This is a genomic window from Spirillospora albida (genome assembly GCF_000718255.1).
Taxonomy (GTDB): domain Bacteria; phylum Actinomycetota; class Actinomycetes; order Streptosporangiales; family Streptosporangiaceae; genus Spirillospora; species Spirillospora albida.
In genome coordinates, this window is record NZ_JOFJ01000004.1 from 57,033 (window position 1) to 114,703 (window position 57,671).

Genomic DNA, 57,671 nt, shown 5'->3' on the forward strand with positions numbered 1-57,671 from the left:
GATCCTCAGCGTCGTCCGGGCGTCGCCGCCGGCCCGGGCCGCGTCGAGCCGTTCGGTGAGGGCGTCGGCGGCCTCCGTCCAGCGTTCCCGGTCGAGGAGCGCGCGGGCCTGCGCGAGGTCGCCCGTCCCGGCGAGGTGGTGGTCGAGGGCGCGGCGCAGGGCGGCCTCCCGTTCGGCGGGCGGCTCGTCGCGCTCGGCCAGGCGCCGGGCGAGGTCGCGGACGGGGCCGGGCAGCCGGTACCGGCCGGCGTCCGACTCGCTCAGCAGCTCGCGCGCGGCGAGTTCCCGGAGCAGGTCGCGGGCGCGGGAGGGCGGCAGGTCCGCCAGGACGGCGGCGGCCCCGGGCCCGACGTCGTCGGGGGGCACCAGGCCCAGCAGCCTGAGCAGCCGGGCGGCGTCCGGGCTCAGCTCCCCGTAGCGGTCCTCGATGTTCGCGCGCACGGTGGGCTTTCTCCCCGGTCGGACGGGAGTCCACACCGGCCGCCCCCGCCGCGCTCCGGGAACGCGGCGCCCAGCAGGCCGAGGAGGGGGGCGGCCTTCACGGCGGTCTCCTCGAACTCGGCCGCCGGGTCGGACAGGCGGGTGATCGCGCCGCCCACCCCGTACCGGACGCGCCCGCCCCGGGCCGCGAGCGTCCGGATCGCGATGCTCAGGTCGGCCGCGCCGGTGAGGGAGAAGTAACCGATGGCGCCGCAGTAGACGCCGCGCGGCCCGGCCTCCAGCCCGTCGATGATCCGCATGGTGCGGAGCTTCGGGGCGCCGGTCACCGACCCGCCGGGGAACGCCGCCCGGACACAGTCGACGGCCGACACCTCCGGCCGCAGCCGGGCCCGGACCGTGCTGACCATCTGGTGGACGGTGGCGTAGCTCTCGATCGCGAACAGGCCGTCGACCTCGACCGTGCCGGGCACGGCACCGCGCGCGAGGTCGTTGCGGACCAGGTCGACGATCATCAGGTTCTCGGCCCGGTCCTTCTCGCTGCCGCGCAGGCCGGCGCGGTGCCGGGCGTCCTCGGCGGGGGTCGCGCCGCGCGGCCGGGTGCCCTTGATCGGCCTGGACTCGGCGTATCCGGCGGCGTCCACCCGCAGGAACCGCTCGGGCGAGGTGCTCAGCACCGAGAGGCCGCCGAACCGAAGGTAGGCGGCGAACGGCGCCGGGTTCGCGGCGCGCAGGGCCCGGTAGGCGGGCCACGGGTCGAGGTCGGCGTCCGCCTCCAGCATGTTCGTGAGGCACACCTCGTAGGTCTCGCCCGCGCTGATCGCCGACTGGCAGGCGCCGATCATGTCGAGGTAGCGGCGGCGGCCGTGCCGGAGCCGGGGCACCGCCGGGGCGGCCGCGGGCACGGGGCCGGGCGGCTCGGCGGCGTCGAGCCGCTCCCGGACGTGGTCGAACCAGTCCGTGTCCAGGGCGAGCAGGTACAGCTCGCCGTCCCGGTGGTCGTAGACGACGGCCCGGTCGGCGAACACCATCGCGGCGTCCGGGTCGGGCGAGGCGTGCGCGGCGTCGCCGCCGCATTCGGCCTTCAGCTCGTAGCCGAGGTAGCCGACCCAGCCGAGGGCGAACCCGAACGGCAGGTCGGGAGCCTCGACGGGATGCGCGCGGATGTCGGCGTCGAGCCAGTCCAAAAACGGCGACGTGTGGACGGCGCCGTCCACGGTGACCGTGCCCCTCCGGACGTCCGCGTAGGCGACGCGGGCGCGGGGGCCGGACGCGTCCCCCATGATCGAGAACCGCCCGGTGGCGTCGTCGGCCTTGCTGCTGTCGAGCCAGAAGGCCGTGTCGCCGTCGCCGTAGAGCGCCCCGAACACGGTCTCCGGGTCGTGGACGGCGGGCAGCCGCCGCACATGCACCCGGAGGGGTCGCGGAGCGTTCCGCCGCGGACGTGCCCGCGCCAGGTCGATGACGACCCGTCCGGGCGCCTCGTGGGGGCGCGCGAGCCGCAGGAAGTTGCCGATGAGCCGATGCCCGTGCTCGGTGCGGATCGACTCGGGGTGGAACTGCACGCCCCACTGCGGGAGGTACCGGTGCCGGAGGCCCATGAGCACGCCCTCCGGCGCCCACGCGGTCGCCTCCAGGACGTCCGGCAGCTCCTCCACCGTCAGGGAGTGGTACCGGACGGCGTCGAACGGCGACGGCAGCCCCGCGAACAGGCCCGTCCTCCCGTGCGTCACCGGCGACACCCGTCCGTGCCGGGGCTCGGCGGCCGGGCCGACCTTGCCGCCGTGGACGTGCGCCAGCCCCTGATGGCCGAGGCAGACGCCCAGGATCGGCAGCCCGGAATGCCGGACGATGTCGGCGCAGACGCCGAAGTCGGCGTCCCGCTCCGGCGTGCCCGGCCCCGGCGAGATGATCACGTTGCCGAACGCGCGGACATGGCGGAGCCGCCACCCCGGCTCGTCGTTGCGGACGACGACCGGCTCGGTGCCCGTCACCTCGGCCACGTAGTGGGCCAGGTTGTGGGTGAACGAGTCGTGGTTGTCGACGATCAGCGTGCGCGGGGCGGCGGCCAAGGGACCCGCGTCAGGGCAGGGCCGACCCGTCGCCGGGCTCGGTCCCGGCGGCGGGCTCGGTCGTGGACTCGGCCTTGGCCCGGCCCTTCCTCTCCTGGGCGCGTTCCCACTCCTGCTGCTTGAGGTCGGCCTCGCGGGGCGCCTGGATCCGCTTCATCTGCTTGTTCATCGAGCGGATGAGGAACACGAGGGCCAGGGCCAGGGCGAGGAACACGCCGAACCCCAGGAAGCCCGGGGTGACCGTGTCGTCGTTGAGGGGTATGGCGAGCGGAGACACTACAGAGACACCTTCTCCCGGATACCGGCGAACAGATCGTCCTCCGGCAGCTCGGTGTCGACCAGGGACCTGGCCAAATGGTAGTCCTCCGTCGGCCAGGCCTCGCGCTGGACGTCCATCGGGACGGCGAACCAGAACCCGGTGGGGTCGATCTGGGTGGCGTGGGCGAGCAGCGCCTTGTCCCGCGTCTCGAAGTGGTCGGCGCAGGGGACGCGGGTCGTGACGTCCCAGGGAGACGGCTTCTCGAACCGCTCGATCCAGTCGCCGTAGGGGGACTCGAGCCCGGCCTTCTCCATCGCCTCGTGCAGGGTGACGATCCGGTCCCTGTTGAAGGTCATGTGGTAGTAGAGCTTGAGCGGCTGCCAGGGGTCGCCGGCCTCGGGGTAGCGCTCCGGGTCGCCCGCCGCCTCGAACGCCTCCACCGAGACCTCGTGGCACTTCACGTGGTCGGGGTGCGGGTAGCCGCCGCGCTCGTCGTAGGTGAGCATCACGTGCGGGCGGAACTCCCGGACGGCCCGCACCAGCGGCTCCGTCGCGGTGCCGAGCGGCTCGAGGGCGAAGCAGCCCTCCGGCAGCGGGGGAGGCGGGTCGCCCTCGGGGAAACCCGAGTCGACGAAGCCGAGCCAGCGCTGCTCGACGCCGAGGATCTCCCGGGCGCGCGCCATCTCCCGCTCCCGCACCCGGCCGATGTCGGCCTTGATCTCGGGCCGGTCCATCGCCGGGTTGAGGATGTCGCCGCGCTCCCCGCCGGTGCAGGTCACGACGAGGACCTCGACGCCCTCCGCGACGTACCGGGCCATGGTCGCGGCCCCCTTGCTGGACTCGTCGTCCGGGTGCGCGTGGACGGCCATGAGGCGCAGCGGAGCGGACCCGCCGTCCCCGCCGGGTCTCGCGTACGTCGTACCGTCGATGACATCCGGCGACGCCGGCCCGGGGGGCGTGGGGGGTGGTCCCCCCTCGGGAAGTACGGACACGTGGGGCTCTCCCTCTCAGCGCTGTACGGACGTCTCGGGCACCCCCGGTGCGGGGCACCCGGCACGACAGACGAGAATTGTCCCTGACAACGTCCGCACACCGCACGGAGATTCCCCGCCATGACGACGAGCGAGCCGGAAACCGCGAAGCCGCAGCGCGGCCGCCTTGGACTGATCGTCATCGGGGTGGTCTGCGCGGCGGCGGCGGGCGGGTTCGGCATCGTCTCGGCCAACGTCGGGCAGACGCCCGGCATCGCCGCGCAGACGGTCACGTTCGACGTCGTCAGCGACACCTCCGTCGAGCTCAACTACCGCGTCGCGAAGCGCAAGGGCGCCGAGGTGCACTGCACCATCGACGCCTTCGACGACCGCCTCAACATCCTCGCCGCGCGGCGGATCATCGTGCCCGCCGGCACGTCCCGGATCACCGGCAACGCGACCTTGCCGACGCCGCGCCGCGCCACCGGTGCGCGCATCCGCGACTGCCGCGACGCCTGACGGCCGCAGCCGCCCCGGCACCGTCGAAACGCCAGGTGAAGCCGAAACACGATTGCCGGATTGCGGGCGCTCGGTTCAGGGAACCTTTACCCGCACACACCGGATAGGCTAGAGGTTTCACCCGGCCGCACTTCATGTCGATGTGGCGTCCATCCCCCATGGGACGGGCGAGATCGCAACATGTGGATGAGGAGTACCCGTGACCGAGACCCGCGCTGACAACGTCACCTGGCTCACCCAGGAGGCGTATGACCGGCTCAAGGCTGAGCTGGACCACCTGTCGGGCCCGGGCCGCATCGAGATCGCGCAGAAGATCGAGGCGGCGCGGGAGGAGGGTGACCTCCGCGAGAACGGCGGCTACCACGCGGCCAAGGAGGAGCAGGGCAAGATCGAGGGCCGGATCCTCCAGCTCCAGGGCATCCTGGAGAACGCGCGGGTCGGCGAGGCGCCCCGCACCGAGGGTGTCGTCGGGCCGGGCATGACCGTCACGGTCTCCTTCGAGGGCGACGACGAGGAGGTCACGTTCCTGCTGGCCTCCCGCGAGGAGAGCGGCGCCCCCATCGACGTCTACTCCCCCAAGTCCCCGCTCGGCGCGGCCATCAACGGCAAGAAGGTCGGCGAGAAGGCCACCTACAGCCTTCCCAACGGCCGCAGCATGACGGTCGAGGTCCTGGACGCGACCCCGTACGTCGGCGGGTAGGCGACAACGCGGCATCGCACGGCGGCCCGGGTGCTCCCGGGCCGCCGTGTCGTTTTCATGCCGTCTCGCTTACACGCACAGGGTCGTGTTTCATGCCTCCACCGCCGCTCTCACCAGCGGGAGCGTCCGGTAGGGGACCTGCGTGGCCAGGGAGATCACCGAGGACGCCCGTTCCACGCCCGCGACGTCCACCACCGCGTCGATGACGCGCTGGAGGTCGGTGTTGCTGCGGGCGACGATGCGGCAGAACATGTCGCCGGGGCCCGTGATGGTGTGGGCCTCGATGACCTCCGGGATCCGGGCCAGGCCCTCCCCGACGGGATCATGGCCGCCCTGCCCCTGGCCCCGGCTCTGCCTGATCTGCAGCGTGACGAACGCGGTCACGCCGTAACCGAGCGCGGCGGGGTCGATGTCGGGGCCGAAGCCGCCGATCACGCCGTCGCGCGCCAGGCGGTCCAGGCGGGCCTGGACGGTGCCGCGCGCCACGCCCAGGCGGCGGGACGCCTCCAGGACGCCGACGCGGGGCTCCGCGGCGAACAGTTCGATGACGCGGCCGTCCAGCTCGTCGATCGGCACGGCTCCTCCTGGTCATGGGCATCCTGTGCAGGGCGTCCGGTGGCGATGGTATTCCACTGTACAAGTTGCTCAGTGACCTGGGCCACACTTGCGCAGCCTGCGGCTGACTCCCGACATTGGGTGCCATGGATGAGTTTCCGGTCAAGGGCATGGACGCGGTCGTCTTCGCGGTGGGCAACGCCAAGCAGGCGGCGCACTACTACTCGACCGCCTTCGGGATGCGCAGGGTCGCCTACCGGGGGCCGGAGAACGGCAGCCCGGAGGAGGCGGCGCACGTGCTGGAGTCCGGCGGCGCCCGGTTCGTCTTCCGCGGGCCGGTACGCGCGGGCACCGAGCTCGGACGGCACGTCGCGGCGCACGGCGACGGGGTCGTGGACCTGGCGATCGAGGTCCCGGACGTGGAGCACGCCTACCGGCACGCGCTGGCCAAGGGCGCGAAGGGCCTCCAGGAACCGCAGGTCCTGGAGGACGAGTACGGCAAGGTGGTCGTCGCGGCGATCGCGACGTACGGGCAGACGCGGCACACGCTGGTGGACCGCTCGAACTACACCGGCCCGTACCTGCCGGGCTTCGAGGCCGCCGACCCGATCGTGGCGCCGCCGGAGGGGAAGGCGAGGTACTTCCAGGCGATCGACCACTGCGTCGGGAACGTCGAGCGCATGAACGAGTGGGCCGACTTCTACCACCGCGTCATGGGCTTCACCGACATGGCGGAGTTCATCGGCGACGACATCGCCACCGAGTACTCGGCACTGATGTCGAAGGTCGTCGCGGACGGCACGCGCAAGGTGAAGTTCCCGCTGAACGAGCCGGCGGAGAGCAGGCGCAAGTCGCAGATCGACGAGTATCTGGAGTTCTACGGCGGGCCGGGCGTCCAGCACATCGCGCTCGCGACGAACGACATCCTCGCCTCGGTGGACCGGATGCGGGCCGCGGGCGTCGAGTTCCTCGACACACCGGACTCGTACTACGAGGACCCGGAGCTGCGGGCCCGGATCGGCGCGGTCCGCGCGCCGATCGAAGAGCTGCAGAAGCGCCGCATCCTCGTCGACCGCGACGAGGACGGCTACCTCCTGCAGATCTTCACCAAGCCCGTCCAGGACCGGCCGACGGTGTTCTTCGAGCTGATCGAGCGGCACGGCTCGCTCGGGTTCGGCAAGGGCAACTTCAAGGCGCTGTTCGAGGCGATCGAGCGGGAGCAGGCGCGCCGCGGCAACCTGTGACGTCCGCACCTCCCCTCGCCGGGCCGCCCATCGCCTGGTAGGGGGCACACTTGGGGCATGAGCGAAACCCCTGACAACGCCGGACGGCCCGCGGACGCGCCGCCCGGCGGCACCCCCGGCGACACCCCCGGCGACCGCCCGCCCCCCTTCGAGGGCACCTACGGCGCCCAGACCGGGCCCGACCTGCCGCGGTACCCGCAGGCCGGGCCCGGCGAACCCGGCTACGGCCCGCCCGCCTACGCCGCCGCCCGCCCGGAGGACCTCCTCGCCGGGCGCTGGGCCCGGCTGGGAGGCGGCATCCTCGACGGCCTGGTCGTCGGCTTCGTCTCCGTGCCGCTGGTCCTGCCGGCGGTCCGGTGGGGCCGGCTGCAGGACGCGGCGGAGACCGGCGAGACCCTCGGCGTGACGGAGATGTACAACATCCCGCTGCTGATGATCGGGTACGCGGTCTCGTTCCTGCTCGGCTTCGCCTACTACACCGTCTGCCACGTCAAGTGGGGCCAGACGCTCGGGAAGAAGGCGGTCGGGATCCGGGTCGTCCGGGCGGAGGACCACGGCGCCGTCGGCTGGGGCCGGAGCTGCGCGCGGCAGGGGTTCGTGTACCTGTTCGGCGTCGCCACGGCACTGCTGAACCTCGCCGGGCCGGTCGGCGGCCTCGCCGGGCTGGCGGGGCTGCTCGACAACGCGTGGATCCTGTGGGATCCGAAGCGGCAGGCCGTCCACGACAAGGTCGGGCGGACGGTCGTGATCAAGGCGGCGCCCTGGTTCCCGAATCCGTACAAGAAGGCGTAACGGCGGGTTCGGCGGGGACGGGCGGAAACGGGCGGGGCCGCGGAGTTGCCCCGCCCCGCCTCGTCCGGGCAGGCTTGACGGCGTGCATATGGCCGGAGACACTTCGCAGCCCAGCCCCCGCCGCGCGTCCCGCACGGCCGCCGGGCTGGCCGCCCTCGCCGTCGCGGGGTCGCTGACCGCCTGCCAGATCCGGACGGGCGGCGACGACCCGGCGCCGGACGGGCCGCCCGTCGTGGACGGCCCCGCGGGCCGCACCACGGCGGGCGACGGGTACGTGCCCGGCGACGGGAACGGCGGCTACGACGTCCAGCACTACGCGCTCAAGCTGGCGATCACGCCGCGGGAGGCGAAGCAGCTGGCCGGCACCGCGACCATCACGGCGGTCGCGACGGAGCGGCTCGCCCGCTTCAACCTCGACCTGACCGGCCTGACCGTCGAGTCCGTGACGGTGGACGGCCGTGCCGCGCGGGAGCAGCGGTCCCGCAGCGAGCTGGAGATCACGCCCGCGAAACCGCTGGCCAAGGGCGCGAAGTTCACGGTCGCGGTCCGCTACTCCGGGACGCCGAAGCCGGTGAACGACCCGACCCTCGGCCGGTACGGGTGGATCCAGACGGCCGACGGGGTGTTCGTGGCGTGCCAGCCGAGCGGCGCGCACACCTGGTTCCCGAGCAACGACCACCCGAGCGACAAGGCCACGTTCGACTTCGAGCTCACGGTGCCGCGCGGCCTGACGGCGATCGCGAACGGCGAGCCGGACGCGCCGCCGGAGGACACCCGCAGCACGCCGCCGGAGACGCCGGGCGGCGGCTCGACGGGCGGCCCGGGGGTCGTCCCGGCGGGCCTGGGGCGCGACGCGGTGACCAGCCGGTGGCGGGTGAAGGAGCCGATGGCGACCTACCTCGCGACCGTGGACGTCGGCCGGTTCGCGGTCCGGTCGGGCCGCACCGCGGGCGGCGTCCTGAACATCACGGCGGTCGACCCGACGCTGACCGTGCGGGTGGACGACTTCCACCGGCTGAACGGCGAGATCACCGACGAGTGGGCGAAGCGGTTCGGGCCGTACCCGTTCACGTCCACCGGCGGGCTGATCGACGACGCGGCGGTCGGGTTCGCGCTGGAGACGCAGACCCGCCCGGTGTACGGGTCGTTCGGCCTCGACCCGAACATCGTCGCGCACGAGATCGCGCACCAGTGGTTCGGCGACAGCGTCAGCGTGACGAAGTGGAAGGACATCTGGCTGAACGAGGGGTTCGCGACCTACGCCGAGTGGATGTGGGAGGAGCGGTCCGGCGGCCGGCGGGTGCAGGAGCAGTTCGACGACCGGTACCGGATGGCGGACAACCCCGAGCTGTGGGACGTCCCGCCGGGCGACCCGGGCCGGGCCGAGATGTTCGGCCGGTCGGTGTACGACCGGGGCGGGATGACGCTGCACGCGCTCCGCACGAAGGTCGGCGACGGGCCGTTCTTCAAGATCCTTCAGACGTGGACGCGGGAGAAGCGGCACGCGTCCGCCACGACGCCGGAGTTCGTCGCGGTGGCCGAGCGGGTGTCCGGGCAGCAGCTCGACGCGCTCTTCGACGCCTGGCTCTACAAGAAGGGGCGCCCGGCGCGGTGACCGCGTCGGGGCGCGGTGAACGGGCGGCAAGGGCCGGGTAAAGCACCGCCGGGTTCGCGGGTGGCGGAGTGGCCACCGGGTCACACTCGGGCCGTGATCCTACGAAGCGGACGATCGACGATTGCGGTGGCGGCGGCGGGCGCGGCGCTCCTGGCGCTGACGGGGAACGCGCCGGCCGCACCCCGCCCGGCGGGGGCGCCGGCGGAGGCCGGGCCGGGCACGCCGGGCAGCGCGGGCCTCGGCGACGAGTACTTCCCGGCGACGGGCAACGGCGGCTACGACGTCCGCCACTACGACGTCCGGCTCCAGTACGCGGGCAGGGACACGGGCCGGATCACCGCCAGGGCGACCGTCATCGCGACGGCGACGCAGGACCTGTCGGCGTTCAACCTCGACTACCGCGGCCCCGCGATCGGCAGTGTGCGGGTCGACGGCCGGGTCGCCCGGTTCGAGCGGGAGGGCGGGGAGCTCACCGTCACGCCGCCGGCGCCGATCCGGAGCGGAGAGTCGTTCACGACCACCGTCCGGTACAAGGGCAAGCCGGGATCGAGCGACAATCCGGCGCTCGGGACCAGCGGGTGGGTCGCGACCCGCGACGGCGCCGTCGCGCTGTCCCAGCCCGACGGCACCCCCACCTGGCTGCCGGTGAACGACCACCCGCGCGACAAGGCCACCTACGCGTTCCGCGTGACGGTGCCGCGCGGCCTGCGGGTGCTGGCGAACGGGCGCCCGGGCCCGATCCGGCACGGCTCCCGCACGACCACGTTCACCTGGACGGAGCAGGCGCCGATGGCGTCCTACCTCGCCATGGTCGCGATCGGGCGGTTCCGGGTGCGGACCGCCACCACCGGCAGCACGCTCGTGGTCACGGCCGTGGACCCCCGGTTCAAGGACGCGGCGGCCCGTCTCCAGCGCGACACGATCCGGGTGCTGCGGTGGGAGGAGCGGGTGTTCGGCCGGTACCCCTTCCCCACGTCCGGCGGCATCGTGGACGACCCGAACCTCGGCTACGCCCTCGAGACGCAGGAGCGCCCCGTCTACGCCGGGTTCGCGCCGAGCATCGACTTCGTCGTCCACGAGCTGGCCCACCAGTGGTTCGGCAACAGCGTCAGCCTGCACGACTGGAAGGACATCTGGCTGAACGAGGGGTTCGCGACCTACGCCGAATGGCTGTGGAGCGAGCAGCACGGCGGCCAGACCGCGCGGGCGACGTACCGGCGGTACCTGCGGCAGCCCGCCGACTCGCCGGTGTTCACGCCGCCGCCCGGCGATCCGGGCGCGAAGCGGCTGTTCGCGGCCTCGGTCTACATCCGGGGCGCGATGTGCCTGCACGCGATCCGGGAGCGGATCGGCGACCGCGCGTTCTTCCGGACCCTGCGCGCCTGGACGGACCGGAGGCGCGGGGGGACCGGCACCACGGCCGACTTCATCGCGCTCACCGAGCGGATCTCCGGCGAGCGCCTCGGCAGCCTGTTCGACGCCTGGCTCTACGCGTCGGGCCGGCCGGAGGAAAAGCGCGCGCTGCGGGATCTCCACTCTTGATCGGAGGCGGGCGACCCGAAAGTCTGGTCACGTCCGTGCAGTAACGTGCTCTTCAATCCCGAGGATGAGGTCGATGAGCAGATCCCCCCGAGTCCTGGCCGCCGTCTCCGCCGGCGCCGCCGCGGCCCTCGTGGCCACGGCGGCGCCGGCCGCCGCGTCCCCCGGAGCGCAGGTCCGCTTCGGGCCGGGCGCGCCCGGCGCCGGCGACCCGTACTTCCCCGACATGGGCAACGGCGGCTTCGACGTCGCCCACTACGACATCGGCCTGTCGTACGACCCCGGCACGAAGGGCCTGCGGGGCGTCGCGAAGATCACCGCGCGGGCCACGCAGAACCTGTCCCGGTTCAACCTGGACTTCCTCGGCCCGCTGACGATCTCAGCGCTCACCGTGGACGGCAGGAAGGCCGCCCACACCCGCACCGGCGCCCAGGAGCTCGTGATCACGCCGCGCAAGGGGCTGCGGAAGGGCACGCGGTTCACGGTCACCGTCGCGTACGCGGGCGTCCCGCGGACGATCGACGACCCGGCGCTCGGCAGGTCCGGCTGGATCCCGACCGCAGACGGCGGCCTGATGCTGAACCAGCCGTTCGGCGCCGCGACCGTGTACCCGGTGAACGACCATCCCACCGACAAGGCCACCTACACGTGGACGCTGGCCGCCCCGAAGGCGCTGACCACGCTCGCGAACGGCGACCTCACCGGCACCTGGTCGCGGGGCGGCTGGACCGCCACCCGCTGGCAGATGCGGCGGCCGATGGCCAGCGAGCTGTCGATGATCGCGATCGGGAGGTACGACGTGCTCAAGGGGCGCACGCCCGGCGGCGTCCCGAACATCACCGCCACCGACCAGGCCATGAAGATCACGGCGGAGAACGCCCGGAGGTTCCACGACCAGACCGCGGAGGTCACCGACTTCCAGTCGACGCTCTTCGGCCGGTACCCGTTCGGCTCGACCGGCGGCGTCGTCGTCAAGGCGGGCGTCGGGTACGCGCTGGAGACGCAGGGCCGCCCGGTGTACGACCTCGGCCGCCGCCCGGGGGCGATCCCGAGCGGGGCGCTGCTCGCCCACGAGCTCGGCCACCAGTGGTTCGGCGACTCGGTGACCCCGAAGCGATGGGCCGACATCTGGCTGAACGAGGGCTTCGCGACCTACGCCGAATGGCTGCACGCGGAGAGGTTCTCCGGGACGCCCGTCCAGAAGAGCTTCGACGACGTGTACGCCACCCCGGCGGACGACGACCTGTGGAAGGGCGAGGTCGCCGACCCGGGCCGCGACGGGATCTTCAACGGGCTGGTCTACGACCGGGGCGCCATGGCGGTGCACGTCCTGCGGACCACGATCGGCGACAAGGCGTTCCACCGGCTGCTGAGGGAGTGGCCGGCGGCGTACCGGTACCGGAACGCGTCCACCGCCGACTTCGTCCGGTTCGCCGAGCGGCTCTCGGGCAAGGACCTGGACGGCTGGGCGCGGTCCTGGCTCCACTCGGAGGGCAAGCCCGCCCTCTGAGCCGGGCACGGAGCGGCGGGACCGGGGACGGACCGCTCGCGGGGCGGCTCGTGAAAAGATCGTGGCATGGCGGTCGTGAGCTTCGATGACATCCTCGCCGCGCGCGAGCTGCTCCGCGAGGTGGTCGTCCCCACGCCCCTGATCCGGTCCCGGGTGCTGTCCGAGATCGTCGGCGGGCCGGTGCTGCTCAAGTGCGAGAACCTGCAGCGCACCGGCTCGTTCAAGATCCGCGGGGCGTACGTTCGGATCGCCCGGCTCAGCGAGGCCGAGCGGGCCCGGGGCGTCGTCGCGGCCAGCGCGGGCAACCACGCGCAGGGCGTCGCGCTGGCCGCGTCCATGCTCGGCAGCAAGGCGACGGTGTTCATGCCGGCCGGGGCCCCGCTGCCGAAGGTGGCGGCCACCCGCGGCTATGGCGCCGACGTCGTGTTCCCGGGGCCGACCGTGGACGACTGCCTCGTCGCCGCGCAGGAGTACGCGGACGAGCGCGGCGCCGTCCTGATCCACCCGTTCGACCACGCCGACGTCGTCGCCGGGCAGGGCACGCTCGGCCTGGAGATCCTCGACCAGTGCCCGGAGGTCCGCACGATCGTCGCGCCGGTCGGCGGCGGCGGGCTCGTCTCCGGGATCGCGGCGGCCGTCGCCGCCGACCCCCGCACCCGGGGCGCGGAGGCGACCGGCGCGGGGCGCGTGCCGGTCGTCGGGGCGCAGGCGAAGCGGGCGGCGGCGTTCCCCGCGTCGCTCGCCGCGGGCCGCCCCGTCCGGATCCAGCTGGAGCCGACGATGGCGGACGGCATCGCCGTCGGCCGCCCCGGCGACCTCACGTTCGCGCTGGTCAGGGATCTCGTGCGCAGCGTCGTGACGGTCAGCGAGGAGTCGGTGTCGCAGGCGCTGCTGCTGTGCCTCGAACGCGCGAAGCAGGTCGTCGAGCCCGCCGGCGCGGCGGGCGTCGCGGCGCTGCTGGAGCACTCCTACGCCTTCGAGCCGCCCGTGGTGGCGGTGCTGTCGGGCGGCAACATCGACCCGCTGCTGCTCGCGAAGGTGCTGCGGCACGGGCTCGCCGGCGCGGGCCGCTACCTGGTCGTCCGGTGCCGGCTGAAGGACCGTCCGGGCGCCCTCGTCACGCTGCTCGGCGAGCTCGCCGAACTCGGCGTCAACGTGCTGGACGTGATGCACGAGCGCGTGGCCGCGCGCCTGCACGTCGAGGAGGCCGAGGTGCTGATGCACCTGGAGACGCGCGGCTCCGCCCACTCGGAGGACGTCATCGGCCGCCTCCGCGACAAGGGCTACACGCTGACGTTCGGCTAGTCGGCGCTCCAGTAGCGGTCCCCGCCGTAGATGAGGGCGGCGGCGCCGATGAGGCCGGCGGTCTGGCCGAGCTCCGCCGGGACGACCTGGACCTGGCGCGCGAACTCCATCCGGGCGTGCGTCCGGAACGCCTCCTCGAGGGGGTCGAACAGCAGCGCGCCCGCCTGCGACAGGCCGCCGCCGATCGCGGCGACCTCCAGGTCGCACAGGTGCGTCGCGGACGCGATCGCGATGCCGAGGGCGCGGCCCGCCCGGCGCATCGCGGCGACCGCGAGGGGGTGGCCGCGGCGGGCGTCGGCGGCGAGTTCGACGCCGGTGACGTCCCGGCCCTCCGGCCGCCAGCCCTGCTCCCGCGCCCACGCGACCAGGCCGGGGCCGCGCGCGATCGCCTCCAGGCAGCCGCGGCCGCCGCACTTGCAGGGCGGGCCGTCGGGGTCGACGACGACGTGCCCGATGTGCCCGGCGTTGCCGCTGGCGCCGTCGACGAGCCGCCCGTCCAGGACGAGGCCGCCGCCGACGCCGGTCGACACCACCATGCCGAGGACGTTGCCGCGGCCCCGCCCGGCGCCCCGCCAGTGCTCCCCCACCGCGACGCACACGGCGTCGTTGTGGATGCGGACGGGCGGCCCCGGGTGGCGGGCGCGGAGCCGGTCGCGCAGCGGGAATCCGCGCCACGCCGGGATGTTCAGCGGCGACACCTCCGCGGCGGGCCACGTCATCGGCCCGCCGCAGCCGACGCCGACGCCGACGAGCGGCGGCGACCCCGCGTCCGCGAGGACCTTGTCGAGCAGCGCCTCCAGCGTCCGCCACAGCCCTTCGGCGTCCAGCCCGGCGTCGTGCGGGGTGGGGACGCGGGAGTAGCCGGCGATCCGGCCGCCGGGATCGACGACGGCGGCGGCGAGTTTCGTCCCGCCGATGTCGACGGCGAGGACGCTCACCCGGCGTCCCCCGTCCGGCCGAAGGCGAGGATGGACGCGGTGAAGCCGTGCACGTGGTTGCGCCCGGCCACCGGGCCGATCTCGCCAGCGGCGAAGAAACCGCCCACCCCGGCGGGACCGAACGCCCGGCCGAGGACCTTCGCGTCGTGGTCGGAGTCGGGGAACATGGCCTGGCCCCTGCCGTTGCAGGAGAACAGCAGCGCGCCCTCCACCGGGGACAGGTCGAACCGCTCGAGCAGCGCAGAGAGCTCCGCCTCGGCGGCGCCCGCGTCCCGGACCTGGAACCGGACGGTCCGCCCCACGTCGACGACGTCGCCGATCGCGATCGCGCCGCTGTCGGTGTCGGCGCCGACGACCCCGCGCACCAGGAAGTCGCCGCGCTCGTGCTCGTCGGCGTACTCGTCCAGCGCGACGCCGATCAGCAGCCCCTGCCCGGCGAGCTCCTGCTCCTCGGCGGGCAGCCCGACGACGATCTGCTCCAGCTTCTCCAGCGCGGGCGTGCCCGCCAGCTCGTACAGGACGTTCTCGTCGGCGCGGGTCACCACCATGTCGGGGCCGATCGGGCGGGCGCCCTGGCTGACCACGGTCGCGGCGGTCACGCTCCCGCCGATCACGACGCCCACCGCGCCGTCGTCGTGGACCTCGCCGCCGACGAACAGCCTCGCCTCGCCCGGACCGTCGCCCGCCGCGAGGCCGCCGACCAGCGGCAGCCCCGGAAGCGCGTCCTCGGACCGCTCGACGAACGCGTCGACGGGGAAGCTGAACGGGTCGGCGAGCAGCACCCCGACCACGTCGTCGGCCTGCGCCTCCGGCATCCCGACGACGATCAGCTTGTCCTCGGCGCGGAGCGTCTCCAGCCGGAACGGCTCCAGCCGCGCGCCGGGCAGCACGGCCGCCCACGCGCTGACCGCGCCGGCGTCCTCCACCCCGTGACCGGCGCCGATCACGCCGGACGCGCGGCAGCCGAGCAGCACCGCGGGCCCGGCGGCCTCCGCCGCGCGGCGGGCCGCCGCGGCCGCCTCGTCCGGGTCGTCGCCGGAGATGAACACGCAGACCAGGTCGGGCGGTGCCGTGAGCGGCGCCAGCGCCTGCCGCACCGCCGCCTCGGCCGCCGTCACCAGGTCGGGTCCGAGGGCCAGGCCATCACCGAAACGCGCCATCGGCGCCGCCTCCCTCACCGCGTTCTGAGCGTCGCATCACACCTCCAGTCTCCCCCTCCGGGCGTCCCCCACCCAAACGGGCGCGGCCCCGGGGAATCCCGGCGGGAGGGTGCGATTCCCCGTTCCGGCGACGTAATGTCGGTCGCGTGCCTCCATCCACACCACGTGAGACCCCACCGCACCAGAGAGCACCGCGTCAGAGCACCCTGGGCGAACTGCGCGCCACCGGGCACGTCCAGCGGACGGTGAAGGCGGAGATCCGGCACAATCTGCTGAACCGGCTGAGATCCGGCGAACCGCGGTTCCCGGGGATCGTCGGCTTCGACGAAACCGTTTTGCCCCACCTGGAGCGGGCCCTGCTCGCCGGGCACGACCTGGTGCTGCTGGGCGAGCGGGGGCAGGGCAAGACGCGGCTGATCCGCACCCTCGGCGGCCTGCTGGACGAGTGGACCCCGGTCGTGGCCGGCTGTGAGATCAACGATCACCCGTACGCGCCGGTGTGCGTCCGCTGCCGCCGGCTCGCCGCCGAGAAGGGCGAGGACCTCCCGGTCGCCTGGCGGCACCGGGACGAGCGGTACGGGGAGAAGCTCGCCACCCCCGACACGAGCGTCGGCGACCTGATCGGCGACGTCGATCCGATCAAGGTGGCGGAGGGCCGGACGCTCGGCGACCCGGAGACCGTCCACTACGGGCTGGTGCTGCGCACCAACCGGGGGATTTTCTCCATCAACGAGCTGCCCGACCTCGCCGAGCGGATCCAGGTCGCGCTGCTGAACGTGCTGGAGGAGCGGGACGTCCAGATCCGCGGGTACGCGCTGCGGCTGCCGCTGGACGTGCTGCTCGTCGCGTCCGCCAACCCGGAGGACTACACCAACCGCGGCCGGATCATCACGCCGCTGAAGGACCGCTTCGGCGCCGAGATCCGCACCCACTACCCCCTCGGCCTGGACGCCGAGCTTGAGCTCATCCGGCAGGAGGCCGACTTCGCCGACCTCGCGGGCCTGCCCGCCGAGGTGCCCGATCACCTCGTCGAGGTGATCGGGCGGTTCACCCGGCTCGTCCGGGAGTCGGCGGCGGTGGACGCCCGGTCCGGCGTGTCGGCCCGGTTCGCATTGGCGGGCGCCGAAACCGTCGCGGCGGGCGCGGTGCGGCGCGCGGCGCTCACCGGCGAGGAGCGCGCGGTCGCGCGGGTGTGCGACCTGCCCGCGGTCGTCCCGTCGCTGCTGGGCAAGGTCGAGTTCGAGGTCAGCGAGGAGGGCCGCGAGCAGGAGGTGCTGGAGCACCTGCTGCGCCGCGCGGTCGCCGAGACCTACCGGCGGACGCTCGGCGCCGCCGATCTGACGGGCCTGCTGGACCGGTTCGACGCGGGCGAGAGCGTGGAGTCCGGGGAGCTGGTCTCGGCGGCGGAGCTGCTGCGCAGGATCGGGCCCGTGCCGGGCCTCGCGAAGATCATGGAGCGGCTCGGCATGTCCGGGGACTCGCCGGGGCAGGCGGCCGCCGCGCTGGAGTTCGCCCTGGAGGGCCTCTTCCTCACCCGGCGGCTGTCGAAGGACGTCGCCGAGGGCCGGGCCGACGGGACGGCCACCTACCGAACCTGAGGGGGCTCGAATGAGCCGGTACCGGTACGGCGCCTACGAGGACGGGCCCGATCCGCTGGCCCCGCCCTACGACGTACGCGACGCCCTGGACGCGATGGGAGACGCGGTGCTGGACGGCGCCCGCCCCGACGACGCGCTGCGCGAGCTGCTGCGGCGGGGGCTGCCGGGCGCGCAGGGCGATCCGCGGCGGGGGCGGGGCCTGGACGACCTGCTCCGCGACGTGCGGCGGCGGCGCCGGGAACTGCGCGAACGGGGCCGGCTGGACGGCACCCTGGAGGAGGCACGGGCACTGCTCGACACCGCGATCGGGCAGGAGCGCGCGGAGCTGTTCCCCGATCCGCGCGACGACGCGCGGCTCCGGGAGGCCGAACTCGACACGCTGCCCGCCGACACGTCGCAGGCGATCCGGCGCCTGTCGGACTACGACTGGCGGTCCTCCGCCGCCCGGGAGACGTTCGAGCGGCTGAAGGACCTGCTCCGGCGCGAGGTGCTGGACGCCCAGTTCCAGGGCATGAAGCAGGCCCTGGAGAGCCGGGACCCGGCCGCGATGCAGCGCGTCAAGGACATGATGGCCGCCCTCAACGGCATGCTGGGCAGGGACGCGCGCGGCGAGCACACCCAGGAGGACTTCGACCGGTTCATGCAGGAGTACGGGGACATGTTCCCCGACCGTCCGCGGAATCTGGACGAGCTCGTCGACACCCTCGCGCGCCGGGCCGCCGCGATGGACCGGCTCCTCTCCTCGCTCAGCCCCGAGCAGCGCGAGGAGCTCGCCGGGCTCATGGACCAGGCCATGCGGGACGCGGGCCTCGCCATGGAGATGACCCGGCTCGGCGACGCGCTGCGCACCCGCCGCCCCGACCTCGGCTGGGGCTCCGGCGAGCAGATGACCGGCGACGACCCGCTCGGCATGGGCGACGCGACCACCGCGCTCGCCGAGCTGGCCGACCTCGCGGAGCTGGAGGCGTCGCTCGGGCAGGACTACCCCGGCGCGCGGCTCGACGACGTCGACGAGGACGCCGTCCGGCGGGCCCTCGGCCGGCGCGCCGTCGACGATCTCGCCGCGCTGCGCCGCCTGGAGAGGGAACTGGAGCGGCAGGGCTACCTCCAGCGCCGCAAGGGCCGGCTGGAGCTGACCCCCAAAGCCGTGCGGCGGCTCGGCGAGACCGCCCTGCGGCGGGTGTTCTCGCAGCTCACCGACGGCCGGGCGGGCGACCACGACCAGCGGGACGCCGGGCAGGCGGGCGAGCTCACCGGGTCGAGCCGGCCGTGGCGGTTCGGTGACGAGCAGCCCCTCGACGTCGTCCGGACGGTCGGAAACGCCATCCGCCGCACCGCCATGGAGGGCGCCGGCGGGCCCGGCGTGACGCTCGCCGTGGACGACTTCGAGGTGCACGAGACCGAGCGCCGCACCGGCGCGGCCGTGTGCCTGCTCGTCGACCTGTCGTACTCGATGGTGCTGCGCGGCACGTGGGCGGCCGCGAAGCAGACGACGCTCGCCCTGCACACCCTCGTCACCAGCAAGTTCCCGCAGGACGCCATCCAGATCATCGGGTTCTCCAACTACGCGCGGGAGTTGCACCCGACGGAGATGGCGGGCCTCGACTGGGACATGGTGCAGGGCACGAACCTGCACCACGCCCTGATGATCGCCGGACGGCATCTGGACCGGCATCCCGACTTCGAGCCGATCGTCCTCGTCGTCACCGACGGCGAGCCCACGGCGCACCTGCGCCCGGACGGCCGGTCGCTGTTCGACTATCCGCCGTCCGCCGACACGCTCGTCCTCACGCTCGCGGAGGTCGACAAGATGACGCGGCGGGGCGCCCGCATGAACTTCTTCATGCTCGCCGAGGACCGGCGGCTCGTGTCGTTCGTGGAGGAGGTCGCGCGCCGCAACGGCGGGCGGGTGTTCGCCCCGGACGCCGACCGGCTGGGCGAATACGTCGTCAGCGACTACCTGCGCGTGCGGCGGGGCCGCTGACGAGGGGGCGCACTAAGGTCGGATCATGGCCGACCACATCCTGCTCACCCTCCACATCGGTTTCGCGATCTTCACGCTGGGACCGCTGACCGCGGCGACCATGTCCACGCCCCGGTACATCCGGCGCCGCAACCCGACCGTCCTGCGCTACCTGCACCGCACCACCCAGGTCTACGGCTTCACCGCCCTGGGGATCTTCCTGTTCGGGCTGCTGCTCGCCGAGGGGCGCCTCGCGCAGGTGTGGCTGTCGGCGTCGATGACGCTGTTCATCGTCGCGCTCGTCCTGCTGCTGCTCGTGGACCGCGACCAGCGCAAGGCGATCCACCTGCTGGAGGGCGCCGCCCCCGCCTCCCCCGTCGCCGAGGGCGAGGAGGAGCAGCCGGCGGCGCCCGCGCAGGGCGAGGACGTCGCGCAGGTCGAGCGCGGCCGGATCGCCGCGCTGTCCGGCGTCATCGCCCTGATCTGGCTGGTGATCCTCGTCCTGATGGTGTGGAACGGTTGATCCGCGCCCGGGTCACCGGACCCGGGCGTTGATCCAGTTCAGGATCTCGGGGTAGGCCGTCTCGTCGTCCAGCAGCGATCCGCCGTGCCGCGTGCCGGGCAGGACCCGGACCGTCGCGGGCACCCCGGCCGCCCGCAGCGCGGACGCCAGGCCGGTGCTCTGCGTCGCCGGGACCATGTCGCCCTCCGCGTGCATCAGCAGCATCGGCGCGTCGTCCGGCGTGACGTGGCTGGTGGAGTTCGCGTCGTCCACCTTCGTCCAGCACTCCGCGTCGGCCTCGCTCGGCTCGCAGCCGACGAGGGAGACGACGGCGCGGCGCAGCTTGCGCTGCCCGGCGGTCGCGTCGGCCTTCGCGCCGTCCTGGTAGGCCAGGTACGGCGTGTTGACCGGGGAGAGCGCGACGACGCCGCGGACGCCCCCGCCGGCGGTCCCGGCGGTGCCGAGCTGGGTGGCGAGCATCCCGCCCGCCGACGACCCCACGATCACGATCCGGTTGGGGTCGACGTTCCAGTGCTTGGCGTGCTTCTTGATGAAGGCCAGCGCGGACGTGACGTCGTCGCGCTGGGCGGGCCACCTGGCGGCGGGCGCGAGCCGGTAGTTCGCGGAGAAGACGGCGAAGCCCTGCGTGCTGAGGCGGCGCGCGAAGTACTTCCAGCCGCTCTTGTCGCCCTCCAGCCAGTACCCGCCGTGCAGGACGAGGACGGCGGGACGCAGGGGGGCCGTCCGGGCGGCGGCCCCGGCCGCGGGGCGGCGGAGCGGCTCCCAGTAGGCGTCGATCCGCTGGTGCCCGCTCCTGCCGTAGGCGTAGGTGCGGGTCTTCGGCGGCTTCGGGGTGACCATCACGGCCCGCGTGCTGACGACCGCGTCGGTCCGGCCGCCGGCGGCCGGGGCTTCGGTGCCCGGTGCGGGCGCCGTGCCGGGGACGGACGGCTCGGCCGAGTCGTCCGGCGTGCCGGGGGCGCTCGGCGGGGTCGTGCCGGGAGTCCCGGAGGGGACGGGGGACGGGACCGCCGGCGTCGCGGCCGGGGGGGACGGCGTCGGCGTGGGATCGGCCTGGGCCCCCGCGGGGACGGCCACGGCCGCGATGCAGGTCGCGGCGAACGCCGCACCGCTCACCAGTACTTTGCGCACTCCGCACCCTTTCTTGATGCTCCTGCGGCCACATCATAGATGTTTGATCAAGTCGGGTGCGGGAATCGGGTCCGGTCGCGTCCGGACGGCGGGCGGCGGACCGCCCGCCATCCTCGGCTTCCTCAACTCAGCGCGTTCTCCAGATCACGCAGGAGATCGTCGGCGTGTTCGATGCCGACCGACAGCCGGACGAGGTCGGCCGGCACCTCCAGCGGCGATCCGGCCGCCGACGCGTGCGTCATCCGGCCCGGGTGCTCGATCAGCGACTCGACGCCGCCGAGCGACTCGCCGAGCGTGAACAGCTCCGTCCGCTCGCAGACCCGGACGGCCGCCTCCTCCGACTGCATCCGGAACGAGACCATGCCGCCGAACGCCGACATCTGCTTGGCGGCGGCGTCGTGGCCGGGGTGGTCGGGCAGCCCGGGGTACAGGACGGCCCGCACGGCGGGGTGCCGGACGAGCAGCTCGACGACCTTCTCGGCGTTGGCGCAGTGCCTGTCCATCCGGACGCCGAGCGTCTTGATGCCGCGCAGCGTCAGCCAGGAGTCGAACGGACCGGCGACGGCGCCCATCGCGTTCTGGTGGAACGCGAGCCGCTCCCCCGTCTCGGGGTCCGCGGCGACGAGGGCGCCGCCGACGACGTCGGAGTGGCCGCCCAAGTACTTCGTGGTGGAGTGGACGACGACGTCCGCGCCGAGGGTCAGGGGCCGCTGCAGGTAAGGCGAGGCGAAGGTGTTGTCGACGGCGAGCAGCGCGCCCGCGTCGTGCGCGACGGCGGCGAGCGCCGCGATGTCGGCGATGCCGAGCAGCGGGTTCGTGGGCGTCTCCACCCAGATCAGCTTCGTCTCGGGGCGGACGGCGGCGCGCACCGCCTCGACGTCGCCGAGCGGGACCGGGTCGAACGCGACGCCCCAGGGCCGCGCGACCTTGGCGAACAGCCGGTAGGTGCCGCCGTACGCGTCGTTCGGGATGATCACGTGGTCGCCGGGCCTGCAGACCGTCCGGATGAGGGCGTCCTCGGCGGCCAGGCCGGACGCGAACGCGAGCCCGCGGGCGCCCGCCTCGATCTCGGCCAGGCACGTCTCCAGCGCCGTACGCGTCGGATTGGCCGACCGGGAGTACTCGTAGCCGCCGCGGAGCCCGCCGATGCCGTCCTGCTTGTAGGTCGACACCTGGTAGATGGGCGGGACCACCGCCCCGGTCACCGGGTCCGGCTCCTGCCCGGCGTGGATGGCCAGCGTCTCGAAGCCCAGTTGAACGTCATTGTCCATGCGAACGAGGCTATCGACCGTTCCACCCTCCTGGAGGAGGAGGTCATCCCCCGCAGGTATCACCTTGCATTTCCGCATGCGGGGTGATCACAGGGGACCGTCCGGTGCCTACCGTAAGTGTGGCATCTACAAGACTGACCCACATCTAAGGAATCCCGCATGTTCGCACGGCTCGCGCGCTTCGTCGTGGGGCACCCGTGGTGGACGATCGTCTCATGGCTCGCCGTGGCCGCGGTCGTCATCGCGTTCTCACCCAAGCTCACCACCGAGTCCGACCAAGGCGACTTCCTGCCGTCGAAGTACGAGTCCGTGCAGGCGATGAAGATCGCTGAAGAGGCCTTCCCGCAGCAGGAGGACACCTCCTCGCTGATCGTGGTGAAGCGCACGGACGGGCGGCCCCTGGCCGCCGCCGACGTCACGAAGGTCACCGAGGTCGCCAAGACCCTGAACGCCGACAAGCCGGCGACCGTCCAGGGCTTCATGGCGAGTCCCGAGACGGTCGCGCCCAACAAGGCCGTCCAGGTGATCATGATCCCCATGAAGGGGACCTCGCAGGAGGAGAACAAGAAGCAGACGGAGGCGATCCGCGACATCCGCGGCGACCTGCCGAACCTGCTCAAGGGCACCGGCCTGGAGGCCAAGGTCGGCGGCGAGGTCGCCAGCTTCGCCGACAACGAGGACTCCTTCACCAAGTCCTTCGAGATCGTCGGCATCGCGACCTTCATCCTGATCATCGGACTGATCCTGCTGATCTTCCGGGCGCCGATCGCGGCCGTCCTGCCGATCATCGTGATCACGGTGACCATGCAGGTCTCGATGGGCCTGATCGGCACCGCCGCGAAGATCTTCGGGTTCTCCGGCGACGACAGCCTCGCCACGATCATCCTGATCGTCCTGTTCGGCGTCGGCGCCGACTACTACCTGTTCCTGATGTTCCGGTTCCGGGAGCGGCTGCGCGCCGGCGACGACAAGAAGACCGCGATGATCACCGCGGTGGAGCGGGTCGGCGAGGTCATCTCGTCCGCCGCCGCCGCGATCGCCGTCACCTTCCTCGTCCTGCTGCTCGCCAGCTTCGGCGTCTTCAGCGCCTGGGGCCCCGCCCTCGCGATCTCCGTCGTGGTCATGGGCATCACCTCGCTGACGCTGTTCCCCGCGATCGTGTCGCTGCTCGGCACCGCCGTGTTCTGGCCGTCCAAGGCATGGAAGAAGCAGCCGAAGGGCTCCATCTCCGCGAAGATCGGCGAGGGCGTCGCCAAGCGGCCCGCGGTGGCCGCGCTCGCGTCCGGCCTGGTGCTGGTCGTGCTGGCGCTCGGCTCGCTCGGCTTCAAGGCCGACTACGACTTCGCCGCGGGCTTCCCGCAGGACACCGAGTCGGCGAAGGCCATGAAGGAGATGGAGAAGGGCTTCCCGCCCGGCCTGACCACGCCGGTCCAGGTGATCCTGAAGAGCGAGAACGGGCAGCCGCTCGCCAAGGCCCAGATCGACAAGTTCAGGGCGGACGCCGAGTCCGCTCCGGGCATCGGCCGCGTGCAGGAAGCGGTCCCGGGCAAGGACAAGTCCATCGCCCGCGTCGACCTCGTGCTGTCGAAGAACCCGGTGTCCAACGAGTCGATCAGCCTCGTGAAGGACAAGCTGGCGCCCGCCGTGCACGACATGGCGCCGGACGGCGTCCGGGCCTACGTCGGCGGCACGACCGCGATCTACGCGGACATCAACGCCGTGAACAACCGCGACCTGTCGGTCATCCTGCCGGTCGCCGCGGTGCTGATCGCGATCATCCTGGCGCTGCTGCTGCGCTCGGTCGTCGCACCGATCTACCTGGTGATCGCGGTGCTGCTCGGCTTCGCCGCGACGCTCGGCTCCGCCGTGTACGCCTTCCAGGGCATCGCCGGCGAGGCGGGTGTGACGTTCCAGCTGCCGATCATCCTCTACCTGTTCGTGCTCGCCATCGGGACCGACTACAACATCCTGATGACGGCGCGGCTGCGCGAGGAGGCCAAGGAGGGCAACGAACCGCGCAGGGCGGCCGCCCTCGCCATCCACCACGGCGGCCCCACGGTCGCCGCGGCGGGCCTCATCCTCGCCGGGACGTTCGCGGTCATGCTGCTCGCCCCGGTGTCGATGCTGCAGCAGATGGGCTTCTCCGTCGCGGTCGGCATCGCGCTCTCGGCGTTCGTGATGTCGATGTTCCTCGTCCCCGGCATCACCGCGCTGCTCGGCCACAAGGCCTGGTGGCCCGGCCACGGCGACGAGCCGTCGAAGCCGCAGGGCGGTCCGGCGCTGGAGAAGGAGTACGCCCCCTCCAGCACCTCCTAGCCGTCGGGTCGGGGGCCCGGCGGGTAAACGCCGCCCACCGGCCGAGCCCTCGACCCGGCTCCTGAAAAGGCGAAGCGCCGGAGACCCCACCGTCTCCGGCGCTTCGCCGTTCCGTCAGCCCTCGGCGTCGGCCAGGAAGGCCAGGAGGTCCTGGCGGGTGACGATCCCGGCGGGCTTGCCGTCCACGAGGACCACCGCCGCGTCCCTCCCCTCAAGCACGGACATCAGCTGCGAGACCGACTCGCCCGACCCGACGACGGGCAGCGGCCGGCTCATGTGCTTCTCCAGCGGGTCGTCCGCGCCGGCCTGATCGGTGTAGAGGGCGTGCAGCAGGACCCGCTCCTCCACCGCGCCGATCACCTCGCCGGCCATCACGTCGGGGTGTCCGGCGCCCGGCGCCACCACCGGCATCTGCGAGACGCCGAACTCGCGCAGCACCTTGACCGCCTCTCCCACGGTCTCGGCGGGGTGCATGTGCACGAAGTTCGGGATGCCGTCCGACTGGGCGTCCGCCTTGTGGGCCAGGACGTCCCGCACGGCCGCCTCGGTCGTCGCCTGGTCGCTGAACCCGTACTGGCCGAGCCACTCGTCGTTGAAGATCTTGCTCAGGTAGCCGCGGCCGCCGTCGGGGAGCAGGACGACGATCACCGCGTCCGGGCCGGCCTCGGCCGCCACCCGCAGCGCCGCGACGACGGCCATGCCGCAGGAACCGCCCACCAGGAGGGCCTCCTCGCGGGCGAGGCGGCGGGTCATCCCGAAGGAGTCCTTGTCGGAGACCGCGATGACCCGGTCGCAGATGGTGCGGTCGTAGGTCTCGGGCCAGATGTCCTCGCCCACGCCCTCGACCAGGTAGGGGCGGCCCGAGCCGCCGGAGTACACCGAGCCCTCCGGATCGGCGCCGATGATCTGGACGCGGCCTCCCGACACCTCCTTGAGGTACCTCCCGGTGCCGCTGATCGTCCCGCCGGTGCCGATTCCCGCGACGAAGTGGGTGACGCGGCCGTCGGTCTGCTCCCAGATCTCCGGGCCGGTCGTCTCGTAGTGCGAGCGGGGGTTCTCCTGGTTGGTGTACTGGTTCGGCTTCCAGGCGCCCGGGATCTCGGCGGCGAGCCGGTCGGACACCGAGTAGTAGGAGTCGGGGTGGTCGGGCGACACCGCCGTCGGGCACACCACCACCTCCGCGCCGTACGCGCGCAGGACGTCGATCTTGTCCTTGGCGACCTTGTCGGGGCAGACGAAGACGCAGCGGTAGCCGCGCTCCTGCGCCACGATGGCGAGCCCGACCCCGGTGTTCCCGGAGGTCGGCTCGACGATGGTGCCGCCCGGCGCGAGCGCGCCGGACCGCTCGGCCGCGTCGATCATGCGGACCGCGATGCGATCCTTCACCGAGCCGCCGGGGTTGAAGTACTCCACCTTGGCGAGGACCTGCGGCCCTCCGGCCTCGGTCACCTTGCGCAGCCGAACGAGCGGGGTGTTGCCCATCAGTTCGACGAGCGAGTCGTGTACGCGCACCGTACGTCCTTGTCGGTTCCGTGAGTCGGTCGTGGACCGCCTTACTTCCCTGCTCAGCCGGTTTCAGCGGCGGGATGGCGGCGGGGTTCGATTCCCGTTTCCGAAGGTAGCCGAGATGGCGCCGTGCGGGCATCAACCAGGGAGGCGGGGGTACTCCACCTTCATCGCAGAGAGTGAGCGGGCATGCTGAGAGCGTTGACGGCGCGCCGCATCGCGACGGCCGCGGCGTACGGGGGCGGCGGGATCACCGCCCTCGGCGGCCTCACGTTCGGGCTGGTGGTGCTGGAGGCGCGGCTGGCGCGCCGGCTCATCGGCGCGACCCCGAACGGCGGCCCGCCGGCCGCCGACGGGCTCTACGGCCCGGTGGCCGCCGGGCGCCCCCTCTCCCTGGTGGTCCTCGGCGACTCCACGGCGGCGGGGCTCGGCGTGGCCGCACCGGAGGAGACCCCCGGCGCGATGCTGGCCGAGGGGCTCGCCGCGACCGCTGGACGGCCCGTCCGGCTGACGATCGTGGCCCGCTCCGGGGCGCGGTCGCACGCGCTCTCCGGGCAGGTGGACGCGGCGCTGCGGGTGCGGCCCGACCTCGCCGTCATCATGATCGGCGCGAACGACGTGACGTCGCGGACGCCGGCCGCCGAGTCCGTCCGGCATCTCGCGGACGCGGTCGAGCGGCTGCGCGGCGCGGGCTGCCGGGTCGTCGCCGGCACGTGCCCCGACCTCGGGACGGTGGAGCCGCTGATGCAGCCGCTGCGGTGGATCGCGCGGCGGGCCAGCCGGCAGCTCGCCGCGGCGCAGATGATCGCGGTGGTGGAGCACGGCGGCCGGGCGGTGTCGGTCGGCGACCTGCTCGGCCCGGAGTTCGCGGCCGATCCGCCCGCGATGTTCAGCGCGGACCGCTATCATCCGTCGGCCCGCGGGTACGCGACGGCGGCCGCCGCCCTGCTGCCGTCGATGGCGCACGCTCTCGGGCTGGTGCCGGACCCGGTCGTCGCCCGGCTGGGCGAGGACGTCCTGCCGGTCTACCTGGCGGCGGCCGCGGCGGCGGAGGTGTCCGGCACCGAGCTGTACGGGGTGTCGGTCGCGGGCCGCGAGCGGGGCCGGTGGGCCGCGCTCCTGCGCCGCCGTCCGGCGCCGGCCGGCGCCCGGCCGATCGGGTCGGCGTCGCCCCGCGTCGCCTGAGCCGCAGGCCCCGGCGCGGGCCCGGCGCGGACCGCCGGACGTAAGCATTCACTTATGAACGTGCACGTCAGCCCCGGGATGGGTGGGCGTGCGCACAGCGGCTAGATTGCTCGTGACCGGCGGGTAACCACGCCGGGGACGACCGGACGCTGAGACAGGAGTCATCATGCCCGAGGCAGTCATCGTCGCCACCGCGCGCTCGCCCATCGGACGCGCCTTCAAGGGATCGCTGAAGGACATGCGTCCCGACGACCTCACCGCACAGATGATCACCGCCGCGATGGCGAAGGTGCCGCAGCTCGACCCGGCGCAGGTCGACGACCTCCTGCTCGGCTGCGGCCTGCCCGGCGGCGAGCAGGGCTACAACATGGCCCGCGTGGTGTCGGTGCTGCTCGGCTGGGACACCGTGCCCGGCGCGACGATCACCCGCTACTGTTCGTCGTCGCTCCAGACCACCCGGATGGCGCTGCACGCGATCAAGGCCGGCGAGGCCGACGTCATCGTGTCCGCCGGCGTGGAGACCGTCAGCCGCTTCGCCAAGGGCAGCAGCGACGGCCTGCCCGACACCCAGAACCCGCTGTTCGCGGACGCCGAGGCCCGCACCGCCAAGGCCGCCGAGGGCGGCGCGCCGGTGTGGCACGACCCGCGCGAGGACGGCGCCCTCCCCGACATCTACATCGCGATGGGCCAGACCGCCGAGAACGTCGCCGCGCTGCGCGGCGTGTCCCGGCAGGCGCAGGACGAGTTCGGCGTCCGGTCCCAGAACCTCGCCGAGAAGTCCATGGGCAACGGCTTCTGGGAGACGGACATCACCCCCGTCACGCTGCCCGACGGCTCCGTCGTCAGCAAGGACGACGGCCCCCGGGCCGGCACGTCCTACGAGAAGGTGTCGCAGCTCCAGCCCGTGTTCCGCCCCGACGGGACGGTCACGGCCGGCAACTGCTGCCCGCTGAACGACGGTGCCGCCGCGGTCGTCATCATGAGCGACACGAAGGCCGCCGAGCTCGGCATCACGCCGCTCGCCCGCGTCGTGTCGACCGGCGTCACCGGCCTGTCCCCCGAGATCATGGGCCTCGGCCCGGTCGAGGCGTCCCGCAAGGCGCTCGCCAACGCCGGCATGACGATCGCCGACATCGACCTGGTCGAGATCAACGAGGCGTTCGCCGCGCAGGTCCTGCCGTCCGCCGAGGACCTCGGCATCGACATGGACAAGCTGAACGTCAACGGCGGCGCGATCGCGATCGGCCACCCGTTCGGCATGACCGGCGCGCGGATCACCTCCACGCTCATCAACGGGCTGCGCTTCCACGACAAGCAGTTCGGCCTGGAGACCATGTGCGTCGGCGGCGGCCAGGGCATGGCGATGGTGCTCGAGCGCCTCTCCTGACCCGGTTCGCACGGCCCGCGGCGGCGTCTCCGGACGGCGCCGCGGGCCGGCGACGTTCCGGGTTCGGAATGATCTACGTAACGTAATAGATAGGTCCCCGTTAGGGGGTTGTCACATCCACGCGGTTGTTGCAGAGTCGGCAGCAAGAAGGCCCCGCGACCTGGAGGTGCCAATTGTCACTGAACCACTCGCCGGAGACGCACAGCAAGCTGATCGCCCGCATTCCGCAAGTCACAGGACGTGACATCCCCGAGTGGTTCACCACCATCGAGAACGGCCCGTCGTTCACGCGCTGCGAGGAACGCTGCTCGTGGCTGGCCGACGAGCACAACCTGTCGCACGGCTACGCGGCCGCGCTGGTGCGCGAGCACGAGCGCACCCGCCGGGCGCGGCACTACTGACGCCCCACCGCTGAGCCGGCCCCGCTCGCCGCATCGAGCGGGCGCCCGCCGCCCCAGAACTCCAGACCGCTTCGCGGGATCCCGCCAACGGATCACCCCGCCGTCGCGCCCGCTGCGCGGGCCCGACCCCGGCGCCGAGATCCCGCAAACGATCAGCCCCCCGCCGGGACCGGCGGGGGGCTGATCGTCATGCCCGGGGACGCGGGGTCAGTCGCGGCCGGAGAAGTACGACAGGAAGCGGAGCAGCTCCAGGTAGATCCACACAAGGCTCAGCACGAGGCCGAACGCGCAGTACCACGCGAACTTCTCGGGCGCGCCCGTCTGGACGCCGCGCTCGATCTCGTCGAAGTCGAGCAGCAGGAAGAAGCAGCCGACGAGGATCGCGACGACGCTGAACACGTAGGCGAGCGGGTTGCCCGCGTCCCGGATGCCGATGCCGTCCTCGGCGCCGAACAGCTGGACGACCAGGTTGACGAGCATCAGGCCGATGAGACCGAAGCCGGCCGCGATCACGAACCGGGTGAACTTCGGTGTGACCCGGACGATCCGCAGCGCGTACACGGCGAGCGTCGCGCCGAACGCCAGCGCGGTGCCGATCAGGGCCTGGAACACGACACCGTGGTACAGGTCGTTGTAGGCGTGGCTGATGATCCCGACGGCGACGCCGTAGACGGCGGCGAACGTCAGCACCATCGGGGCGTTGGCCTTGCGGCCGAACGTGATGAACGCCCAGATGCCGATCTCAGCGAGCAGCGCGACCACGAGGACCGGCACGGCGAGCCGCGGCGGGACCAGCGCCCAGGCGAGCCCGGCGGTGACGATCAGGGTGGCCAGCGTCAGGAAGCCGCGGACGACGACGTCGTCCAGCGTCATCGGCCGGGTCGCGGCCGGCGGCGCGTACTGGGCCGGCGCACCGTACTGCGGCCCGTACTCGGCCGCGCCGTACCCCGGGCCGGGGGCGCCGTACGCCTGACCCCCGTGGCTCTGCCTGTTGAAGGCGTCCCCCCGGAATGCCGGGTTTCTGCTCTCCATATCATCCTCCGCAACACGATGACGCGCCTGCCTGAACGCCCAGTCTAAGCGTTGGAAGGCGATTCGGGCGCTTCCTGTTCCGCCGGGCGGCGGCCCGGCCTGCGGCGACGGCCGCGGTCACACGTCCCGGGCCCGCCCCGCGGCGAGCTCGAACTCCTGGCGCGGCCACTCCAGCTCGCCGAGCGAGACGATCTCGCGCCGGAAGAACAGCGCGAGCGTCCAGTCCACGGTGATCCGGAACTTGCGGTTCACGGTGGGCATCCGGGACAGGTGATAGGTCCGGTGCATGAACCAGGCGGGCAGCCCGCGCAGTTTGATCCCGTACACGTTCGCGACGCCCTTGTGCAGGCCGAGCCCCGCGACCGACCCCACGTAGGCGTGCGCGTACGGCTTGCGGGGCTTGCCCCGCAGGTCCGCGACGATGTTGTCGGCGAGCCGCTTCGCCTGCCGGACGGCGTGCTGGGCGTTCGGCGCGGTGAACTCGCCGTCGGCGGTGAGGTCCGGCACCCGCGCGTTGTCACCGGCCGCGTAGACGTGCTCCAGGCCCTCGACGGTCAGGTCGGCGGTCGCCCTGATACGGCCCTTGTCGTCCAGCGGAAGGTCGCTGTCGCGGACGACCGGATGCGGCTTAACCCCGGCGGTCCACACAAGCGTGCCCGCGTCGAACTCGTCGCCGTCGCTCAGCACGATGTGCCGGCCCTCCGCCGACTTCAGCAGCGTGCCGAGCTTCACCTCGATGCCGCGGCGGCGCAGCGCCTCCACCGTCCAGCGGCCCATCTCCGGCCCGACCTCGGGCAGCACCCGGTCGGTGGCCTCGACCATCATCCAGCGCATGTCGGCGGCGTCGATGTTCGGGTACCAGCGGCACGCGTCCCGCGCCATGTCCTCCAGCTCGGCGAGCGCCTCGATCCCGGCGAATCCGGCGCCGACGAACACGAACGTCAGCGCGCGCCGCCGCACCTCCTCGTCATCGGGGTTGGACGCGGCGACGTCGAGCTGGTGCAGGACGTGGTTGCGCAGGAAGATGGCCTCCTCGATCGTCTTGAACCCGATCCCGCAGGTGTCGAGGCCGGGGATCGGCAGCGTCCGCGACACCGACCCGAGCGCGACCACGAGCATGTCGTAGCCGATCTCCCGGCGCGGGACGTCCGCCGACCGCGCCCCGGCCGGACGGACGGTGACGCGCCGGGAGGCGTGGTCGATCCGCGTCACGTGCGCGTTCAGCACGCGGCAGCGCTTCAGCACCTTCCGCAGCGGCGCCACGACGTGCCGGGGCTCCAGGTTCCCGGCCGCCGCCTCCGGGAGGAACGGCTGGTAGGTCATGTAGGACTGGGGGTCGATGACGGTCACGACGACCTCGCCGCGCCGCAGCTCGGACCGCAGCCGGCGCTGCAGCCTGAGGGCGGTGTACATGCCGACGTACCCGCCGCCGATGATCACGATGTGCCGGGCACCGTCCGGAGCGCGAGCGGAATCCCGGGTGGGTGCGGTGTCCGGAACGCGTTCGGTGTCCGGAGTGCGCGGGGCGTCCGTTGTGGGGTCCGTTGGGGGCATGGAGGAACCGGTACCCCGATTTCCGGTGCGAACCCGTCCGCCACTGTGAACTTCCCCGCCCGTCCCGGCATCTCATGTCATGGAGCACCGGACCAGGCGGCCGGGGCAGGGCCCGACGGGGGCGCCCTGCCCCGCCGTCCCCTCCCGGCACTCCACCGGGCCGCCGGCTCCTACCGGTACTCCTTCGCCCTGGCCAGGACGGTGTCGAGCATGGTCTCGGTGACCCGGCCGGTGAAGGTGTTCTGCTGACTCGGGTGGTAGCAGCCCAGCAGCAGCACGGGGGCGCGGTTCGGCGCCGACGGCGGCGGATCCAGCTCGACCTCGACCCCGTGGCCGAACTTCGGGCGGGGCCGCGGCAGGCCGAAACCGGCCTGCCCGAGCGCGGGCCACACGCCCTGCCAGGCGAACCCGCCGAGGCAGACGACGCACCGGACGGACGGCGCGGTCAGCTCCACCTCGCGGGCCAGCCACGGCAGGCACGTCGCCCGCTCCAGCGGGGTCGGCTTGTTGTCGGGCGGGGCGCACCGGACGGTCGCCGCCATCCGCGCGCCGATCAGCCGCTGCCCGTCCCCCGCCCGGACGCTCGTCGGCCGCGCGGCCAGGCCGACCCGGTGCAGGGACGCGAACAGCCAGTCGCCCGACCGGTCGCCGGTGAAGATGCGGCCGGTGCGGTTGCCGCCGTGCGCGGCCGGGGCCAGCCCGACGATCAGGACATGCGGCTCGGGATCGCCCCAGCCCGCGATGGGCCGGCCCCAGTACTCCTCATCGGCGAACGCGCGGCGCCGCTCCACCGCGACCTTCTCCCGCCACGCGACGAGGCGGTCGCAGGCGCGGCATACGGACTGGCGGGCGCAGAGCTCGCCGAGGCCGGGCGACGCCGCGGCCAGCTCGCCGACCTCGCCCGCGCCGTGCGCGACGGGCGTGTCCGGGGCGGCGGGGTCGTCCGGCCAGCCGGTCCCGGGCGGGACGAAGGGTGCCCTGCCGGTCGTCATGCCCTCGATCCTCGCATGTCGCCGGGCGCGTGCGGCGCCGGGGAGCGGCGGGGGTGCCGGTACGATGCCCTCGCCGGTCGGGGAGGCGGATGCCCGGCATGCCCGAAAAGCGGAGGCCCCCCTTGTCCGGACCCGGCTGGTATCCCGATCCCTACGGCACCGGAAGCCTCCGGTGGTGGGACGGCCGTACCTGGACCGAGCGGCTGAACCCCGAGCCGGCCGCGCCGCCCCGCCGCCCCGCCGTCCCGGTCCCGACGCCGGTCGCGACGCCGGTGCCCGCGCCGGCCGTGCCGGCGGAGCCGGGGCTGAGCGCGGTCGTCCGAGGGCTGCACCTGCGGGCCGACGACCGGGGCCTGACCTACGGGACCGCGCTGCCGTGGGCGCACGTGGAATGGGTGGCGTACTGGCCGACGCGGCGCCCGGCCGTGCCCGGCCGCGCCGACATCGAGCAGTGGATCTTCCAGGCGGGCCGGTACCCGTTCCACGGCGGCCACCGCCTCGAGATCGTCGTGGAGCCGGAAGGGCAGGCGGGCCGGCTCCCCGTCCCGCCGGGAGAGCCCGATCCGCTCTGGGCGGGGCTCGTCGGGCTGTGCCGCAGGTACGCGGAGCCGCGCCTGGTCGCGGAACTCGCCGGACGGGTCCGCGCGGGCCACTCCGTGGACGTGGCGCAGGGCCTCACCGTGCATCCGGGCGGGGTGCGCGGCAACCGCGTGTCGCTGAGCTGGACGTCGATCTCCCACGCGTTGATCGAGGGCGGCCGGGTGTGGATCCGGCAGGCGAGCGGGACGTCCGCCGTCCTCTACGTGCCGCAGCAGAACCCGAACGCCGTGCTCATCCCGGCGCTGATCGCGGAGCTGAAGCGGCGTCCCTAGACGAGCGACCAGGCGATGCCGTCGAGGATGTCGTGCTCGGACACCACGACCGCGCCGAACCCGTACTCCCGCATGATCCGGTCGAGGATCAGCGCGCCCGCGCCGATGACGTCGACCCGGCCGGGGTGCATGACGCCGAGCGCGGCGCGCTCCGCGCGGGTCGCGTGCAGCAGCCGCCGCGTCACGTCGTGGACCTGCGTCGCGGTGATCCGCGACAGGTGGATCCGGGACGGGTCGTACTCCGGCAGGTCCAGCGCGATCCCGGACACCGTCGTGACCGACCCCGCGAGCCCGACCAGCGTGCGCGCCTCGTCCACGGGGACGGTCTCGCGGACGCGGGCGAGCGCCGCGTCGATGTCGGCGACCGCGTTGGAGATCTGCTGCGGCGACGGCGGGTCGCCGTCCCTGAGGTGCCGCTCGGTCATCCGGACGCAGCCGATGTCGACGGAGCGGGCCGCGTCCACGGTGGAGCTGCCGAGGACGAACTCGGTGGAGCCGCCGCCGATGTCGACGACCAGGTAGGGGCGGGCGGGGCGGAGCGCGGCCAGCTCGCGGGTCGCGCCCGTGAACGACAGCGCGGCCTCCTCCTCCCCGGTGATCACCTCGGGCACGACGCCGAAGATGTCGACGACGCCCGCGACGAAGTCGGCCCGGTTCTCCGCGTCCCGGGTGGCGCTGGTCGCGACGACCCGCGTCTTGATCGGTCCCTCGCCGGTCTCCATACCGTGCCGCTCGATCAGCCCGGCGTAGCCGCGCATCGCGGTGAACGTCCGGTCGAGCGCGGCGGGCGACAGCCGGCCGGTCTCGTCGACGCCCTCCCCCAGCCGGACGATCTCCATCCGGCGCTCGACGTCGGTGAGCCCGCCGTCGCCGGGCGCGATGTCGGCGATGAGCAGGCGGACCGAATTGGTCCCGCAGTCGATGGCGGCGACCCGCGCCGTCTGGCCCGTCACGGCTTCTCCTCGGTTCGGGGCGCGCCGGCTCCGGGCCTGGCGCCCGTCTCGACGTGCGCGCAGGGCCCGGCGCGCCACCACTCGGGCAGCGCGTCGAGGGCCTCGCGGCCGAAGGGGTTGGCGCCGGGCACGGCGAGTTCGTGCGCGATCAGGGCGTGCAGGCACTTGACGCGCTCGGGCATGCCGCCCGCGCTCTGCGTGCCGGCGGGGAGCGGTTCGATGCCGTCCGCGCGGGCCGCCTCGTCGCGGCGGCGGAGGTAGTCCTCGTGCGCGGCGGTGTAGGCGGCCCGCAGGTCGGGGTCGCCGGCGAGCCGCTCCTGCATCTCCCGCATCATCCCGCCGCCCTCCAGCGTCCCGATGGCGGACGCCGCCTTGGGGCAGGTCAAGTAGTACAGCGTCGGGAAGGGGGTGCCGTCCGGCAGCCGCGGCGCCGTCTCCAGCACGGCGGGCTGCCCGCACGGGCACCGGTACGCGACGTTCCGGACGCCGCGCGGCTCCCGGCCGAGCTGGGCCCGGACCGCGGCGATGTCCGCCGGGTCGATTTCGGTCATTGGTTCCCCACCAGATCCTCGGGGCCGGCCCCACCGCCGGTCGTGCCCGTCACCTTCGTCCCGCCGCGCCGCGGAGAACGGATCAGCGGGGTTCGTCGGCGGCCTCCACGGACCGCCACAGCGTCTCATACCACGGGGGCTTGCGCGCCGGGCCGTCCCCGCCGGGCCGCTCCCGGTCCCCGGCGCCGCCGTCCAGGACGATGTAGCACTTCACGTCCGGCCGGCAGTAGTGCAGCCGCCGGGTGGCCTCGCGCTCGATGTACGCCTTGTCGCCGAGCTGCTGCTTGCGCCGGGCGAGCTCGGCCACCTGCGCCCGCGCGACCCGCTCCCGGTGCCGGAGGTCGGCGATCTCCTTGCGCTGGGCGATGTACTCCCGGACGGGGTAGGCGAGGCTCAGCGCGATCGCGCAGACGACCACCGCGAGGATCGCGGCGCGGCTGGTGAGCGCCGGGTTGCCCCGGCGGCCCGGTGCGGGCCGGTCGTCGTGCTCGTCCTGCGCCATCGCGTGTCACCTGACCTGTGGGGTGCGGTCCGTGCGGAGGGGCGCCGGGGGCCCGGCGGCGGCGCGCCGCCGGGCCGTGCGGCTCAGCCCTGGGCGTCGAACCGGGGGAACGCGGCGGCGCCGGCGTAGCGGGCCGCGTCGTCCAGCATCTCCTCGATGCGCAGGAGCTGGTTGTACTTGGCGACGCGGTCGCTGCGGGCCGGGGCGCCGGTCTTGATCTGGCCGCAGTTCGTCGCGACGGCCAGGTCGGCGATCGTGGTGTCCTCGGTCTCGCCGGACCGGTGGCTCATCATGCAGCGGTAGCCGCTGGTCTGCGCGAGGGACACCGCGTCGAGCGTCTCGGTGAGCGTGCCGATCTGGTTGACCTTGACCAGCAGCGCGTTCGCCGCGCCGGACCCGATGCCGCGGGCGAGGCGCTCGGGGTTGGTGACGAACAGGTCGTCGCCGACGAGCTGGACGCGGTCGCCGATGGCGGCGGTAAGGCCCTCCCAGCCGGCCCAGTCCTCCTCGTCCATCGGGTCCTCGATGGAGACGAGCGGGTAGGCGGCGACGAGCTCGCCGTAGTAGGCGGCCATGTCGTCGGCGGACAGCTTCCGGCCCTCGAAGGCGTACCGCCCGTCGGCGTGGAACTCGGTGGCGGCGACGTCGAGGGCGAGCGCGATGTCGCGGCCGGGGGTGAAGCCGGCCTTGCCGATCGCCTCCATGATGAGGTCGAGGGCGTCGCGGTTGCTGGGCAGCTCGGGCGCGAAGCCGCCCTCGTCGCCGAGGCCGGTGTTGAGGCCCTTGGACTTCAGCACGGACTTCAGCGCGTGGTAGGTCTCGGCGCCCCAGCGCAGCGCCTCCGCGAAGGTGGCCGCGCCGATCGGCGCGATCATGAACTCCTGGATGTCGACGTTGGTGTCGGCGTGCGCGCCGCCGTTCAGGATGTTCATCATCGGGACGGGCAGCAGGTGCGCGTTCGGGCCGCCGACGTAGCGGAACAGCGGGAGCCCGGCGGAGTCGGCGGCGGCCTTCGCGACCGCGAGGCTGACGCCGAGGATCGCGTTGGCGCCGAGCGAGGACTTGGCCGGCGTGCCGTCCAGGTCGATCAGCAGCTGGTCGATGAGCCGCTGCTCGGACGCGGGGTAGCCGACGAGCTTCTCGTCGATGGTCTCGGTGACGGCCTTGACGGCGCCGCGGACGCCCTTGCCTCCGTACCGGTCGCCGCCGTCGCGGAGCTCGACGGCCTCGAACTGGCCGGTGGAGGCGCCGCTCGGGACGGCGGCCGAGGCCTCGGTCCCGTCGGCGAGCAGCACCTCGACCTCGACGGTCGGGTTGCCACGGGAGTCGAGGATCTCCCGGGCGATGACGGCCTCGATCGACGACACGGTGTACTCCCTGGTTGGTCGCGGCGAATGTCCTGCGGCAACCGAGCCTATCGACGTCGGCCGCGCGCCGCCCAACTGGCTCGCCGTCGAACCCGTCGGGGAGCCGTATCAGGACAGAGGGTGACGAACACCTTCCGCTCCGGCAGCTTGACGTGCACCTTTCCCCCATTGTCTACTTGGCATGCCAAACAGACTCATTTAGTGGAGAATAGCCGTCATGCCGCACCGCAGACCCCGCGCGCGCCTCGCCGCCGCCGCCCTGATCGTTCTGGCCGGAGCGGGGACGCTCACCGCCTGCGGCGGCTCCGACGACGAGAGCGGCGAGGAGCCGCGGCTGCGGCTCGGGTACTTCCCCAACATCACGCACGCGACCGCGCTGGTCGGCGTCCAGAAGGGCATCTTCGCCAAGCACCTCGGCACGGCCCCGAAGACGGCGACGTTCAACGCCGGCCCGGCGGCCGTGGAGGCCCTGTTCTCCGGGGCGGTCGACGCGACGTTCGTCGGCCCCAACCCGGCGATCAACGCCTGGGCCAAGTCGCGGGGCAAGGCCGTCCACATCATCTCGGGCGCCGCCTCCGGCGGCGTCTCGCTGATCGTCAAGCCCGGGATCAACGGCGTCCAGGACCTCAAGGGCAAGAAGATCGCGACGCCGCAGCTCGGCAACACGCAGGACGTGGCGATCCGCCACTGGCTGAAGCGCAACGGCCTCACCGCGAACGAGGACGGCAGCGGCGACGTGAAGGTCGTCCCGCAGGAGAACGCCCAGACGCTGCAGACGTTCGAGCAGGGCACGATCGACGGGGCGTGGGTGCCCGAGCCGTTCGCGTCCCGGCTGATCCTGGAGAGCAAGGGCAAGAAGCTGCTGGACGAGAAGACCCTCTGGCCCGGCGGCAAGTTCGTCATCACCAACCTCCTCGTCAGCCAGAAGTTCGAGAAGGAGCACCCGGAGGTCGTGAAGAAGCTCCTCCAGGGCGTCGTGGAGGCCACCGACTACGTCAACCGGGACGAGGCCGGCGCCAAGGCCGCCGTCAACGAGGCGCTGAGCAGGCTCAGCGGCAAGCCGCTCAAGCCCGCCGTGCTCGACGCCGCGTTCAAGGAGATCGACTTCACCGTCGACCCGGTCGCGTCCTCGCTGACGACCGGCGCCCGGCACGCGGAGGAGGTCGGCCTGCTGGAGAAGACCGACCTGAACGGCATCTACAACCTCGCGCCCCTCAACGAGGTGCTGAAGGCGCGCGGCGAGGAACAGGTCAGCGACCGATGACCGCCGTCGCCACGGACACGAGGGTCCGGCTCACGGGTGTCTCCAAGGCGTTCGGCAGCGGCGCCTCCTCTCTGCTGGCGCTCGACCGGGTGTCCCTGGACGTCGCGCCGGGTGAGTTCGTCTGCCTCCTGGGCGCGTCGGGCTGCGGGAAGAGCACCCTCCTCAACCTGGTGGCGGACCTGGACCGGCCGAGCGCCGGGACGATCGACACCGGCGGCGCCCGGGTCGCGCTCATGTTCCAGGAGCCGGCGCTGTTCCCCTGGCTGACCGTCACGGGGAACCTGGAGCTCGCCCTGAAGATGCGGGGCGTCCCGAGGCGGGACAGGCGCGCGCGGGCGGCCGGGCTGCTCGACTCCGTCCGTCTCGGCGGGTTCGCGAAGAAGCGCCCGCACCAGCTGTCGGGCGGGATGCGGCAGCGCGTCGCGCTCGCCCGCGCGCTGGCCCTCACCGAGGACGACACCGGCTCCGGACAGGACACCGTCCTGCTGATGGACGAGCCGTTCGGCGCCCTCGACGCCATGACCCGCGACCTCCTGCACGACGAGATCGAGCGGATCTGGCGGACGCGGGGCCTGACCGTCCTGTTCGTCACCCACAACGTCCGGGAGGCGGTCCGGCTCGGCGACCGGGTCGTCCTGCTGAGCAGCCGCCCGGGACGCGTCGTCGAGGAGTTCCCGGTGCCGATGGAGCGTCCGCGGCGCATCGACTCGGCGGAGGTCGCGGCGCTCGCCGCGACGATCACGGACCGGCTGCGGGAGGAGGTGAGCCGCCATGGTGCATGACACCACGCGCGACACGGCGCACGACCCGGCCACGGAGACGGCTCCGGACACGGCGCGCGACACCGGGCGGGCCCCGGCGCGGCTCGACCGGGAGCTCGCGGGCCTGGACGCCCTCGAGCTCGGCGGCGCCGGGCGGCCGCGCCGCCTGGCGATACGGCTCTGGTCGGCGCTGTGGCCGATGGCCGCGGCCGTCGGGATCGCGCTGCTCGCCTGGCAGGCGGTGGTGTGGAGCGGCTGGAAGGACCCCTGGGTCCTGCCCGGCCCCGCCGACACGCTGCCGGTCTTCTGGGACCAGATCCGGACCGGCCGGTTCTGGGACGCGATCGCGCTGACCATGTGGCGCGCGGTCGTCGGGTTCGCGGTGGCGGTCGCGATCGGCCTCGCGGTCGGCGCCCTGGTGTCGCGCTTCCGGGTGCTGCGGCGCGCGTTCGGGTCGCTGATCACCGGCCTGCAGACGATGCCGTCGATCGCCTGGTTCCCGCTCGCGATCCTGCTGTTCCAGCTGAGCGAGAGCGCGATCCTGTTCGTGGTGGTGCTCGGCGCGGCGCCGTCCGTCGCGAACGGGCTGATCGCGGGCGTCGACTACACGCCGCCGATCCTGCTGCGCGCCGGCAAGGTGATGGGGCTGCGCGGCGTCCTGCTGTACCGCCACCTGATCATGCCGGCGTCGCTGCCGTCGTGCGTCGCGGGCCTGAAGCAGGGCTGGGCGTTCGCGTGGCGGAGCCTGATGGCCGGCGAACTGCTCGTCATCATCGGCGACACGACCTCGCTCGGGGTGCTGCTGGCGCAGGCCAGGGAGCTCAACAACACCGCCGACATGATCTCCTACATGATCGTGATCCTGGTGATCGGCATCGTGATCGACCAGCTGTTCGGCGCCGCGGACGGCGCGCTGCGCCGCCGCTGGGGCGTCGACCAGGACTGAGGAGGGTTTTACCCGGCGAGCGGTCCGCTTCGCCCGCGACGGGGCATCACCCCGGGACGATGAACCTGCGCCGCGCGCTCTGGGGCCCCATCCGGCGTCACCCGGAGATCCGGGTCCGGGTGACGCTGTGCGCGGCCCTGGTCGCGTTCGTGCTGTCGGCGGCGGCGTTCATCGTCCTGCTGGTGCCGCGCCCGGTCGCCGCGGTGCTGATCGGCCTCGGCGTCCCCGCCCTCACCGCCCTCACCGCCTTCGGGGCGTGGCTGGCGGTGGGCCGGACGCTGCGCCCGGTCAACCGCATGCGCCTCGAGCTGAACGAGATCACCGCGACGGACCTGGGGCGGCGCGTCCCCGTCCCGCCCCGCCACGACGAGGTGGCGCTGCTCGCCGAGAGCGTCAACGCCACCCTCGACCGGCTGGAGCGGGCCGTCGCCCGGCAGCGGGCGTTCGTCCTGGACGCCTCGCACGAGCTGCGCACCCCGCTGACCGGGCTGCGGATGCAGCTGGAGCTCGCCCTCGCCGACCCCCGCGACCCCGAGGTCCCCGAGACCCTCCAGGCCGCGCTGGCCAGCGCCGACCGGCTCGCCGCGGTCGTGGGCGACCTGCAGGCGGTCGCGCGGGTCGAGTTCGGCGGCCGGTTCCCGCGCGACCCCGTCGACCTCGCCGCGCTCGCCGACCAGGAGGTCCTGCGGACGCGGCACCGGACCCGCGTGACGGTCCGGGCGGAGCAGCCCGTGGTCGTGGCCGGGGGGCGGGCCGAGCTGGCGCGGCTGCTCGCCAACCTCATCGGGCACGCCGACCGGCGCGCGGCGACCGCGGTGACCGTGCTCGTTTCCCCGGAGGCGCCGGGCACGGCGGCCGTCCACGTCCTGGACGACGGCCCACCCGTCGCGCCGCACGACCGGGAGCGGCTGTTCGAGCGGTTCACCCGGCTGGACCGGGACCGGCACCGCGACGCCGGGGGGACCGGCCTCGGCCTCGCCGTGGCCCGCGACATCGCGGAGGCGCACGGCGGCGCGCTCCTCCTCGCGGACCGGCCGGACGGGTCGGACGGGGCCTGCTTCGTCCTGCGGCTCCCGCTGGCGGGCTAGGAGAGGCCGAGCTCGTCGCGCAGGCGCAGCCGCTCGTCCTCCAGCTGCTCGATCTGGCCCGACAGCTCCTCGCGCGCGGTGAGGTTCTGCCCGGCGTCGACGTGGTCGTGGGCGTCGGCGAGGGGCGGGGTGAGATCGGCGCGGAGCCGGTCGAGGTCCTCGTCGATCACCCGGAGCCGTGCGCGCTTGTCGTCGTCCGTCATGGTTCCTCTCCGATCGTCAGATGCGGATCACGGTCTTGCCCCGGGCGCCGCCCGCCCGGTTGTCGAGGAGCGCGGCGGGCGCGTCGGCGAGCGGGACCGTGCGTTCGATCCGGACCTCCAGGCCGCCCGCGTCGATGAGGGCGGTCAGCCGGCCGAGCAGCTCGGCCGACGGCCGGACCTCCGGGTTCCCGCCCCGGATCTGCCGGGCGGCCATCGCGTCCGGGTTCACCGACCAGGTGGTGCTGAGGTAGACGCCGCCGGGCCGCACCAGCTGCGCGAGCCGCTCGGTGCCCTGCCGGTCGCTCACCATGTCGAGGACGATGTCGACGCCGTCCGGATGCGCGGCGACGACCCGCCGGTTCAGCGGCCCCACCCCGTGGTCGACGATCTCGTCGGCGCCCAGCCGGCGCAGCTCGTCCGCCATGTCGGGGCGGGCGGTCGCGATGACCCGGGCGCCCGCGCCGGCCGCGAGCTGCACGGCGCACTGCCCCACGCCGCCGGTCGCGCCGACGATCAGGACGGTGCGTCCGGGCCCGCAACCGGCGTCCTCGACCAGCGTGAGCGCGGTCATGCCCGCGGTCGGCACCGCCGCCGCCTCGGTGTAGAGGAGACCGGCGGGCATGGGGGCGAACGGGCCGTCGGCGGCGGCGACCGTGTACTCGGCGTAGCTGCCGAGGCCGCGGGCCACGCCCTGGAACGCGCCGTACACCTGCTCGCCGATCCGGGGCCCGGTGACGCCCGGTCCCGTCTGCGCGACGACGCCCGCGCCGTCCTGGCCGAGGATCAGCGGGAACGACGCGTCCACGGCGTCCTTCAGCCGGCCCTCGGCGATCTTCCAGTCGATGGGGTTGAGCCCGGCCGCGATGAGCTTCACCAGGATCTCGCCGGGGCCCGGTTCCGGCCGCGGGACGTCGACGAGCGCCGGCGTGGCGCCGTACTCCGCGATGGCGATGGCTCGCATCGGCGAATCGCTCCCCCCGATCGGACGCGCGGGCGGCGTGCCCGTGCCCTCCATCGCCTGGCCCCTACCCGGCGTCCGGACGATCACACGGCGCGCGGCCGGGCGGGCGATCAGCGGCGGCGCCGCCGCTCGTCGCGCTGCTCCTTCTTCTTTTTCTTCTTCTGCTGCTGCTGCTTGGGCCGCTCCTCACCGGTGCCCCGGACGAAGAACCTGCCCTCGGGCCGGTGGAACGACGACGCGCGCGTGCCCGCCAGCGCCCCGATCATGCTCTGCCGCCAGATCGGCGCGGGGATCGTCGCCCCGAACACCGCGCCGTAGCAGCGGCCGTTCATGCACAGGCCGCTCATCGGGTACTTGTAGCCGCCGCGCGGGTCGCCCACCCACACGGCCGACGCGAGGTCGGGGGTGTGCCCGGCGAACCAGGCGGCGGAGTAGTTGTCGACGGTGCCGGTCTTGCCCGCGGCCGGCCGGCCGATGCCCATGCCGCGCGCGGTGCCCTTCGTCAGGACGCCCTGCAGCACGTGGTTGACGGCGTCCGCGACGTCCTTGTCCAGCACCTGCGCGCAGTTCGCCGACGGCACCTTCAGCCGCTCGCCGGAGTGGTCGGTGATCCGGGTGATCGCGACCGGCGCGCAGTAGCGGCCGCGGGCGCCGAACGCGGCGTACGCGGCGGCGAGCCGGAGCGGCGACACCTGGTTGAAGCCGAGCGTGAAGGACGAGAACTGCTCCAGCGGCTTCCCGTTGGCCTGCCGCATGCCGAGCCGCTCCGCCATCCGGACCGTGTCGCACAGCCCGACCCTCTTCTCCAGCGCGAGGAAGAAGGTGTTGACCGAGTGGTGGGTGCCGGTGACCAGGCTGAACTGCTTGCCGCCCTCGCCGTCGGCGGCGTTGCGCAGCGACGCGCCCGGGTCGCCGACGCGGTTCCCCGCGCAGTCGCGGAACCCGACCGGCGTGTAGCGGCGCGGCGCCATCAGCCGGGCGCCGAACGGCATGCCCTCGTCGAGGGCGGCGGCGAGCGTGAAGACCTTGAACGTCGAGCCGGCCTGCATCCCGATGCTGGACCCGTGGCTCGCGTCCGCGGCGAAGTTGATCCAGGTCCTGCCGCGCTCCTGGTCGGGGCCGAGCTCGCGGTCGACCACCATCGCCTTGATCCGGCCGGTGCCGGGCTCGACCATCGCCTCGGCCGCCGCCTTGTGCGCCGAGTTCTTCGGCGGGACGTGCCGGTCCACGGCGCGCTGGGCGGCCCGCTGAGCCCGCGGGTCCATGGTGGTGTGGATCGTCAGGCCGCCCCGCTTGAGCAGGTCCTCCCGCGCCTTCGCGGTCTTCCCGAACACCGGGTTCGTAAGGATCTCCCGCTGGACGTAGTCGCAGAAGAACGGCGCCTTGCTGCTGACGCACCCGTTGCGCGTCTCCTTCACCCGCAGCCGTACGGGCTGCCGCGCGGTCTCGTCCGCCTCCCGCCTGGTGATCCACCCGAGCTCCGCCATCCGGGCGAGGACGACGTCGCGGCGCTCGCGGGCCGCCTCGGGATGGCGCGTCGGGTCGTAGGCGAAGGGGTAGCGGATGACGCCCGCGAGCAGCGCCGCCTCGGCGAGGTCCAGCGTCGCCGCCGACTTGGTGAAGTAGTGCCGGGCCGCCGCCTCGATGCCGTACGCGCCGTCGCCGTAGTACGCGATGTTGAGGTAGCGGCGTAAGATCTCGTCCTTGGAGAACCGCTTCTCCAGCGCGACCGCGTACCGCAGCTCACGGATCTTGCGGGCCGCGGAGATCTCCCGCGCGGCCTGACGCTCGTCGTCGGAGTCGGCCTGCACCAGCAGCAGGTTCTTCACGTACTGCTGGGTGATGCCCGACCCGCCCTGCGTGACCTCGCCGCTGGTCACGTTCGCGGCGAGCGCCCGGAGCGTCCCCTGGTAGTCGATGGCGCCGTGCTCGTAGAAGCGGCTGTCCTCGATGGCCAGCACCGCCCTCCGCGCGACGGGTGCGATCCGCTCGAGCGGGACGTCCACGCGGTTCTGGGAGTAGAAGGTCGCGATGGTGGAGCCGTCCGCGGCGAGGATGCGGGAGCGCAGCGGGACGCCCGACGTGGAGAGCCCGGCCGGTTCCGTCTCGAACCAGTCGGCGGTGTCGCGGGCCGCGACACCGCCCGTGCAGGCGGTCGGCAGCAGCATGCACGCGACCAGCAGCCCCGCGAGACCGGCGAGCCCGGCCAGACCGCGGACGGCGCGCGCCTTCTCGGCGCGGCTCGTCGACCGGGTCAGGAACCGGCCCCCGGCCCTGCCTCGTCCCGTCCGCGCCGACACGCGTCCAGGGTAGACAGGCGCCCCGCGGCCGGCCACCCCATTGACGATCTTCTGGGGGCCATCCGGCGATTCACCCGGTTCGGCCGCTCCGCTCCCAAGATCTGACACGGTCCCGGAATACCCTGGAAACCGCTCGCAACTCGGCCTCCGGATCCAACCCTTGGTCAGCGGCCTCCCGCACCAGCGCGAAGAGCCGGTCACCGAGGCCCGGGCCGTCCGGCAGCAGGTCGGCCGGGGCGCCCAGCCGGCCCGCGCGCCGGTTGAGCTGCGCCGCGAGCGACAGCGCGGGCTGCGCCATCGGCACCCCGTCCAGCGCCGACGCCTCCGCGCCGCTCTTCTCCGCGCGCTCCGCCGCCTTGATCTGCTCCCAGTTCGCGACGACCTCGTCCGCGCCGGACACCGCGACGCCGGAGAACACGTGGGGGTGCCGCCGGACGAGCTTGTCCACGATCGCGCCCGCGACGTCGTCGATGGTGAACGCCGTCTCGTCGGTGCGCTCCGCCGCCACGACCGCGTGGAACGCGACCTGCATCAGGACGTCGCCGAGCTCCTCCCGCAGCGCGCCCAGGTCGCCCGCCTCGACGGTGTCGGCGACCTCGTACGCCTCCTCCAGCAGGTACGGGACGAGCGACGCGTGCGTCTGCTTTCGGTCCCAGGGGCATTCGCGGCGCAGCGTGTCCATCACCGCGACGAGGTCGAGCAGGCGCGCGCCCGGCAGGTCGTAGGACCCGTGCAGCATCTCCACGTCCAGGGGCTCCTGGACGATCTGCGCCCCGATCTCGCGCATCAGCGCCTCGTCGCCCTCCGGCGCCGCGACCCACACCACGCTCTGCGACCGCGCGGCGGAGACGAGCGCGGCCGGATCAGGCTCCGCGACCTCCTCCACCGCGATCCCCGCGTCGCGCAGGTAGGGCGTCAGCGGATGCTCCGGCCGGGCGAGCACCCGCCCGGCCGTGCGGAGCGTCTCCCATGCCCGGAACGTCAGCAGCCCCGCCGCCACCCGGTGCGTCGTGGCGAGCAGCGTCAGCATCACGCCGTCCCCCCGCGGGTGGACCGCTCCGCGCGCCGGCCGGTCACGGCGCGATGCCCGCGTCCGGCGACGACAGCCTCGTCACCGCGGGCGTGATGATGGACTGGCGCTCGTCGAACTCGCCGAACCGCGGGTTGACGCGTATGTCGAGCTCGCGCGCCGTGCGGACGAACAGCTCCTCCGCCTGGACGGCGGCCCGCCGCGTCATGGGGTTCGTCGGGTCGCCGGTCGCGCCGTACCGCTTCACGACCTCGGTGCGGGCCGCGAGGAACCGCGCCATCTCACGGCTGTAGGAGCGGGGCAGCCCGTACGCCAGCGTCGCGGGGCCCGCGCCGCCCGCGCGCTCCAGCTCCGCCTCGACCGCGTCGACCTGCCCCTCGGTCAGCGGCACGCCGGCCCGCTCCAGGGCCCTGTCGGCGACGCGGAAGTTCACCAGCAGCGCCAGCGCGCGCCGCATGTCGGCGTCCCGCCCGTCGGCGGCGAACTCCGGGAACTGCGCGGCCAGGCTCGCCCGGATCCGGTTCGCGACCGGGTCGGTGCCGAACTCCTCCCGGCCCTCGCGGACCGCCTCGTCGAGCGTGCCGACGGTGATGCGGTCGTCGCCGACCACGGCCGCCGCGCCCGTCTTCAGCGGCCCGCCGCCGCAGCCCGTCAGGGCGCCGGCCGCGAGCAGCGCGGCCACCCCGATCCGCAGGGACTTACCGATCACGTGTGCCCATCCTCTCTGTGGCCGCGCCGGCTCAGGCGCGGGCGGGTTCCAGGAACAGGGCGTCCACCAGATCGGTCGCCCACCTCAGCAGTTCCTGGTCGCGCAGCGGCCGCCCGCCGAGCGGCGCCGTCTTCGGCGCCGGGACGAGCAGCGTCTCGGTCGCCGGCTTGAGGATGCTCTTCGGGTACAGCCGCTGCAACCTCACCTGCCTCGAGTCGGGCAGGTCGACCGGCGCGAACTTGATGAAGTTCCCCTGGGCGGTGACGTCGGTGAGGCGGGCCCCGCGGGCCTTGGCGCGGAACCGCGCCACCTCCAGGAGGTTGAGCACCGGGACGGGCGGAGGCCCGAACCGGTCCTTGAGTTCGTCGTGCACGGCGGCGATCTCGTCCTCCGACGTGATCGCCGCGATGCGGCGGTAGGCGTCCAGCCGGAGCCGCTCGCCCGGCACGTACTCGTGCGGCAGGTGCGCGTCGACCGGCAGCTCGACCTTCGTCTCGACGTGCTCGGGCTCGCCGCCGCCCTCCTTCAGGTCCCGGACGGCCTCCCCCACCATCCGGACGTACAGGTCGAACCCGACGCCCGCGACATGCCCGGACTGCTCCGCGCCGAGGATGTTGCCCGCGCCGCGGATCTCCAGGTCCTTCATGGCGACGTACATGCCCGCGCCGATCTCGGTGTGCTGCGCCAGGGTCGCGAGCCGCTCGTGCGCGGTCTCGGTCAGCGGCGCCTCCGGCTGGTACAGGAAGTAGGAGTACGCCCGCTCCCGGCCGCGCCCGACCCGGCCGCGAAGCTGGTGCAGCTGCGACAGCCCGTACATGTCGGCGCGGTCGACGATCAGCGTGTTCGCGTTCGGGACGTCCAGCCCCGATTCCACGATCGTCGTCGCGACCAGCACGTCGAAGTTCTTCTCCCAGAAGTCGACCATGACGCGCTCGAGCTCGTGCTCGTTCATCTGGCCGTGCGCGGTCGCGACCCGCGCCTCCGGGACGAGCCGCTTCAGGTTCGAGGCGACCTTGTCGATCGACCGGACGCGGTTGTGCACGAAGAACACCTGGCCCTCGCGCAGCAGCTCGCGGCGGATCGCGGCGGCGATCTGCTTCTCCTCGTACGGGCCGACGAACGTCAGCACCGGGTGCCGCTCCTCCGGCGGGGTCAGGATCGTCGACATCTCGCGGATGCCGGTGAGGCCCATCTCCAGCGTCCGGGGGATCGGCGTCGCCGACATCGCGAGGACGTCGACCTGCGTCCGGAGCCGCTTGAGCTCCTCCTTGTGCTCGACGCCGAACCGCTGCTCCTCGTCGATGATGACGAGGCCGAGGTTCTTGAACCGGGTCCGCGACGACAGGATGCGGTGCGTCCCGACGACCACGTCGACGGACCCCTCGGCGACGCCGTCCAGCGTCTCCCCGATCTCCTTGTCGGACTGGAACCGGCTGATCGGCTTCACCACGACGGGGAACGCCGCGAACCGCTCGGTGAACGTCGACAGGTGCTGCTGGACGAGCAGCGTCGTCGGCACCAGCACCGCGACCTGCCGCCCGTCCTGGACGGCCTTGAACGCCGCCCGCACCGCGATCTCGGTCTTGCCGTAGCCGACGTCGCCGCAGATCAGCCGGTCCATCGGAACCGGCCGCTCCATGTCCTGCTTGACCTCGTCGATCGCGGCGAGCTGGTCGGGCGTCTCGACGTAGGGGAAGGCGTCCTCCAGCTCGCGCTGCCACGGCGTGTCGGGGCCGAACGCGTGCCCGGGGCTCGCCATGCGCGCCGAGTAGAGCCGGATGAGCTCCCCGGCGATCTGCTTGACCGCCTTGCGGGCCCGCGACTTCGCCTTCTGCCAGTCGGCGCCGCCGAGCCGGTGCAGGCTCGGCGCCTCCCCGCCGACATAGCGGGTGAGCTCCTCCAGCTGGTCGGTCGGGACGAACAGCCGGTCGCTCTTGGCGTACTCCAGGATCAGGTACTCGCGGGTCGCGCCCTGCACCGTCCGGCTGACCATCTCCACGTACCGGCCGACGCCGTGCTGCTCGTGCACGACGTAGTCGCCGGCCTTGAGCTGGAGCGGGTCGATGCCGCCGCGCCGCCGCGACGGCATCCGCCGGACGTCCTTGGTGGACGATTTCTGCCCCGACAGGTCGGTCTCGGTGAGCACGGCGAGCCCGGCCGACGGCCATACGAACCCGTTCTCCAGCAGCCCGGTCGTGACGGTGACGACGGACGGCTCGGGCGGCGCGGGCAGGTCGGCGAGGCGGGCGCCGAGGCCCTCCTCCCCCAGCAGCTGGACGAGGCGCTCGGCGGGCCCGTGCCCGGCGGTGACCAGCACGACGCGCCGGGACGCGTCGAGCCACCCCTTGAGCTCGGCGACGACGCGCCCGGTGTCGCCCCGGTACGCCTCGGCCGGCTGAGCGCCCAGGTTCAGCGCCTCGCCCTCCGACGTCAGGGCCGTGATGCTCCACCTGGTCAGCCCCAGCGCGTCGCTGTGCGCGCGGACCTCGTCGAGGGAGCGGAACGCGGCGGCGCCGAGGTCGATCGGCGCCTCGCCGCCCGCGGCCGCGTTGACCCAGCTCGCCTCCAGGAACTCCTGGCTGGTCCGGACGAGCTCGTCGGCGCGCGTGCGGATCCGCTCCGGCTCGCACACCAGCAGCGCCGACCCGTCCGGCAGCAGGTCGGTGAGCAGCTCCATGCCGTCGGCGAGGACCGGCGAGAACGCCTCCATGCCCTCGACCGTGTCGCCGTCCGCGATCCGGGTGAGGATCTCCGCCAGCGCCGGGTGCTCGCCGGCCAGCAGCTTCGCGCGCTCGCGCACCGACGCGGTCAGCGGCAGCTCGCGGCACGGCGGCGCCCACAGCCCCGCCTGCGCCACCTCCAGCGAGCGCTGGTCGGCGGCCTTGAAGTAGCGGATCTCCTCGACCGTGTCGCCCCAGAACTCGACGCGGAGGGGGTGCTCCTCGGTCGGCGGGAACACGTCGAGGATCCCGCCGCGCACCGCGATCTCGCCGCGCTTCTCAACGAGGTCGACGCGGTGGTAGCCCGCCTCCACGAGCCGCCGGACGGCCTCGTCGAGGTCGGCGTCCGCGCCGCCCTCGAGGCGGACCGGCTCCAGGTCGGCGAGCCCCGACACGATCGGCTGCAGGACGGCTCGGATCGGCGTGACCACCACGTCCAGCGTTCCGCCCTTGCCGGCGCCGGCGTCCGCGTCGGCGTCGGGGTGGGCGAGGCGGCGGAGCACGGCGAGCCGCTGCCCGACCGTGTCGGAGCGGGGCGACAGCTTCTCGTGCGGCAGCGTCTCCCACGCGGGGAAGTGCGCGACCCGGCCCGGGTCGAGCAGGCTCGTCAGCGCCGCCGTCAGGTCCTCGGCCTCCCGCCCGGTCGCGGTCACGGCGAGGACGGTCCCGCTCCGGCCCGCGGCGGCGCCGGTGGCGCGGCTCAGCGCCGCGGCGAGGATCGGCCACAGCGAGGGCGGCGCGACGATCTCCTGGTCGGAACCCGCCCGCTCGAGGGCGCGGCCCAGGCCGGGATCTGCGCATGCCAGGTCGACAAGTCCAGAAAGCGTCATCTTCGCCCGCTCAGTCCTCTCCCCGCGGCCGGCGGGAGTACCGGCGTCAGGGCAGCCAGAAGAGCCGGAGATCCCACCGGGTCCGGTACGGATCCCAGGGTACGCGCCCCGGGCGGCGGCCGGGCGCGCGGGTGAGGGAGTCCCCGGCGCGACACGTCCGGGACCAAGAATGGACAAACAGCGGACGGAGAGCAGTCGAGTGATTACGCTGCGAAACTGTGACCGATCTGCGCACGCCGCCGGTCGACGACGGCGAACTCTTCTCCGCACGCGCCCGCCAGTACGCCAGGGAGAGACCCCTGCACCGGATCCACGTGCTGGAGGCGGGCTGCGGCTGGGGTCCCGGCCTCGACCTCGGCGACCGCGACCACCTCGTCACCGGCGTCGACATGGAGGCCCCGGAGCTGCGCGCCCGCACCCTGGAGCGCACCGACCTCGACGACTGGCATCTCGGCGACCTGCGGACCGTTCCACTGCCGCCGCGCGCCTTCGACGTCGTCCACGCGTCCTACCTCATCGAGCGCGTCCCGCACGCGGAGCTGGTGCTCGACCGCTTCGTCGCGGCGCTCAAGCCGGGCGGGCTGCTGCTCGTCCGGCTCCGCGACCGCGACACCGCGTTCGGGTTCCTCGACCGGACGCTGCCCGGCCCGCTGCGGGGCGGCGCGCCCGCGCACGACGCGCCGCCGCCCGCCGTCTACGACCGGGTCGCGTCCCGCGCGGGCATGCGGTGGTACTGCGCGATGCGCGGACTGGTGATCGCCGAGGAGCACACGGCACGCCGCCCGCTCGCGGCGGCCGCCGGCCGGGGCGAGTCGCTGTGCCGGCTCGTCGCGCTCGCCAGCCGGGGCCGGCTCACCGCCGCGCACAGCGAGCTCGCCCTCGTCATCCGCAAGCCGGAGAACCGCTTCGCCCGGGTCATCTGAGCCGGTCCGGGCGGAGTTCGGTATTTTCAGCGGTATCCCTACTGGCCTGGATCAGCCCGGCGCGGACCGGGCGGGATCGGAGATCGCGGTGACCGCCGAAGCCGGCCTTCCCGACACCCTGCGCGACCTGCCCGTCTGGACGCCGGACGCGGTCGCGCTCGCCGACCTGGAGCTGCTGCTCGCGGGGGTGTACCGGCCGCTCACCGGGTTCCTCGGCTCGTTCGACGCCGCCATGGTGATCGGGGGCGGGCGGCTCGCCGACGGCACCCCCTGGCCGGTCCCGGTGACGCTGCCCGTGCCGAAGGACCTCACCGCGCACGACCGGGTCGTCCTGCAGGACCCGGAGGGCGTGCCGCTCGCCGTGCTGGACGTCGCGGAGGCCTGGCAGGACCCGACCAGCCAGGGCTGGCGGCTCGCCGGCCCCCTCACCGCCCTCCGCGCCCCCGCGCACGGACCGTTCCACCGGCTGCGCCGCCGGCCCGACGAGGTCCCGGCCGCGGACGGCCCGCTGCTCGCCGTCGCCACCCGTGAACCGCTGCACCGCAAGCAGCTCGGGCAGCTCCGCCAGGTCGCCGAGCGGCTCGGCGCCCGCGTGCTGGTGCTGCCGCTGCTCGGCGGCGGGCATGACGAGTCGCTCGTCCGGGCGCTGCTCGCCGTCCGCCGGGAACTGCCCGACGGCGCACAGGTCGTCCCCGTGCCGCTGCCCGTCCGGGAGGGCGACGACCCCGCGCGCGACGTCCTGATCCGCGCGCACGTCGCCGCCGCGTACGGCGCCACCCACCTGCTCGCCGACGAGGAGGTCGAGGGCACCGCGATCCCCGTCGTCGTCCCCGAGCCGTGGGCCTACGACGCCGACGTCGAGGTGTGGCGGCCGGTCGCCCGGATCGAGCCCGACCACGTCCAGGCCGAGCTGACCGCCGAGCGGCTCGGCGCGCTGCTGGACGCGGGCGAGCCCGTGCCCGACTGGTTCACCCCGCCCGCCGTCGCCGCCGAGCTGGCCAGGGCCCGGCCGCCCAAGCACTCGCGCGGCCTCACCGTGTTCTTCACCGGCCTGTCCGGCTCCGGCAAGTCGACCGTCGCGCGGGGCCTCGCCGACGCGCTCGTCGAGCGCGGCGGCCGCACCGTCACGCTCCTCGACGGCGACGTCGTGCGGCGCCTCCTGTCGGCCGGGCTGACGTTCTCGCGCGCCGACCGCGACCTGAACATCCGGCGGATCGGCTACGTCGCCGCCGAGATCACCCGGCACGGCGGTGTCGCGATCTGCGCGCCGATCGCCCCGTACGCGGCGACCCGCGCGGAGGTGCGCCGGATGGTGTCCGCCGCGGGCGACTTCGTCCTCGTGCACGTCGCGACGCCGCTCGAGGAGTGCGAGCGCCGCGACCGCAAGGGCCTGTACGCCAAGGCGCGGGCGGGCCTGATCCCCGAGTTCACGGGCATCTCCGACCCCTACGAGGCGCCGGACGACGCCGACCTCGTCCTCGACACGTCCGCGCTGGAGCCGGACGAGGCCGTGGACCGCGTCCTTGACCTGCTGGTTTCTGGCGGCTGGGTGCGCAGCGAGTAACCCCCCGGCCAGTTGGCAGGGCCCTGCGGTCATCGCTTAGCCTGTGAGCGCCACTTTTCCTACATGACAGGTAGATCATGCCGATGGACTTCGATTGGACCATGGCGCTGGGCTCGTTCCTCGTGGCCATAGTCGTCGGACTCACCGGAATGGGCGGCGGCGCCCTCATGACACCGATGCTCGTCACGTTCTTCAACGTCAGCCCGCTCGCGGCGGTGTCCAGCGACCTCGTCGCCGCCGCCGTGATGAAGCCGGTCGGCAGCGCCGTGCACTACCGCCAGGGCACGATCAACATGAGGCTGGTCGGCTGGCTCTGCGCCGGCTCCGTGCCCGCCGCGTTCTCCGGCGTCCTCGTCGCCCGCGCCATCGGCCACGGCGGGGACGTCGAGGACGTCATCTCGAAGGCCATGGGAGCAGCCCTCCTCATCGCCGCCGCCGGCCTGGTGCTGCGCGGCGTGATGGCGGCCCGCAACCGCACCGACGACCCGGACGGCACGCCCGAGATCACCGTCCGGCCCGTCCCGACCCTCCTGGTCGGAGTGGTCGGCGGCCTCGTGGTCGGCATCACGTCCGTGGGATCCGGCTCCCTCATCATCGTCGCGCTGCTCGCCCTCTACCCCGCCCTCAAGGCGAACCAGCTCGTCGGCACCGACCTCCTCCAGGCCGTCCCGCTGGTGTTCGCCGCCGCCGTCGGCCACCTCATGTTCGGCGACTTCCGGATGGAGGTCACCGCCGCCCTCCTGGTCGGCTCCATCCCCGGCGTCTATCTCGGCTCCAAGATCTCCTCCCGCGCCCCCGGCGGCCTGATCCGCCGCGCCCTGATCATCGTCCTGGTCGCGTCCTCCCTGAAGATGTTCGGCCTCGGCGCCGTCCCGATCGCCTGGACGCTCGTCCTGCTCACCACCGCGATCGTCGCCGCCTGGCTGATCACCCGCCGCGCCCCCGCCCCCGCACCGGACGCCCCCGTCCTCGACGGCCCCGCCCTCCCCAGCGCGCCCCACCATTGACGGCCATCGTCGGGCGCCACCCCCGGAACCCGGATACCCTTCATCCCCCCGGACCGGTGAGGAGAGGCACGTGGAGCAGCGATGGCCGCATGACACCGTCGACGTCCTCGGCGTGCGGGTCAGCCGGATCGACGCCGCCCGCCTGCGCGACTTCGTCGAGAGGGCCGTGAAGGAGCGCACGAAGCTCACGATCACGTTCGCCAACCCCGACTACGTCCTGAAGGCCCAGAAGGACGCCGCGCTCCGCGACCTCATGAACGGGTTCGACCTCGACCTGCCGGACGGCTGGGGCGTGGTGCTCGCCGCGAAGGTCTTCGGCCGGCCCGTCCCCGGCCGGATGGCCAACGACGACCTCACCGACGACCTGTTCGGCCAGCCCGCCGAGCACGGCTGGCGGGTCTTCCTGTTCGGCAACGCCCCGGGCGTCGCCGAGGCCGCCGCCGCCAACGTCCGCGCGTGGTACCCCGGCCTGGAGATCGCGGGCACCCTGCACGGCCACTGGGCCGACGAGCACGGGCGCCTGCCCGCCGACGTCGCCGAGCGCCTGGTCGCCGAGATCAACGACGCGGCGCCCGACATCCTGCACGTCGGGCTCGGCACGCCGCTGCAGCAGCGGTTCGTCACCGAGTACCGCGACCGCCTCACCGCACCCGTCATCATCACGTGCGGCGCCTACTTCGAGCACCTCGCCGAACGCCGCGACTACTACCCGGCCTGGGTGCTGAGGCTCCGCGTCGGCTTCCTCTACCGCCTGGCCCGCGAACCCCGCCGCCTCTGGCGCCGCTACACGATCGAACTCGGCTCGTACCTGTCCCGGGTCCTCCTCCACCGCCTTCGCCACGGCCGGGCGGATCGCCCCGACAGCCCCACAGGGCAAAGCACCGTGTGATATGGAAGACTCCGACACAATTCCCCCGGCCGCCTCCGGAGTCACCAGAATGCGCCCCACTCTCGCGTTCCTCACGGCCGCCGCACTCGCGGCCGTCCCGACGAGCGTCGCCGCCACCGGCGTCGCCGCGGCCGACCTGCGGCAGGACGCCGTGGTCTCGGCGAACCCCGTCGACAACACCCCGCACGTCCTGGACGGCACCGTCCGGGCCATCGCCGTCGTGGGCACCAAGGTGGTCGTCGGCGGCACCTTCGACCAGGTGCGGGAGGCCGGATCGCGCAAGCCGACGCTGCAGCGGCACAACCTGTTCGCCTACGACATCGCCACGGGCAAGGTCGAGACCGCGTTCCTGCCCAAGGTGGACGGCACCGTCCACACCCTGCAGACCGGGTCGTCCGGCACCGTCTACGCCGGCGGCACGTTCAAGACCGTCAACGGCGTCAAGACCGGCACGCTCGCGCGGATCCGGGTCGCGAACGGCACGCCCGTCACCGCGTTCAAGCCCGCGGTGAACTACCGGGTCTCCTCGGCGGTGCTGCGCGGCACCCGCCTCTACATCGGCGGGACGTTCACCAAGGCGGGCGGCAAGGCCCGCACGGCCCTCGCCCGCCTCGACGCCACGTCCGGCGCCGCCGACGGCGCGTTCGCCTTCACGATCGACCAGCCCCGGCAGGGCGCGCTCAAGGTGTACCGGATCGCGGTCAACGCCCAGGACACCAAGCTCGTCATCAACGGGACCTTCACCCAGGTGAACGGGCAGCGCCGGTACCAGATCGCCATGATCGACACGGGGCGGGCCAAGCCCGCGCTGTCGTCCTGGAGCACCGAGCGGTTCTCGACGCCGTGCAACACCAGCGCCTTCGACACCTACATGCGCGGCATGGACTTCTCGCCCGACGGGTCGTACTTCGTCGTCGTGACCACCGGCGGCGGCTACGGCACCTCGCAGCTGTGCGACTCCGCGACCCGCTGGGAGAGCGGCCGCACCGGCCCCCGCCAGCGGCCCACCTGGATCAACTGGACCGGCGGCGACACGCTGCTGTCCACCTCGGTGACCGGCGCCACCGTCTACGTCGGCGGCCACCAGCGCTGGCTGAACAACCCCTACGGCCGCGGCTTCGCCGGCCCCGGCGCGGTGTCGCGCCCCGGCATCGCCGCGCTCGACCCCGCCACCGGCAAGGCGCTGTCCTGGAACCCGACGCGGACGCTCGGGCACGGCGTGGAGGCGCTCGTCGCGACCTCGCGCGGCCTCCTGGTCGGCAGCGACACCGACCGGCTCGGCGGCGAGTACCACGGCCGCATCGGGATGTTCCCGCTCCGCTGAAGCACGGGCCACGGCCGGGGAGGCGCTCGCGGGCGGTTCCCCGGCACGGCGGGACGTCCTAGGATGCCCGCTAAGCGCGGAGACGTCGCCGCGGCCCGCAGCGGCCACTTCAGGCGGTCATCCACAGGAAGGGGCGGTCCGTGCCTCACCACGACCACCGCGACCCGCTCGACCGGGGCCACCACCGGCCGGACCCGCACCGGTCCCAGCCCGTCCCGCCCGTCCCTCCCGGCCTGCGCGGCCGGCCGCCCCGTCGGCGGCCTCGGCGCGCGACGTGCTTCACCGCGGCCGGCGCCGTCCTCGCCGTGGGCGCCTCGCTCGGCGCCGTCGCGCTGAGCGACCCGGCCGCGCTGAACCTGAACGCGCGCACCACCGCCGGGGGCCGCACGATCCTTCCCGCCGCCGCCGACACCTACGTCGTGCGGGAGCGCCCCGGCCGGGGCTACGGCACCGCGCAGAAGATCACCGCGTCGCTGTGGCCGGACTGGCACACCGAGGCGTACGTCGCCTTCGACGTCCCGGCGGGCACGCCCCCCTTCACCGGCGCCCGGGTGGAGATGACGTTCGACCGGCCGGAGAACCGGCCCCGCACGGTCAGCTTACGGGCGCTACCCGGCTCCTGGACGGAGGCGGGCACCTCGTGGCGCAACCGGCCCGCCGCCGGGCACGTCGTCGCGACCGCCACCGACACCACGCGCAACCGCATCGCCTTCGACGTCGGCTCCGTCGTGAAGCGTCCCGGCCGGTACGCGTTCGCGATCGTCAACGACGAGGACTGGTCGGCCGCGTCGGTGCACTCGCGGGAGAGCGGCCGGTCGGGCCCCCGCCTCGTCCTCGGCACCGGGAAGGCCGCCGCGCCCGCACGGACGGGCACGCGGCCGTCGCCGACCCCCACCGCGCCCGACGCGCCCGGCCCCGAACCGACCTGGAGCGTCCCCTCCCCCACCCCGACCGCCGGGCCCGACGGGCGGCGGACGCTGTGCGGTGTGTCCCTGAACCTGCGGTCGGGCGAGACGTTCCAGCAGGCCCTCTCCCGCATGGACGGGGAGTACGGCGGGCTGGAGACCGTCCGGCTGTTCTACCGGGGGGTGCCGCCCGCATGGCCGGGGAACCCGGACGTCGGCGAGCGGCCGGCGATCATCTCGTTCAAGCTGGCGCCCCGGGACGTCCTGGCCGGGGAGCACGACGCGGCGCTGACCCGGTGGTTCACGACCGCGCCCCGCGACCGGGACGTCTACTGGGTCTACTACCACGAGCCCGAGGACAACATCGCCGACGGCGAGTTCACCGCCGCCGACTACCGGGCCGCGTGGCGGCACCTGCGCGCCCTCGCCGACAAGGCGGGCAACCGGCGGCTGCACGCCACGCTCGTCCTGATGGGCTGGTCCCTCGACCCGCTGTCGCGCCGCGACTGGCGCGACTACCACCCGGGCCGGGACGTCGTCCAGGCGCTCGGCTGGGACGTGTACAACCTGGAGCACAAGAAGGGCCGCTACCAGGACCCGGCCGCCATGTACGACCGCGTCGTGGCGACCAGCCGGGCCGAGGGGCTGCCGTGGGGCGTCGCCGAGACCGGCAGCTTCCTCGTGGCGGGCGACCGGGGCGACCGGCGCGCGGCGTGGCTGCACGCCACGAACGCCTACCTCAGGCAGCGGGGCGCGCTGTGGGTCGCCTACTTCGACCTCGACTGGCCCACCGGCGACTACCGCCTGCTGGACGCGCCCAGCAAGAGGGCCTGGCGCGACTTCTGCTGACGGCGCCCGCGGCGGCGCGGACGCCGCGCGGAGAACGCGCGTGGCCCCGGCCGGATCCCTCCGGCCGGGGCCACGCTCATCTTCCGCTCGCCCCTACTTGCGGGCGAGAACGATCGTCCACATCAGCGCCCTGCTGGTCGCGTCCGTGACCGCCGTCTTGCCGCCGTAGCCGCCGGTGGCCACCGTGCCGCCGCTGTCGGCGACGAGCGCGGTGATCCGGCCGCCGCCGGTGCCGATCCCGGTGCCGCGGGTCTCGACCCCGGCCGGTGCCGTCCACTGCGTGGTGCTGGACGACTTGTCGGCCCAGTAGGTGACCGCCCACGCACCGGCCGCGTCGACCTGCGCGGTCGGGCTGGTGTGCGCCGTGACGGACGCGTCGTCCACCGCCTTGGCGATCGCCGCGACCGGGTCGGTGGCATTGGTGCCCTCGTAGGCCAGCAGCCGGATGTCGGCCTTGGTCAGGGCGCTCAGCGGAACGCTGACCTCCTTGCCGCCGTCGCCCGCCTGCGCGACCCGCTTCCACACCGTGGAGGTGGTGCTGCCGGCCGACTGGGTGCCGACCTGCGTCCACCCGGCGGGGGCGGTCGCCGTCACGCCGTTGGCGCTGTTGAACGTCAGCACCAGGATCATCCCGTCGCCCGGCTGGACGCCGGACGGGACGGTGGTGTGCGCCGACG

50 protein-coding genes (2 of these 50 cut by a window edge) are annotated in these 57,671 nt (G+C 73.5%); 26 read left to right on the plus strand and 24 right to left on the minus strand.

The window, feature by feature from the left end:
* The 4 genes in view from IE99_RS0106775 to mca are tightly spaced (at most 10 nt apart) and all read right to left on the minus strand, a layout consistent with a single transcriptional unit that may run on beyond the window.
* A protein-coding gene (locus IE99_RS0106775; protein ID WP_030165296.1) for a tetratricopeptide repeat protein crosses the window boundary here: on the minus strand, positions 1-441 show its 5' portion. 393 nt of this gene lie to the left of the window's left edge; 441 of the gene's 834 nt are visible here — the first part of the coding sequence; it begins with the start codon at positions 439-441; the stop codon falls past the left edge of the window.
* Entirely contained in the window at positions 405-2,510 is a 2,106-nt protein-coding gene (gene pabB, locus IE99_RS0106780) for an aminodeoxychorismate synthase component I (protein ID WP_030165298.1), read from the minus strand. Before pabB ends, IE99_RS0106775 begins: the two co-directional genes overlap by 37 nt.
* 10 nt (positions 2,511-2,520) lie before the next feature.
* Complete coding sequence (locus IE99_RS0106785) at positions 2,521-2,787, minus strand: hypothetical protein (RefSeq protein WP_030165302.1); 267 nt, start codon at positions 2,785-2,787, stop codon at positions 2,521-2,523.
* Entirely contained in the window at positions 2,787-3,638 is an 852-nt protein-coding gene (gene mca / locus IE99_RS0106790) for a mycothiol conjugate amidase Mca (protein WP_030165305.1), read from the minus strand. The genes IE99_RS0106785 and mca overlap by 1 nt, the downstream gene beginning before the upstream one ends.
* Before the next feature lie 243 nt (positions 3,639-3,881).
* On the opposite strand from mca, the gene IE99_RS0106795 reads away from it, so the two are divergent.
* A complete protein-coding gene (locus IE99_RS0106795) occupies positions 3,882-4,259 on the plus strand; it encodes a DUF4307 domain-containing protein (RefSeq protein ID WP_051712138.1) in 378 nt (125 codons plus the stop codon).
* Between the two features lie 199 nt (positions 4,260-4,458).
* Positions 4,459-4,959, plus strand: a complete 501-nt coding sequence (gene greA, locus IE99_RS0106800) for a transcription elongation factor GreA (protein WP_030165311.1) — start codon at positions 4,459-4,461, stop codon at positions 4,957-4,959.
* Positions 4,960-5,049: 90 nt separating this feature from the next.
* On the opposite strand, the gene IE99_RS0106805 is transcribed toward greA, so the two are convergent.
* Positions 5,050-5,535: an Lrp/AsnC family transcriptional regulator gene (locus IE99_RS0106805; RefSeq protein ID WP_030165313.1), complete on the minus strand. Its 486-nt coding sequence runs from the start codon at positions 5,533-5,535 to the stop codon at positions 5,050-5,052.
* Between the two features lie 125 nt (positions 5,536-5,660).
* Between IE99_RS0106805 and hppD the strand changes: the two genes are divergently transcribed.
* The 6 genes from hppD to ilvA all read left to right on the plus strand — a co-directional run bounded on the left by hppD (position 5,661) and on the right by ilvA (position 13,519).
* The gene (gene hppD, locus IE99_RS0106810) at positions 5,661-6,758 is read left to right on the plus strand and encodes a 4-hydroxyphenylpyruvate dioxygenase (RefSeq protein WP_051712139.1); all 1,098 of its coding nucleotides are present in this window, start codon (positions 5,661-5,663) and stop codon (positions 6,756-6,758) included.
* 57 nt (positions 6,759-6,815) lie between these two features.
* Positions 6,816-7,550, plus strand: coding sequence for an RDD family protein (locus IE99_RS0106815; protein WP_030165318.1), 735 nt, complete (start codon positions 6,816-6,818; stop codon positions 7,548-7,550).
* An 88-nt stretch (positions 7,551-7,638) separates the two neighbouring features.
* Positions 7,639-9,165 (plus strand): M1 family metallopeptidase, encoded by a 1,527-nt coding sequence (locus IE99_RS0106820; protein ID WP_051712141.1) that lies wholly within the window; start codon positions 7,639-7,641, stop codon positions 9,163-9,165.
* A 93-nt stretch (positions 9,166-9,258) separates the two neighbouring features.
* Positions 9,259-10,707 carry a M1 family metallopeptidase gene (locus IE99_RS0106830; RefSeq protein WP_084219334.1) on the plus strand — a complete coding sequence of 483 codons (1,449 nt, stop codon included), beginning with the start codon at positions 9,259-9,261 and terminating at the stop codon, positions 10,705-10,707.
* Between the two features lie 73 nt (positions 10,708-10,780).
* Positions 10,781-12,214 (plus strand): M1 family metallopeptidase, encoded by a 1,434-nt coding sequence (locus IE99_RS0106835; RefSeq protein ID WP_030165327.1) that lies wholly within the window; start codon positions 10,781-10,783, stop codon positions 12,212-12,214.
* 66 nt (positions 12,215-12,280) lie between these two features.
* Positions 12,281-13,519, plus strand: coding sequence for a threonine ammonia-lyase (gene ilvA, locus IE99_RS0106840; protein ID WP_030165330.1), 1,239 nt, complete (start codon positions 12,281-12,283; stop codon positions 13,517-13,519).
* Here the strand turns inward: ilvA and IE99_RS0106845 are convergent.
* A complete protein-coding gene (locus tag IE99_RS0106845) occupies positions 13,516-14,457 on the minus strand; it encodes an ROK family protein (protein WP_030165333.1) in 942 nt (313 codons plus the stop codon). The genes ilvA and IE99_RS0106845 overlap by 4 nt on opposite strands.
* Positions 14,454-15,617, minus strand: coding sequence for an FIST signal transduction protein (locus IE99_RS0106850; RefSeq protein ID WP_030165335.1), 1,164 nt, complete (start codon positions 15,615-15,617; stop codon positions 14,454-14,456). Before IE99_RS0106850 ends, IE99_RS0106845 begins: the two co-directional genes overlap by 4 nt.
* A gap of 146 nt (positions 15,618-15,763) precedes the next feature.
* Here IE99_RS0106850 and IE99_RS0106855 point away from each other — a divergent pair, with 146 nt between their 5' ends.
* The 3 genes from IE99_RS0106855 to IE99_RS0106865 are packed head-to-tail and all read left to right on the plus strand — an operon-like array spanning position 15,764 to position 19,701.
* Positions 15,764-17,215 carry a sigma 54-interacting transcriptional regulator gene (locus tag IE99_RS0106855; RefSeq protein ID WP_030165337.1) on the plus strand — a complete coding sequence of 484 codons (1,452 nt, stop codon included), beginning with the start codon at positions 15,764-15,766 and terminating at the stop codon, positions 17,213-17,215.
* A gap of 10 nt (positions 17,216-17,225) precedes the next feature.
* On the plus strand, positions 17,226-19,199 hold the full coding sequence (locus tag IE99_RS0106860; RefSeq protein ID WP_030165339.1) for a vWA domain-containing protein: 1,974 nt from the start codon (positions 17,226-17,228) through the stop codon (positions 19,197-19,199).
* A gap of 25 nt (positions 19,200-19,224) precedes the next feature.
* The gene (locus tag IE99_RS0106865; protein ID WP_030165340.1) at positions 19,225-19,701 is read left to right on the plus strand and encodes a hypothetical protein; all 477 of its coding nucleotides are present in this window, start codon (positions 19,225-19,227) and stop codon (positions 19,699-19,701) included.
* A gap of 12 nt (positions 19,702-19,713) precedes the next feature.
* Here the strand turns inward: IE99_RS0106865 and IE99_RS0106870 are convergent, their stop codons facing one another.
* Positions 19,714-20,832 (minus strand): alpha/beta hydrolase, encoded by a 1,119-nt coding sequence (locus tag IE99_RS0106870; protein WP_245623090.1) that lies wholly within the window; start codon positions 20,830-20,832, stop codon positions 19,714-19,716.
* Between the two features lie 122 nt (positions 20,833-20,954).
* A complete protein-coding gene (locus IE99_RS0106875; RefSeq protein ID WP_030165344.1) occupies positions 20,955-22,103 on the minus strand; it encodes a cystathionine gamma-synthase in 1,149 nt (382 codons plus the stop codon).
* 159 nt (positions 22,104-22,262) lie between these two features.
* Between IE99_RS0106875 and IE99_RS0106880 the strand changes: the two genes are divergently transcribed.
* Positions 22,263-24,419: an MMPL family transporter gene (locus IE99_RS0106880; protein ID WP_030165346.1), complete on the plus strand. Its 2,157-nt coding sequence runs from the start codon at positions 22,263-22,265 to the stop codon at positions 24,417-24,419.
* 114 nt (positions 24,420-24,533) lie between these two features.
* Here IE99_RS0106880 and IE99_RS0106885 read toward each other — a convergent pair whose 3' ends face one another.
* Entirely contained in the window at positions 24,534-25,931 is a 1,398-nt protein-coding gene (locus tag IE99_RS0106885) for a cystathionine beta-synthase (RefSeq protein ID WP_030165348.1), read from the minus strand.
* 183 nt (positions 25,932-26,114) lie between these two features.
* On the opposite strand from IE99_RS0106885, the gene IE99_RS0106890 reads away from it, so the two are divergent.
* From IE99_RS0106890 to IE99_RS0106900, 3 genes are all read left to right on the plus strand, one after another.
* Positions 26,115-27,110, plus strand: coding sequence for an SGNH/GDSL hydrolase family protein (locus IE99_RS0106890; protein WP_030165350.1), 996 nt, complete (start codon positions 26,115-26,117; stop codon positions 27,108-27,110).
* Between the two features lie 166 nt (positions 27,111-27,276).
* Positions 27,277-28,497 carry an acetyl-CoA C-acetyltransferase gene (locus IE99_RS0106895; protein WP_030165352.1) on the plus strand — a complete coding sequence of 407 codons (1,221 nt, stop codon included), beginning with the start codon at positions 27,277-27,279 and terminating at the stop codon, positions 28,495-28,497.
* A 173-nt stretch (positions 28,498-28,670) separates the two neighbouring features.
* The gene (locus tag IE99_RS0106900) at positions 28,671-28,898 is read left to right on the plus strand and encodes a DUF4287 domain-containing protein (protein ID WP_030165354.1); all 228 of its coding nucleotides are present in this window, start codon (positions 28,671-28,673) and stop codon (positions 28,896-28,898) included.
* A gap of 207 nt (positions 28,899-29,105) precedes the next feature.
* On the opposite strand, the gene IE99_RS0106905 is transcribed toward IE99_RS0106900, so the two are convergent.
* The 3 genes from IE99_RS0106905 to IE99_RS0106915 all read right to left on the minus strand — a co-directional run bounded on the left by IE99_RS0106905 (position 29,106) and on the right by IE99_RS0106915 (position 32,476).
* Positions 29,106-29,930, minus strand: a complete 825-nt coding sequence (locus tag IE99_RS0106905; RefSeq protein ID WP_030165356.1) for a Bax inhibitor-1/YccA family protein — start codon at positions 29,928-29,930, stop codon at positions 29,106-29,108.
* A gap of 117 nt (positions 29,931-30,047) precedes the next feature.
* Positions 30,048-31,343 carry an NAD(P)/FAD-dependent oxidoreductase gene (locus IE99_RS0106910; protein ID WP_051712240.1) on the minus strand — a complete coding sequence of 432 codons (1,296 nt, stop codon included), beginning with the start codon at positions 31,341-31,343 and terminating at the stop codon, positions 30,048-30,050.
* A gap of 311 nt (positions 31,344-31,654) precedes the next feature.
* Entirely contained in the window at positions 31,655-32,476 is an 822-nt protein-coding gene (locus tag IE99_RS0106915; RefSeq protein ID WP_030165359.1) for a uracil-DNA glycosylase, read from the minus strand.
* A 122-nt stretch (positions 32,477-32,598) separates the two neighbouring features.
* Here IE99_RS0106915 and IE99_RS0106920 point away from each other — a divergent pair, with 122 nt between their 5' ends.
* Positions 32,599-33,348 (plus strand): DUF2510 domain-containing protein, encoded by a 750-nt coding sequence (locus IE99_RS0106920; RefSeq protein ID WP_030165361.1) that lies wholly within the window; start codon positions 32,599-32,601, stop codon positions 33,346-33,348.
* Here IE99_RS0106920 and IE99_RS0106925 read toward each other — a convergent pair.
* The 4 genes from IE99_RS0106925 to eno form a co-directional block, all read right to left on the minus strand.
* Entirely contained in the window at positions 33,345-34,301 is a 957-nt protein-coding gene (locus IE99_RS0106925) for a Ppx/GppA phosphatase family protein (RefSeq protein ID WP_030165363.1), read from the minus strand. The two genes, IE99_RS0106920 and IE99_RS0106925, sit on opposite strands and share 4 nt — an antisense overlap.
* Entirely contained in the window at positions 34,298-34,852 is a 555-nt protein-coding gene (locus IE99_RS0106930; protein WP_030165366.1) for a DUF501 domain-containing protein, read from the minus strand. The genes IE99_RS0106925 and IE99_RS0106930 overlap by 4 nt, the downstream gene beginning before the upstream one ends.
* 82 nt (positions 34,853-34,934) lie before the next feature.
* Complete coding sequence (locus IE99_RS0106935) at positions 34,935-35,354, minus strand: FtsB family cell division protein (protein WP_030165370.1); 420 nt, start codon at positions 35,352-35,354, stop codon at positions 34,935-34,937.
* 83 nt (positions 35,355-35,437) lie between these two features.
* Complete coding sequence (eno, locus tag IE99_RS0106940) at positions 35,438-36,721, minus strand: phosphopyruvate hydratase (RefSeq protein ID WP_030165373.1); 1,284 nt, start codon at positions 36,719-36,721, stop codon at positions 35,438-35,440.
* Between the two features lie 217 nt (positions 36,722-36,938).
* On the opposite strand from eno, the gene IE99_RS0106945 reads away from it, so the two are divergent.
* From IE99_RS0106945 to IE99_RS0106960, 4 genes are read left to right on the plus strand one after another with little or no spacing between them, the layout of a single operon-like run.
* A complete protein-coding gene (locus tag IE99_RS0106945) occupies positions 36,939-37,985 on the plus strand; it encodes an ABC transporter substrate-binding protein (RefSeq protein ID WP_030165375.1) in 1,047 nt (348 codons plus the stop codon).
* The gene (locus IE99_RS0106950; protein ID WP_030165378.1) at positions 37,982-38,767 is read left to right on the plus strand and encodes an ABC transporter ATP-binding protein; all 786 of its coding nucleotides are present in this window, start codon (positions 37,982-37,984) and stop codon (positions 38,765-38,767) included. Before IE99_RS0106945 ends, IE99_RS0106950 begins: the two co-directional genes overlap by 4 nt.
* Positions 38,757-39,692 (plus strand): ABC transporter permease, encoded by a 936-nt coding sequence (locus IE99_RS0106955; RefSeq protein ID WP_030165381.1) that lies wholly within the window; start codon positions 38,757-38,759, stop codon positions 39,690-39,692. Before IE99_RS0106950 ends, IE99_RS0106955 begins: the two co-directional genes overlap by 11 nt.
* Positions 39,693-39,751: 59 nt before the next feature.
* On the plus strand, positions 39,752-40,780 hold the full coding sequence (locus tag IE99_RS0106960; protein ID WP_051712143.1) for a sensor histidine kinase: 1,029 nt from the start codon (positions 39,752-39,754) through the stop codon (positions 40,778-40,780).
* Here IE99_RS0106960 and IE99_RS0106965 read toward each other — a convergent pair.
* The 6 genes from IE99_RS0106965 to mfd form a co-directional block, all read right to left on the minus strand.
* Positions 40,777-40,983 (minus strand): hypothetical protein, encoded by a 207-nt coding sequence (locus tag IE99_RS0106965; protein ID WP_030165388.1) that lies wholly within the window; start codon positions 40,981-40,983, stop codon positions 40,777-40,779. The genes IE99_RS0106960 and IE99_RS0106965 overlap by 4 nt on opposite strands.
* Positions 40,984-40,999: 16 nt before the next feature.
* Entirely contained in the window at positions 41,000-41,944 is a 945-nt protein-coding gene (locus tag IE99_RS0106970; RefSeq protein ID WP_030165391.1) for an NADP-dependent oxidoreductase, read from the minus strand.
* 110 nt (positions 41,945-42,054) lie between these two features.
* Positions 42,055-44,244 (minus strand): transglycosylase domain-containing protein, encoded by a 2,190-nt coding sequence (locus tag IE99_RS0106975; RefSeq protein WP_245623091.1) that lies wholly within the window; start codon positions 44,242-44,244, stop codon positions 42,055-42,057.
* A gap of 70 nt (positions 44,245-44,314) precedes the next feature.
* Positions 44,315-45,274, minus strand: coding sequence for a MazG family protein (locus IE99_RS0106980; protein ID WP_037558850.1), 960 nt, complete (start codon positions 45,272-45,274; stop codon positions 44,315-44,317).
* Between the two features lie 43 nt (positions 45,275-45,317).
* Positions 45,318-45,983: a hypothetical protein gene (locus IE99_RS0106985; RefSeq protein WP_030165400.1), complete on the minus strand. Its 666-nt coding sequence runs from the start codon at positions 45,981-45,983 to the stop codon at positions 45,318-45,320.
* A gap of 31 nt (positions 45,984-46,014) precedes the next feature.
* The gene (gene mfd, locus IE99_RS0106990) at positions 46,015-49,533 is read right to left on the minus strand and encodes a transcription-repair coupling factor (RefSeq protein ID WP_030165402.1); all 3,519 of its coding nucleotides are present in this window, start codon (positions 49,531-49,533) and stop codon (positions 46,015-46,017) included.
* Positions 49,534-49,751: 218 nt separating this feature from the next.
* On the opposite strand from mfd, the gene IE99_RS0106995 reads away from it, so the two are divergent.
* From IE99_RS0106995 to IE99_RS30090, 6 genes are all read left to right on the plus strand, one after another.
* Entirely contained in the window at positions 49,752-50,456 is a 705-nt protein-coding gene (locus IE99_RS0106995) for a class I SAM-dependent methyltransferase (protein ID WP_030165405.1), read from the plus strand.
* Positions 50,457-50,544: 88 nt separating this feature from the next.
* On the plus strand, positions 50,545-52,020 hold the full coding sequence (gene cysC / locus IE99_RS0107000; RefSeq protein ID WP_030165407.1) for an adenylyl-sulfate kinase: 1,476 nt from the start codon (positions 50,545-50,547) through the stop codon (positions 52,018-52,020).
* A gap of 83 nt (positions 52,021-52,103) precedes the next feature.
* Positions 52,104-53,027, plus strand: a complete 924-nt coding sequence (locus tag IE99_RS0107005) for a sulfite exporter TauE/SafE family protein (RefSeq protein WP_051712246.1) — start codon at positions 52,104-52,106, stop codon at positions 53,025-53,027.
* A gap of 70 nt (positions 53,028-53,097) precedes the next feature.
* Positions 53,098-53,916, plus strand: a complete 819-nt coding sequence (locus IE99_RS0107010) for a WecB/TagA/CpsF family glycosyltransferase (protein ID WP_051712147.1) — start codon at positions 53,098-53,100, stop codon at positions 53,914-53,916.
* 49 nt (positions 53,917-53,965) lie between these two features.
* Positions 53,966-55,240, plus strand: coding sequence for a hypothetical protein (locus tag IE99_RS0107015; protein ID WP_030165416.1), 1,275 nt, complete (start codon positions 53,966-53,968; stop codon positions 55,238-55,240).
* Positions 55,241-55,380: 140 nt separating this feature from the next.
* Positions 55,381-56,994, plus strand: coding sequence for a CBM96 family carbohydrate-binding protein (locus IE99_RS30090; protein WP_030165419.1), 1,614 nt, complete (start codon positions 55,381-55,383; stop codon positions 56,992-56,994).
* A 93-nt stretch (positions 56,995-57,087) separates the two neighbouring features.
* Here IE99_RS30090 and IE99_RS0107025 read toward each other — a convergent pair whose 3' ends face one another.
* Positions 57,088-57,671, minus strand: partial view of a PKD domain-containing protein gene (locus IE99_RS0107025; protein WP_030165423.1) — the 3' portion only. 2,254 nt of this gene lie beyond the right edge of the window; the window shows 584 of its 2,838 coding nt (coding positions 2,255-2,838); its start codon lies beyond the right edge, outside the window — the gene reads right to left on this strand; its stop codon occupies positions 57,088-57,090.

What these genes read in the sequence shown, in the direction of transcription:
- mca (WP_030165305.1), bottom strand. Translation starts at nt 3,638, where the DNA reads ATGGCCGTCCACGCGCACCCGGACGACGAGTCCAGCAAGGGGGCCGCG.
- IE99_RS0106795 (WP_051712138.1), top strand. Translation starts at nt 3,882, where the DNA reads ATGACGACGAGCGAGCCGGAAACCGCGAAGCCGCAGCGCGGCCGCCTT.
- hppD (WP_051712139.1), top strand. Translation starts at nt 5,661, where the DNA reads ATGGATGAGTTTCCGGTCAAGGGCATGGACGCGGTCGTCTTCGCGGTG.
- IE99_RS0106815 (WP_030165318.1), top strand. Translation starts at nt 6,816, where the DNA reads ATGAGCGAAACCCCTGACAACGCCGGACGGCCCGCGGACGCGCCGCCC.
- IE99_RS0106820 (WP_051712141.1), top strand. Translation starts at nt 7,639, where the DNA reads ATGGCCGGAGACACTTCGCAGCCCAGCCCCCGCCGCGCGTCCCGCACG.
- IE99_RS0106835 (WP_030165327.1), top strand. Translation starts at nt 10,781, where the DNA reads ATGAGCAGATCCCCCCGAGTCCTGGCCGCCGTCTCCGCCGGCGCCGCC.
- ilvA (WP_030165330.1), top strand. Translation starts at nt 12,281, where the DNA reads ATGGCGGTCGTGAGCTTCGATGACATCCTCGCCGCGCGCGAGCTGCTC.
- IE99_RS0106850 (WP_030165335.1), bottom strand. Translation starts at nt 15,617, where the DNA reads ATGGCGCGTTTCGGTGATGGCCTGGCCCTCGGACCCGACCTGGTGACG.
- IE99_RS0106860 (WP_030165339.1), top strand. Translation starts at nt 17,226, where the DNA reads ATGAGCCGGTACCGGTACGGCGCCTACGAGGACGGGCCCGATCCGCTG.
- IE99_RS0106865 (WP_030165340.1), top strand. Translation starts at nt 19,225, where the DNA reads ATGGCCGACCACATCCTGCTCACCCTCCACATCGGTTTCGCGATCTTC.
- IE99_RS0106875 (WP_030165344.1), bottom strand. Translation starts at nt 22,103, where the DNA reads ATGGACAATGACGTTCAACTGGGCTTCGAGACGCTGGCCATCCACGCC.
- IE99_RS0106880 (WP_030165346.1), top strand. Translation starts at nt 22,263, where the DNA reads ATGTTCGCACGGCTCGCGCGCTTCGTCGTGGGGCACCCGTGGTGGACG.
- IE99_RS0106890 (WP_030165350.1), top strand. Translation starts at nt 26,115, where the DNA reads ATGCTGAGAGCGTTGACGGCGCGCCGCATCGCGACGGCCGCGGCGTAC.
- IE99_RS0106895 (WP_030165352.1), top strand. Translation starts at nt 27,277, where the DNA reads ATGCCCGAGGCAGTCATCGTCGCCACCGCGCGCTCGCCCATCGGACGC.
- IE99_RS0106905 (WP_030165356.1), bottom strand. Translation starts at nt 29,930, where the DNA reads ATGGAGAGCAGAAACCCGGCATTCCGGGGGGACGCCTTCAACAGGCAG.
- IE99_RS0106910 (WP_051712240.1), bottom strand. Translation starts at nt 31,343, where the DNA reads ATGTACACCGCCCTCAGGCTGCAGCGCCGGCTGCGGTCCGAGCTGCGG.
- IE99_RS0106915 (WP_030165359.1), bottom strand. Translation starts at nt 32,476, where the DNA reads ATGACGACCGGCAGGGCACCCTTCGTCCCGCCCGGGACCGGCTGGCCG.
- IE99_RS0106930 (WP_030165366.1), bottom strand. Translation starts at nt 34,852, where the DNA reads ATGACCGAAATCGACCCGGCGGACATCGCCGCGGTCCGGGCCCAGCTC.
- IE99_RS0106935 (WP_030165370.1), bottom strand. Translation starts at nt 35,354, where the DNA reads ATGGCGCAGGACGAGCACGACGACCGGCCCGCACCGGGCCGCCGGGGC.
- IE99_RS0106945 (WP_030165375.1), top strand. Translation starts at nt 36,939, where the DNA reads ATGCCGCACCGCAGACCCCGCGCGCGCCTCGCCGCCGCCGCCCTGATC.
- IE99_RS0106950 (WP_030165378.1), top strand. Translation starts at nt 37,982, where the DNA reads ATGACCGCCGTCGCCACGGACACGAGGGTCCGGCTCACGGGTGTCTCC.
- IE99_RS0106955 (WP_030165381.1), top strand. Translation starts at nt 38,757, where the DNA reads ATGGTGCATGACACCACGCGCGACACGGCGCACGACCCGGCCACGGAG.
- IE99_RS0106960 (WP_051712143.1), top strand. Translation starts at nt 39,752, where the DNA reads ATGAACCTGCGCCGCGCGCTCTGGGGCCCCATCCGGCGTCACCCGGAG.
- IE99_RS0106965 (WP_030165388.1), bottom strand. Translation starts at nt 40,983, where the DNA reads ATGACGGACGACGACAAGCGCGCACGGCTCCGGGTGATCGACGAGGAC.
- IE99_RS0106970 (WP_030165391.1), bottom strand. Translation starts at nt 41,944, where the DNA reads ATGCGAGCCATCGCCATCGCGGAGTACGGCGCCACGCCGGCGCTCGTC.
- IE99_RS0106980 (WP_037558850.1), bottom strand. Translation starts at nt 45,274, where the DNA reads ATGCTGACGCTGCTCGCCACGACGCACCGGGTGGCGGCGGGGCTGCTG.
- mfd (WP_030165402.1), bottom strand. Translation starts at nt 49,533, where the DNA reads ATGACGCTTTCTGGACTTGTCGACCTGGCATGCGCAGATCCCGGCCTG.
- IE99_RS0107005 (WP_051712246.1), top strand. Translation starts at nt 52,104, where the DNA reads ATGGACTTCGATTGGACCATGGCGCTGGGCTCGTTCCTCGTGGCCATA.
- IE99_RS0107015 (WP_030165416.1), top strand. Translation starts at nt 53,966, where the DNA reads ATGCGCCCCACTCTCGCGTTCCTCACGGCCGCCGCACTCGCGGCCGTC.